We start from the raw sequence: 57,043 nt of genomic DNA on the forward strand, positions 1-57,043 counted from the left end.
ATGAGGCGCTCGGCGACCGCGTGAAGGTGTGGACGACCCTCAACGAGCCGTGGTGCTCGTCGTTCCTGAGCTACACCGCGGGCATCCATGCTCCCGGGCACACCAGCGTCGCGGAGGGCATGCTCGCCTCCCACCACCTGCTGCTGGGCCATGGTCAGGCCGTGCGCGAGCTGCGGGCGCGCGACTCCTCCCTCGAGCTGGGCATCACGCTCAATCTCACGGTCGCCGACGCGGTGGACCCGACGAACGAGGCGGATGCTGCGGCCGCCGCCAAGATCGACGGCCGCTTCAACCGGTGGTTCCTGGATCCGGTGTTCCGCGGCTCGTACCCGGCGGACGTGCTGGCCGACATCCGCGCCGCCGACCCCGCAGCGGCGGACGCGTTCGACGCGGCCGTGCAGCCCGGCGACCTCGACGTGATCTCCACGCGGCTGGACGCCCTCGGCGTGAACTACTACCACGGCGAGCTCGTCGGCGCGCAGCCCCCGGCCCAGCCCGCGCGCAGCGGCGACGCCCCGACCGACCGCGAGGTCGCCTCGCCGTTCCCGGCGGCGGACGGCGTGTACTGGCACGACCGCGGCCTGCCGCAGACGTCGATGTTCTGGGACGTGCAGCCCGAGGGCCTCACCCGCCTGCTGAACCGCGTGTGGGACGAGTACGCCCAGCCCGCCGGCACGGTGCTCTACGTCACGGAGAACGGCGCCGCCTACGACGACGTGCCCACGACCGAGGACGGCGGCGTGCGCGTGCACGACGCCGAGCGCGTCGACTTCGTGCGCGCGCACCTCGGCGCGGTGCTCGACGCCATCGAGGACGGCGTCGACGTGCGCGGCTACTTCTACTGGTCGCTGCTGGACAACTTCGAATGGGCCTGGGGGTACGAGAAGCGCTTCGGGATCGTCCGGGTCGACTACGACACCCAGGAACGTGCCGTGAAGGACAGTGGACGCGAGTACGGTCGGATCATCGCCGCACGGACGTTGGACGCCCACCCGGCGCCGTAGCCGGGAGGGCAGGATGAGCACCACCGCGATCAAGGGGTCGGTGACGATCGAAGAGGTTGCCGCCACGGCCGGCGTGTCCCGCTCGACCGTCTCGCGGGTCGTCAACGGCTCGACCGCCGTGAGTCCCTCGGCGCTCGAGTCGGTGCGGCGGGCGATCGCCGACCTCAACTACGTCCCGAACCGGGCGGCGCGCTCGCTCGCGAGTCGTCAGACGCACGCGATCGCGCTCGTCGTGCCCGAGGACATCACGCGGTTCTTCGGCGACCCGTTCTTCGCGTCCGTCGTGGCCGGCATCAACGCGCGGCTGAGCCGGTCGGACTACGTGCTCAACCTCTTCATCGCCAGTGACGACCCGGGCGACAAGACCACCGCCTACGTCCGCAGCGGCAGCATCGACGGGGCGATCATCGTGTCGCACCACACGAGCGACACGTTCATCGACCGGATCGCCTCCTCCGTGCCCGTCGTCTACGGCGGACGGCCCGTCCGCGAGCGCGCCGACGCGTTCTACGTCGATGTCGACAACGTGCAGAGCGGCCGGGAGGCGACCGAGTTCCTCATCGCGAACGGGCGCCGTCGCATCGCGACCATCACCGGACCCGCCGACATGCCCGCCGGAGTCGACCGCCTGCAGGGATGGCGCGACGCGCTCGCGGCCGCCGGCCTGCCCGAGGGTCCGATCGAGGACGGCAACTTCACATCCGACGGGGGAGCGCACGCGATGCGCCGCATCCTCGGGCGCTCCGGCGAGCGCCCCGACGCCGTCTTCGTCGCGAGCGACCTGATGGCCCGCGGAGTGCTGGCCGTCCTGGCCGCCGAGGGCGTCCGGGTGCCGTCCGACGTGGCGGTGATGGGCTTCGACGACTCGCCCGTCGCGACGTCGGTGACGCCCGGCCTCACGACCGTGCGGCAGCCCTCGCGCGAGCAGGGCGAGCACATGGCGAGCGTGCTGCTCGACATCCTCGCCGGCCGCGAGCCCGAGCGCGTGACGATCCTCGGGACCGAGCTCATCGTCCGCGACTCGGTCTGATCCCGCCGCCGTCCCTGTCGGCCCTGCCGACTCCCCTTCCGCCCGTGCGGATCGGGAGGATCAGCCCGTGCCCTCTGCCCTCTGCCCGCGCCCCCTGCCCGTGCAGAACGGGAGGAGATGTGTCGATCCGGAGGACGGATGCCGCGGCATCCCCCTCCCGACCTCCACATCTCCTCCCGATCGGCCACGCGCCTCCGGCGCCCCCGGAGGCGAGCAGGCCTCCTGCGGGTCGCCGCCGAGCAGGCCTACTGTGGGTCGCCGCCGAGCTGACCGACCGCGGGGATCGGGCCGCCGTCGTCGGCGCCGGTGCGGCGCCAGCGGGCGATCGCGTTGCCCAGGTGGTAGATCAGGAGCGCGGCCGCGGCGCCGAGCACGATCGCGCCGAGCTGGAAGTCGCCCCACTGCATCGTGAAGCCGGCGATGGCGATGACCAGCGCGACGGCTCCCGTGTACTGGTTGACGGGGCGGGAGAAGTCGACGCGGTTGTCGACCCAGATCTTGATGCCGATGATGCCGATCAGGCCGTAGAGCGCGGTGGTCACGCCGCCGAGCACTCCGGCGGGGATCGTGTTGAAGACCGCGCCGACCTTGGGGGAGAGGCTCAGCACGATGGCCGCTGCGCCGGCCACCCAGTAGGCGGCCGTGGAGTAGACGCGGGTCGCGGCCATGACGCCGATGTTCTCGCCGTAGGTGGTGGTGCCCGAGCCGCCGAAGAAGCCGGCGACGGTCGTGGCCGCGCCGTCGGCGATGAGGGCGCGTCCGGTCTGCTTGTTGACCTCCGCGCCGGTCATGGTCGCGACGCCGCGCACATGCCCGACGTTCTCGGCGATGAGCACCAGCACCACCGGCAGGAACATCGCGATGACCGACCACGTGCCGGGGTTGCCGAAGTCGGCGATCTGGAAGGTGGGGAGGCCGATCCAAGCGGCATCCGCCACCGCGCCGAAGTCGATCAGCTGCTCTCCGGTGGTCACCTGGATGAGCACGGTCGCGAGGTAGCCGACGATGACGCCCAGGAAGATCGAGACGCGGCCGAGGAAGCCCCGGAACAGCACGCTGAACAGGATGACGGCGACGAGGGTGATGGTGCCGGGCAGCGGCTGCAGCTTGAAGTTCGACCAGGCGACGGGCGCGAGGTTGAAGCCGATCAGCGCGACGATCGCCCCCGCGACGACGGGGGGCATGAGGCGGTCCACCCACCCCAGCCCGGCGACCTGCACGATGAGGCCCACGGCGGCCAGCAGCAGGCCGACGGCGACGATGCCCGCGAGCGCCGAGCCCATGCCCTGCGAGGCGGTGGCGGCGGTGACCGGTGCGATGAACGCGAACGACGACCCCAGGTAGCTGGGCAGCTTGTTGCGCGTGATGATCAGGAACAGCAGCGTCCCGATGCCGGAGAACAGCAGGGTGGTCGAGACCGGGAATCCGGTCAGGACGGGCACGAGGAACGTCGCACCGAACATCGCGATGACGTGCTGGACGCCCACGGCGATCGTCGCGGGCCAGTTCAGGCGCTCGTCCGGGCGGACGACCGCCCCCGGCTCGACCGTCCGGCCGTTCCCGTGCAGCTTCCAGATGGGCATCGCGGATCCTTCTCTCCCGGGCGGAGGTCGGACCGCCTCGCTCACGATAGCGACCGATCGAAACGATCCGGCGCAGGATGCCGCGTCGCATTTGCGCGTCGGCGGCCGGGTCCGAGAGGGTGGTGCGGTGACAGATATCCCGCCGCAGGATCAGCTCCTCGCCCCCGCCACGTCCGGTCCGGTCGGCGACGCCGCCGTCGAGCTCGTCGGACTCGTCAAGCGCTTCGGCGAGAAGGTCGCCGTCGACGGCGTCACCCTCACCGTGCCGACCGGCTCGTTCTACGGCCTCGTCGGCCCGAACGGCGCGGGCAAGACGACCAGCCTGTCGATGGCGACCGGCCTGCTCGTGCCCGACGCGGGTCAGGCGTTCATCCACGGCGTCGACATGTGGCGCGAGCCCGTGAAGGCGAAGGGGATGCTGGGCAATCTCGCCGACGGCGTGAAGCTGTTCGACCGCCTCACCGGCGAGCAGCTCGTCACCTACAACGGCCTGCTGTTCGGCATCCCGCAGGACGAGATCGCGCGGCGCACCGCCGACCTGCTGGCGCTCATGGACATGACGGATGCCGGCGGCACCCTGGTCGTGGACTACTCCGCGGGCATGACGAAGAAGATCGCGCTCGCCTGCGCCCTCGTCCACGCGCCTCGCGTGCTCGTGCTCGACGAGCCCTTCGAGTCCGTCGATCCGGTCTCGGCGGCCAACATCCAGGACATCCTGACCGGCTACGTCCGCGGCGGCGGCACCGTGATCGTGTCGAGCCACTCGATGGACCTCGTGCAGCGCCTCTGCGACCACGTCGCCGTCATCGCCGCGGGCCGGCTGCTGGTCGCGGGCACCGTCGACGAGGTGCGCGCGGGCCAGTCGCTGCAGGATCGCTTCGTCGACCTCGTCGGCGGCCGCCGTCACACGGAGGGGCCGGAATGGTTGCGACGCTCCTGAAGCTCCGGTTCCGCGTGCTGGCCAACCAGCTGTCGCGGAGCCCCTGGCAGCTCGTCGGCTTCATCTTCGGCGCCCTCTACGGGCTCGGGGTGCTCGGCGGCGCGATCGTCGGGCTCGTCTTCCTCGGCTTCGCCCCGCAGGAGGTCGCCGCGAGCGTGATCGTCGGCGTCGGCACGCTGGTGACCGTCGGCTGGATCCTCGGCCCGCTCCTGGTCTTCGGCGCCGACAACACACTCGACCCGCAGCGGCTCGTCGTCTTCCCGATGACACTCCGGCGGATGATGGTCGCCCTCACGCTCGCGGGGGTCGTCGGCATCCCCGGCATCGTCACCTCCGTCGCGGCGCTCGGCACGATCGCCACGTGGGTGCAGTGGCCGGCGGCGATCGCGGCATCCGTCCTCTCGCTTCCGCTGGCGGTCCTCACGGTGGTCGTCGCCTCGCGCGCGGTGTCGTCGCTGACGTCGGGGCTCGGCGGCAGGCGGAGGTTCCGCGAGGCGTCGGGCATCTTCGTGATGATCCCGCTGATCCTCGCGGGCCCGATCATCGCCGGAGTGGCGACCGGCTTCGCGCTCAACATCGACACGCTCGCCGTCGTGGTCCGCGTGCTCGGCTGGACGCCGCTGGGCGCCGCGTGGGCGGTGCCGGCGGATGCCGCCGCCGGCGACTGGATCGCGGCCGCCGTCAAGCTCGTGATCGCCGCGGCCACCCTCGTGCTGCTGTGGCTGCTGTGGGGCTGGTCGCTGCGCAACACCCTCTCGCACCCGGGGCAGTCGGCGGCCGAGGCCGTGCGCCCCGGCAAGATCGGCTGGTTCGGCCGTGTGCCGGCCACCCCGACCGGTGCGGTCTTCGCCCGCTCGCTCACGTACTGGCTGCGCGATCCGCGCTACCTGCGCCAGCTGATCGGCGTGCCGCTCGCACCGGTGCTCATCTGGTTCTACCTGCGCGACGGCGACCCGGCGGTGGGGCTCAGCTTCTCCGCCCCTCTGATCGCCGTGATCGTGGGGATCGTCCTCTACGCCGACATCTCCTTCGACGGCACCGCCTACGGGACGGAGCTCGCCACCGGCGCCTCCGGCCGCGCGGACCGCGCCGGCCGCACGCTCGCCGCGGCCGCGATCGCGGTGCCGATCATCCTCATCGCCGCTGTCGTGCCCTTCATCTTCTCGGGCCTCTGGGGTCAGTTCCCCGGCATCCTCGGCATGTCACTGGGCATCCTCCTGACCTCCTACGGGGTCTGCGCGGTCACGTCGGCGCAGTTCGTCGTCCCGGTCGCGGCCTCCGGCGACAGCCCCTTCGCCCGGGTGCCCGGAACGACCTTCCTGCAGGGGATGGCGGCCATGCTCATCTGGCTCATCGCGATCGGGCTGTCGGCACCGACGATCGTGATCGGCCTGATCGCCTTCTTCACCGGCAACGCCGTCCTCAGCGCGATCGGCGGCGTCGTCGGCGTGGTGATGGGCGTGATCCTCGTCGTGGTGGGCATCCGCGTCGGCGGGCGCACGCTCGACCGCACCGGCCCCGTGCTGCTGTCGCGGCTCAAGGCGATGAAGAACGCCTGAGCCCCGCTCGGCGGCCGGAGCCGGACGGCAGCGAGTCAGCCGCCCGTGAGACGCTGCAGCAGCTCCCGGTAGCGGTCGGCCGTGCGCCCGATGATCTCTGCGGGCAGCTCGGGCGGCGTGCCCGTCTTGTCCCAGTGCGCGGCCAGCCAGTCGCGGACGATCTGCTTGTCGAAGCTCGCCATGCGCTCGGCCGGCGTCGTCCCCGAGCGCCAGGCCGCGGCATCCCAGTACCGCGACGAATCGCTGGTGAGCACCTCGTCGGCCAGCGTCAGCACGCCGTGCGCGTCGGTGCCGAACTCGAACTTCGTGTCGGCCAGGATCAGCCCGCGCGCCTCGGCCACGGCGGCGGCACGGCGGTAGATCTCGAGCGAGGTGTCGCGCAGCGCCGCGGCGACCTCGGCTCCGACCAGCTCGACCGTGCGCTCGAACGAGATGTTCTCGTCGTGCTCGCCCATCGGCGCCTTGTAGGCGGGGGTGAAGAGCGGCTCGGGCAGGCGGTCGCCGTCGGAGAGGCCGTCGGGGAGGGGGATGCCGCACACCGTCCCCTCCGCGCGGTACTCCGCCCAGCCGCTGCCGGTGAGGTAGCCGCGCACGACGCACTCGACGGGGTGCATGTCGAGCGAGCGGACGAGCATCGCGCGACCGCGGACGGCCGCCGGGATGAGCTCGACGGGCTCGTCGTCGTCGCCGAGGACGTGATCGGCGACGAGGTGGTTCGGGATGCCGCGACCGCCGTCGCCGCCGGAGAGCTGGTCGAACCACCAGAGGCTGAGGGTCGTCAGCAGCTCGCCCTTGTCGGGGATGCCCGGCTCGAGCACGTGGTCGAACGCGCTGACGCGGTCGCTCGCCACCACGAGCAGGCGGTCGGCTGCGGCTTCCGTCTCGGCCTCGTCGGGAACGTAGAGGTCCCGCACCTTGCCCGAGTAGACGTGCCGCCAGCCGGGGATGTCGAGGGATGCGCTCACCCCGCCATTATCGCGGAGCCCGATCGGGCCTCGACGTCGGATGGCGGCGGTATAGTCCATCTGGGCTAATCCGTCTGGAGTGAGGACACCGTGAAGAGCGCCGTCGACCGTCTGACCCCGCTGGGCATCATGGTGCTGGCGCTGCTCATCGAGGGCGACATGCACCCGTACGAGATGATGCGGCTGATGCGCGGGCGCCGCGAGGACCGGCTCGTGTCCATCACGAACGGCACGCTGTACCACACGGTCGGGCGCCTGGAACGGGCGGGCCTCGTCGCGCCGGTGCGCGTCGAGCGCGACGGCAACCGCCCCGAGCGCACCACGTACACCCTCACCGGTGACGGCGCGGAGGCGGTCAGGGAGTGGGTGCGCCGGGAGCTCCCGCGCACCGACCATCCGGCCGAATTCCGCATCGCGCTGGCGGAGGCGCACAACCTCGACCGCGTCGAGGTCATCGACCTGCTGCGCGCGCGGCGCGCGGGCCTGGAGGGCCAGCACGCGCTGCACCGCGACGGGCGCGAGGACGCGCTCCAGCGCGCGGTGCCCGAGGTGTACCTCCTCGAGGTCGAGCGCGAGGCCGTGCTGCTCGAGACCGAGCTGCGGTGGCTCGACGGGCTCCTCGACCGGCTCGACGACCAGAGCTTCCCGTGGGGGGCCGACGAGCTCGGCCCTTCCACCGACTCCTATCTCTCCGAACGAAAGGCCGCACGGCTATGACCGAGCAGAACACCCGAGCCGCGGCATCCGACCGCGCAGGATCCGGCCCCGCCGCCCCCGTCGCCGAACGCAATCCCTGGCCGGCCCTGTGGGCCCTGGTCATCGGGTTCTTCATGATCCTGGTCGACACGACGATCGTCTCGGTGGCCAACCCCGCCATCAAGGCGGCGCTCGACTCGGACACCAACAACCTCGACAACGTGGTGTGGGTGACGTCGGCCTACCTCCTCGCCTACGCGGTGCCGCTGCTGATCACGGGACGCCTGGGCGACCGCTTCGGGCCCAAGAACATGTACCTCATCGGTCTCGTGGTCTTCACGCTCGCCTCGCTCGGGTGCGGACTGTCGGGCTCGCTCGGCATGCTCATCGCCATGCGCGCGGTGCAGGGCGTCGGCGCCGCACTGCTGACGCCGCAGACGATGGCGATCATCACGCGCACCTTCCCGCCCAACCGCCGCGGCGCGGCGATGGGCCTGTGGGGTGCGACCTCCGGTGTCGCCATGCTCGTCGGCCCGCTGGCCGGCGGTCTGCTGGTGGACGGCCTCGGGTGGGAGTGGATCTTCTTCATCAACATCCCGGTGGGCATCATCGGCTTCGTGCTCGCGTGGATCCTCGTGCCGAAGCTTGAGACCAACCCCCACCGCTTCGACGTCCTGGGCGTCGTGCTGAGCGCCGTCGCACTCTTCCTCATCGTGTTCGGGCTGCAGGAGGGCGAGACCTACGACTGGGGCGTCATCTGGGGCCCGATCTCGGTGTGGTCGATGATCATCGCCGGTGTCGTCGTGCTGGGACTCTTCCTCTGGCAGCAGGCCAAGACCAAGAGCGAGGCCCTCGTGCCGCTCGGGCTGTTCCGCGACCGCAACTTCGGCGTCGCCAACCTCGGCATCGCCGCGGTCGGCTTCACCGTGACGAGCATGTCGCTGCCGATGATGTTCTACTACCAGCTCGCGCGGGGGCTGACCCCGACCGAGGCCGCACTGCTGCTCGTGCCCATGGCGATCGCCGCGGGCGTGCTCTCGCCGTTCGCCGGACGCCTGCTCGACCGCATCGACCCGCGCTTCCTCCTCGTGCCCGGGCTGCTGCTCGTGGCGGCGGCGCTCGTCGTCTATGCCGTGCTCATGACCCCCGACACCCCGATCTGGCTGTTCCTCATCCCGTCGCTGCTCATGGGCCTCGGCAACGCGGGCATGTGGGGACCGCTGGCCACCACCGCCACGCGGAACCTGCCGATGCATCAGGCCGGCGCCGGCGCGGGCATCTACAACACCACGCGCGTCATCGGCTCGGTGCTCGGCTCGGCGGCCATCGCCGCGTTCATGCAGGCGCGCCTGGAGGCGAACCTGCCGGGTGCGTCGGAGTCGACCGGATTCGGCACGGGTCAGCTGCCCGACATGGTCGTCGACGGGTTCTCCACGGCGATGGCGCAGTCGATCCTGCTGCCCGCCGGAGCGATCCTCGTCGGCGTCGTGGCGGTGCTGTTCCTCCGTCGCCCGAAGGCCTCGAGCACCGCCCAGTGGCATGCCGCTCAGCGCGCGGAACCGGCTCCCGCGGCCGCCCGCGACTGAATCGACCCACCCTGGCAATGGCGTGGGAATGCCGCCCGCGGCGCCCACGCCGTGCCAGCGTGGAGTGATGACCGGACTGCAGCGCACCCGTGCCCGCGTGACCGGTGGGGTCCTCGCGGCCCTTCCTCTCGCTCTCGTGATGGCGGCGTGCTCCGCCCCCGAGGAGACGGAGGTCGCCCCGACCGCGGCCCCGACGGCATCGCCGACGGTGGCCGTCGAAGTGACTCCGCCGCCGACCCGGAGCGACGAACTCGCCAGGGCGGAGTTCGTCGAGGCCGGACCGAGCGGGATCCCCTCCGGCGCCAACGTCGCCTCGGGCGCCATCGGCGACACTCCGGTGAGCCTGGAGGGGGCGTGCACCGGTGACCGCGTCGAGTACGCGCTGTTCTCGGCCGCGACGGACCAGCCCCGGACGGAGCTGGCCCGCGGGTGGATGAGCTGCGACGAGCCGTTCTCCCAGCCCGTCTCGATCGGCGATTACCGGGGCGTCGTGCAGCTCAGCTTCGTCGACGCCGACGCGGTGTCGTCCGGCTGGATCCGGCTGCTCGCCGACGCGGCCTGACGACCCGCCCGACGCGCCTCACCCGACGCGCCCCACCCGCCGGGTGCCGGGGCGCGTGTTCCGATCCCGACCCGCCGCGAGACGTCGCAACACGCCGTGCCGTTTCGCGCGCCGGCGGCGTGTTGCGACGTTTCGCGGCGCGCGCAGGCGGCGTGTGGCGACGTCTCGCGGCCGGGCGGGCGCGACCCTCAGCGCTCGCTGATGCCCGCCGCGATGTCGGAGCGCGCCTGACCGCCCTCGAGGCGGATGTCGCCGAGGGCGGCGTAGGCGCGCTCGCGGGCCTCGCCGAACGTGGTGCCCAGCGCGACGACGCTGAGCACGCGGCCGCCGGTCGCGACCAGGCCGTCGGCCGTGCGGGCGGTGGCCGCGTGCGCGATGTGCACGCCGTCGCGGGCGGCTGCGGCATCCACTCCCGCGAGGATCCGGCCGGTGATCGGCTTCTCGGGGTAGCCCTCGCTCGCGAGCACCACGGTCACGGCCGCCGCATCGGCGAAGGCGGGTGCGGGGCGGTCCTCGAGGGTGCCGGATGCCGCGGCCAGCAGCAGCTCGGAGAGAGGATCGAGCAGCCGCGGCAGCACGACCTGGGTCTCGGGGTCGCCGAAGCGGGCGTTGAACTCGATGACCTTGACGCCGTCGTCGGTGACGATGAGGCCGGCGTAGAGCAGTCCGATGAAGGGCGTGCCCTCGGCGTCGAGACGGCGGATGACCGGCTCGGCGACGGTGCGCGTGATGTGCGCGACGAACTCCGCCTCGCCGTCGAAGCGCTCCAGCAGCCAGGGGAGCGGCGAGTAGGCGCCCATGCCGCCGGTGTTGGGGCCCTCGTCGCCGTCGCGGAGGCGCTTGAAGTCCTGCGCGGGGCTGAGGGGCAGCACGTGGTCGCCGTCGCTGAGGAAGAACAGCGAGATCTCGGGTCCGGAGAGGAACTCCTCGATGAGCACCGCGCCCGCGGGGAGGTAGGACTCGGCGTGGGCGACGGCGGCGTCGCGGTCCTCCGTGACGATCACGCCCTTGCCGGCCGCGAGGCCGTCGGCCTTCACGACGTAGGGGGCGCCCAGGTCGTCGAGCGCGGCGGCGACCTCGGCGGTCGTGTGGGCACGCAGGGCCCTGCCGGTGGGAACACCCGCGGCATCCATCACCCTCTTGGCGAAGGTCTTGGAGCCCTCCAGCTGCGCGGCCGCGCGACCGGGCCCGAAGACGGGGATGCCGCGCTCGCGCAGCGCATCGGCGACGCCCGCGACGAGCGGGGCCTCGGGGCCGATCACCACGAGGTCGATGTCGGCGTCGTTGGCGTACTCCGTCACGGCCTGCGGGCTCACGGGGTCCACGTCGACGATGTCCGCGATCTCGGCGATGCCGGCGTTGCCGGGGGCAGCGAAGAGGTCGTGGGCGGCCTCCTCCGACCGCAGCGACTGGAGGATGGCGTGCTCGCGCGCGCCCGAGCCGAGGACCAGGATTCTCACCCCGTCAGCCTAGCGAGGGGCGCCGGGGCGGACCGGTCGGAAAGTCGGTGCCGACTCCGCCCCGCGGTGCGACAATGGAGCCATGGCAGCTCGCCGCAGTGATGGGGACGACTCCGGCTTCGAGAATGAGCGCATCGTCGACCGTGAAGTCCTTCCCGTGCACGTGCACGCGGCCCCGCGCTACGAGCGCTTCCTCCTCTTCGGACTGCTGGGCGGCCTGACGCTGGCGATCGTCATGACCGGCGTCGCCGGCATGACGGAGCAGCCCGGCGGCCCGATGTCGACCGGACTGTCGGGCCTGCTGGTGGTGTTCGCCGTGTACGCCGCGATCTTCGTCGGTGTGGGGCTGCTGATCGCCTCCGTGCTGTCGATGACCCTCGCCCGCATCTGGGCGGGGCGCGCGCAGCGGCACAGCGCGGAGCACGACACCGCGCTCAACCGCGATCCCTTCCTGCCGGGCAACGACGACATCCCGCGCTGGGTGCACGAGGCCGAGGATCTGGCGCGCGTGAAGAAGCCCGGGCGCATCCGGCGACCGCCGAACCGCGACCAGCCCGACGCGACCCCGCGCTGAGCGCACCGCGACCGCGTAGCGTGGACGGATGCCGCGCAAGATCGACACCGTCGCAGGGCGCTCCGCGCTGACCGCCGTCGCCGATGCCGTGGCCGCCGACGTGAAGCCCGCCCGGACCGAGCTGGCCACGGCCGTCCGCTACCTGCTCCAGCTGCTCGCCGAGAAGGCGCCGGGTCACGCGGTGGAGGTGCGGGTGCCGCCGTTCGGCGCCGTCCAGGTGATCGAGGGTCCGCGCCACACCCGGGGCACCCCGCCGAACGTCGTCGAGACCGACGCCCTGACCTGGATCGCGCTCGCGACCGGCACCGAGAAGTGGGCGGATGCCGCGGCATCCGGTCGCATCCTCGCCTCCGGGGTGCGCGCCGATCTCACCCCCGTCCTGCCCCTCCGTCCCTGATCGCCGCGGCGGGGCCAGGCCGTCCGGCCGGTGAGAGAATGGACGCATGTCCCTTCCGCAGGACCCCGCACCCTCCGCCGACGAGCCCCGTCCGGTGATCGACGAGCAGATCGTCACCGTGACCGTCCGGCGCGCGCCGAAGTACGCGGTGTTCCTCGTCGCGGGCGGCATCATCGGCGTCATCGTCGCGGCGATCCTGACGTTCTCGTTCAGCGGCGTCGACGAGCTCAGCCCGAACACCGGCGTCGTCTACTCGCCGATGCAGGTCTTCGGCTTCGTCGGCCTCATCTGCGTCTCCGCCGGCGTCCTGCTCGGCGGACTGGTGGCGCTCGTGCTCGACCGGACCATCGGCAGCCGCACCCGCGAGGTCACCGCCGACCGCGAGCGCGCCCGCTACCTCGACTGACCCGCGGCCGGAGCGCTTCCGTCGGATTCAGACGAGCTCGGGTTCAGACGAGCTCGACCTCAGGCGAGCTCGGCGATGATCGGATGGATCGCCGAGTCGAAGGCGGCGACGTCTCCGCGCAGGCCGTCCGTGACGGCGATCGTCAGTGAGCCGATCCACCAGACTCCGCGCTGGGCCAGCGGCAGCACCTGCACGTTGAGCTCGAACGAGTGCGCACGGCGGCCGACCCGGCGCTCGTGCTCGGCGATGGCGCTGGCGTACGCACGGTACGAGACGCCGGGCTTGGCGGTGGCCTCCCGCCGGTAGCGGGAGTGGGCCGCCCGCGAGAAGGCGAGCGCGGCGTCGGCGTGCGGCGCCATCGCCGCGCGCAGCTCGTCGAAACCCGCCGAGGGCAGGGCGATGAGCGTCTCGAAGCCGTTGACGAGTTCGAGCGGGACGGGGGACGGATGCGCCTGCGGCTCCACGGTCATGGCCCAGTACTCGCGCCACTGGCGCTCGAGCGCCGCCTGATCCGACTCGAGCCGGTCGACCGGCGACGCGGGGAGGCCGCGCAGCTGGGGAAGCTCCTCGGGGGAGCGCAGGGACATCGCCTGGCGCAGATAGAGCGCGAGGAGCACGGGCTGTCCCGCGTCCTCGCGGATCACCCACTCCGGTGCGCCGGCGCCGACCATGCGCCCATGGTACCGGTGGGCTCGCACCTCGGGCCGCGGTCGCCGCCGGTAGGCTGTCCCAGTGGCCTCTGCTTCCACCGAACCCCCCACCCCCTCCTCCTCCTCCGGCGACTCCGCGCCGCGCGATCCGTACAGCGCCGCGGGCGTCGACACCGAGGCGGGTGACCTCGCCGTCGAGCTGATGAAGTCCGCCGTCAAGCGCACGCACGGCCCCGAGGTGCGCGGCGGCGTCGGCGGCTTCGCCGGACTCTTCGACGCGAGCGCGCTGCGCGCCTACGAACGGCCGATCCTCGCGACCAGCACCGACGGCGTCGGCACGAAGGTCGCGATCGCCCAGGCGATCGACAAGCACGACACGATCGGCATCGACCTGGTCGGCATGGTCGTGGACGACATCGTCGTGGTGGGCGCCAAGCCGCTCTTCATGACCGATTACATCGCGTGCGGCAAGGTCGTGCCGCAGCGCATCGCCGACATCGTCGCCGGCATCGCGCGCGGCGCCCACGAGACCGGCACCGCCCTGGTCGGCGGCGAGACGGCGGAGCACCCCGGTCTGCTCGGGCCCCAGGACTACGACGTGGCCGGCGCCGCCACGGGTGTCGTGGAGGAGTCCGGCATCCTCGGTGCCGAGCGGGTGCGCCCCGGCGACGTGGTGCTGGCGCTCGCCTCCAGCGGCCTGCACGCCAACGGCTACTCGCTTGTGAGACACATCGTCACCGGCGCGAGTATCTCCTACGGCGACCGCGCGGCCGACCTCGGAGCCGCCGGCGCGACGTGGGGCGAGGCCCTCCTCGAGCCCACGCGGCTCTACACCGCGCCGCTCCTCCGCCTCGTCGCGGGCCTCGGCGGCGGCGTGCACGCGCTCAGCCACGTCACGGGCGGTGGCATCGCCGCGAACCTCGCGCGCGTGCTGCCGCAGGGCACCTGGGTCGACGTCGACCGGTCCACGTGGTCGCCCCTCCCGGTCTTCCGGGTGCTGGCCGACCTCGGCGGACTCGACCTGTCGGCCACCGAGGGCACCTGGAACCTCGGCATCGGCTTCCTCGCGGTCGTCTCCGTCGAACAGGCGGATGCCGCGGCATCCGCTCTCTCGGCCGACGGCATCGCGACGTGGCAGGTGGGCACGGTCCAGTCGCAGGCGCGGCCCGCGGGGGACTACACGCAGGGCGCCAAGGGCGTCGACGGCGGAGCGGTGCGCCTGGTGGGCGCATTCGCGGACGGGAGCTGAGCCGAACGTGTGCGGAATCGTCGGAATGGTCGGCCAGGGGCCGATCAACCAGGAGATCTACGATGCGCTGCTCCTCCTGCAGCACCGCGGGCAGGATTCCACGGGCATCGCGACGGCCGAGGCCAGCGGCGTCTTCCACATCAACAAGCAGAAGGGCATGGTGCGCGAGGCCTTCCGCACCCGCGACATGCGCACGCTGCTGGGTGAGATCGGGCTCGGGCACGTCCGCTACGCGACGAAGGGCACCGCGAGCAACGAGGAGGAGGCGCAGCCGTTTTACGTGAACGCGCCGTACGGCATCGTCCTCGTGCACAACGGCAACCTCACGAACACCCGCGAGCTGACCGACGAGCTGTTCCACAAGGACCGCCGGCACCTCAACACGAGCTCCGACACCGAGCTGTTGGTGAACGTCCTGGGCAGCGAGCTGCAGACCGAGATGGCCGGCCTCGAACTCGATCCGGAGCAGGTCTTCGCCGCCGTGTCGCGCGTGCACGAGCGCGTCGAGGGGTCGTACGCCGCGATCTCGCTCATCGCGGGCTACGGGCTCCTCGCCTTCCGCGACCCGTTCGGCATCCGCCCGCTCATCCTGGGCACGCGGCACTCGGATGCCGGCGGCTACGAGTGGGTCGTGGCATCCGAGTCGCTCGTCCTGGAGAACGCCGGCTTCGACGTCGTCCGCGACGTCATGCCCGGCGAGGCGGTCTTCATCGACCTCGCCGGTCACCTGCACACGAAGCAGTGCGCGCCGGCGCCGACGCTGGCACCGTGCTCGTTCGAGTACGTCTACCTCGCGCGGCCCGACTCGGAGATGAACGGCGTCTCGGTCTACGAGGCGCGGCTGCGGATGGGCGAGCGCCTCGCCGACACCATCGCGAAGTACACGCCGGTCGGCTCGATCGACGTCGTCATGCCGATCCCCGACTCGTCGCGCCCCGCGGCCATGCAGGTGGCGCGCAAGCTCGGGCTCGAGTACCGCGAGGGGTTCTACAAGAACCGCTACATCGGGCGGACGTTCATCATGCCCGGGCAGGCGGTGCGCAAGAAGAGCGTGCGCCAGAAGCTGAACGCCATGTCGAGCGAGTTCAAGGGCAAGAATGTCCTGCTGATCGACGACTCGATCGTGCGCGGCACGACGAGCAAGGAGATCATCCAGATGGCGAGGGATGCCGGAGCGAAGTCCGTCACCTTCGCCTCCGCGGCGCCGCCCGTGCGCTATCCCCACGTCTACGGCATCAACATGCCGTCGCGGCAGGAGCTGGTGGCCCACGGTCGCACGATCCCCGAGATCGCCGAAGAGCTGGGCGCGGACTACCTCGTCTACCAGGAGGTCGAGGACCTCAAGGCCGCGATCCTGGAGGGCTCCGACCTCGACGACCTCGACATGAGCTGCTTCGACGGCCGCTACGTCACCGGCACGGTGAGCGCCGAGTACCTCGACTGGGTGGAGAACTCGCAGGAGAGCTGAGCCGCGCGGCGCCCGCGGTGCGCCCAGCGCCGTAGTTGAGCCGCGCGGCGCGCGCAGCGCCATAGTGTGGGGACGGTGATCTCTGCTCCTCCCCGTCCCTTCTGGCGGGGAAGGGCACTCGCCCTCGTCGGCATCGTGCTCTTCGCGTTCTCCCTCCGTTCCGCCGTCGCCTCGCTGTCGCCGCTGATCGGCCATATCCAGGACGACTTCTCCGTGCCCGCGGCCATCGCCGGCCTCATCGGCACGGTGCCGCCGGTCTGCTACGCCATCTTCGGATTCGCCACGCCCGCGCTCGAGCGCAGATTCGGGCTCGAAGCGCTCGCGACCGCGGCGATGGCGGTCGTCACGATCGGGCTCGTCGCGCGCAGCCTCGCGCCCGACGCCGGCCTGCTGCTGGCCGGCACGGCGCTCATGTTCGCCGCGGTCGGCACGGGCAACATCCTGCTGCCGCCGCTCGTGCGGCGGTACTTCCCCGACCGGATCGGCGTGCTCACGACGATCTTCACCACGACCATGACCGTCGCCACCCTGCTGCCGCCGCTGGTCGCGGTGCCGGTGGCCGACGCCGCCGACTGGCGGCTGTCGCTGGGCATGTGGGCCGTCTTCGCCGTCGTGGCGACGGTGCCGTGGATCGGCATGACGCTGCGGCGCCGCAGCGCGGAGCGGGCCGACCCGACCGAGGTCCTGCCCGGGGTGTTCCGCCGCATGTGGCGGTTGCCGCTGGCGTGGGCGATCACGATCGGCTTCGCCGTCTCGAGCACGATCGCCTACACGTCCTTCGCGTGGCTGCCGTCGATCCTCGTCGACATCTCGGGCGTCACGCCCGCGCAGGCCGGCGTGCTGCTGTCGCTCTTCGCCGGCATGGGCGTGCCCGCGTCGATCGCCGTGCCGCTGCTGGTCACGCGGCGCGGCGCGACGCGCATCCTGTTCGGAGTCGCCGCGGCGACCGGCCTCTCCGGGATCGCCGGATTCCTCCTCGCACCTGCCGCGGCGCCCTGGCTCTGGACCGCGCTGCTCGGGCTCGCGCCGCTGCTGTTCCCGATGATGCTGGTGCTCGTGGGCCTGCGCTCACGCACGCACGAGGGCGCGGTGGCGCTCAGCGGATTCGTGCAGAGCGTGGGCTACGGCATCGCCGCGGTGTTCCCGCTCGGCGTCGGCCTGCTGCACGACGCGACGGCGGGTTGGACCGTGCCGCTCCTGGTGATGGGCGGCGTCATCGCCTGCTCGATCCCGGTCGGCGTCGTGGCGTCGCGCACGGTCACGATCGAGGAGGAGTGGAGCAGGCGGCACGGCGCCTGGTGAGTCGGTCCGCCGAGAGGATCCGGAGGCGCGACGAACGTCCGTCGACCGCGCCGGTGGGGGTGGGGCTCAGACCTGGGAGGACGAGGAGACCGGAGTCGTCTCGTCTTCGTCCTCTTCGTAGTCGTCGGCCCACTTGTCGACGTAGAGGTCTTCTCCCTCGGGGTGCAGCTCACGCTCCAGAGCGGAGTAGTTCACACTCGGGCTGAACGACTTGAGCTCACGGGCGATCTTTGTGTGCTTCGCCTTCTGACGGCCACGACCCATGCGAGACCCCTCATCTTCTACAGACGCGGGATGTTTCGCAGTCCCGCCGCATTCACGAATCCGGTCCGAAGCCGGTAAGAGTAGCATCCAGGATATCACGGAGACCCTGGTCCCCTGCGGCCACGGCCACTCCCGGAAGGTGAGGCGGAACACATGTCGGAAGAGGCATCTGCCGTCCCCGCGCCCGGTGCCGACGACGGCGCTCTGCGCGGCGCGGTCATCGCGGGGGTCGTGCCCGGTCAGTCGTCACGGGTCGTCCGCGAGGCGGGGCGCTACGCGGCTCTGCTCGGCGCGCACCTGCTGGTGGTGCACGTCGACGTCACCCGCTTCGTGACCTACGAGGACCCGGACGGGTACGTGCACTCGGCACCGCTGGACGCGGAGGGCGGCGTCGGCTCCGTGGAGCTCGCCGCCGTCACCGAGCTCGCCCGCACCGCGCTCGAGGGCCGATCCGTCACGTGGTCGGTCCGCCAGCTCATCGGCGACCCGGCGCTGGCGATCAAGCACCTGGCCGAGAAGGTCGACGCGCGGCTCATCGTCGTGGGCACGCGTCGGCGCGGTCTCGGCGAGTCGATCCGGGAGTTCTTCAGCGGCGCGGTCGCCGCACGGCTCGCGCATCGCCAGCAGCGGCCGGTGCTGGTGGTGCCGCTGGGCGACCCGGTCGCCGACGATCAGGACATCTGGCCCGACGCCGTCTGACGCAGCCCCTCTCGTCGGGGCCGGCCCTTTCGTGCCTGTCCGCGAGAAGTCGAAACACGCCGGCGGCTCTCGGGAGCGGGCGGCGTGTCGCGACTTCTCGGTGAGGGTGCGGGCGAACGCGCGTCAGCGCTGCAGCGCGCGCGTGACCTCGCGGCCGGCCTCGTCGAGAGCGGCGGTGAGCCGGTCGACCACGTCGGCCTCGATCACCCCGCCGCCGGCGGTGAACAGCCGGAGATCGCTGCGCACCCGCGCGCGGAACGCGTTGATCGCGACGTCTGCGCGGTGGAGCTGCTCGCGTCCGGCGAAGCGCGGGTCGTCGGCGCGAGCGGGGGCGGGCGGATCCTGCTGCTGATCGCGCGCGGAGGCGAGGTCGGCGCGCAGGCTCTTCATGGCCTCGCGGACGCTGCCGCGCACCTCGTCGGCGATCAGCCGGACCGAGTCGGCCAGCCCCGCCTGGATGCCCTCGAGATCGCCGGACCGCGAGGCGACTTCCGCACGCCCCGCGTCGGTGATCTCGTACACGGTCTTGCGACCGTCGACGGTCTTGGTGACCAGGCCGTCGTCCTCGAGCTTCGACAGGCGCGGATAGATGGTGCCCGCGCTGGGGGTGTAAGTGCCGCCGGTGCGGTCGGCCAGGGCCTGCATGATGTCGTAGCCGTGGCGGGGGGCCTCGTCGAGCAGGCTCAGCAGGTAGAGGCGCAGATCGCCGTGGGAGAAGACGGGACTCATCACCACGCCTGCCCGTCCTCGACGGCGTTCACGGGGCTCTCGACCGGCCGCTGCTGCTCCGATGCGCCCGCCTCCACGGGAACGGATGCCGCGGCATCCACCACTGCCGGCTGACGCAGCACGGTGATGTCACCCGAGACGGAGTTGATGCGCATGTCGGCGAAGGATCCGCTGAGCTCGCCGACGGAGCCGGCGAAGTTCGTGGTCGGACCGGTGCCCCTGCCCGACTGGACGACGCCGTCGATCTGCACGCGGCCGCTGACGCTGCGCACGACGTAGTTCGCGGGGACGCCCTCGGACAGGCGGATCGTGGAGTCGCCGCTGACGGTGTTGAGGCCGACGACCTGGATGTCGCCGTCCGAGTCGACGAGCATGCCGCCGGACACGGTGTCGATGGTGGCCTTGCGGACGGTGCCGGTGATCGCGACGTCTCCCGAGACGCTGTTCGCGTTGAGGGAGCCGATCACGTGCCGGGCGGAGACGTCGCCGGACACGGCGTTGACCGTGAGATCGCCGGTGAGGCCGTCGACGATGATGTCGCCGGACACGGTGTTGAGCTTGGCGTCGTTGCGGATGCCGGAGACCAGCGCGCTCGCGCTGACCACGCCCAGGGTGAGGGCGATGTCGCGCGGCACCGCGACGCTGATCTCGGCCTTCGGTCCGCCCGCGCCGAAGTTGCGGAAGACCTCGAGGAAGTTGTCCCAGCGCAGCTGCGGGTGGTCGATCTCCAGCTGGTCGCCGGTGGCCTCGATGCGGAGGTCCTTGACGGTGACGCCGTGGACCTCGATGCGGATGCCGGACTCGTCGTGGGCGACGACGTCGATCTGGCCGCCGACGAGACCGACCTTGAGGGCGCGGATGCCGTCGATGTCGATGATCCGGGTCTCGCCCGGGTGGATGAGCCACTTCTCGAGGGTCATGGGGTGCTCCTTCGTGTCAGACTCGAGATATATCGCGAGTAAGGACAGTAGACACGATATATCGCGTCTCGTCAACACCTCTCGGAACTCTCTCAGATCGACGGCTTGACCTTGACGCAACGTCAAGCTCTAACGTCGTCCTCACCGAGAGAGGAGGCGCGCGATGGACTGGACGATCCAGGACGTGGCCCGGCTGACGGGCACGACGAGCCGCACGCTGCGTCACTACGACGCGGTCGGGCTGCTCCCGCCGTCGAGTGTGGGGGCGAACGGCTACCGGCGCTACGACGAGGACGCCCTCGTTCGGCTGCAGCGCATCCTGCTGCTGCGGGAGCTCGGGCTCGGCCTGCCCCAGATAGCCGATGTGCTGGCGCGGGAGGTCTCGGAGGAGGACGCCCTGCGGGCGCACCTCGCCTGGCTGGAGCAGGAGCAGGAGCGCACCGCGCGGCTGGTCGCGTCGGTGCGCAGGACGATCGAAGCGAGATGGAGAGGAGCACCGCTCATGGCGGAGGACATGTTCGACGGATTCGACCACACCCGGTACGCGGACGAGGTGCGCGAGCGCTGGGGCGAGCGGGCGGTCGCCGTCGGCGACGCCTGGTGGACCGGGATGGACCCCGACGACCGTCGGGGCTTCCAGGCGCGGCTGCGCGCGATGGAGGCCGACTGGACCGCCGCGGCCGCTGCGGGGGAGGAGCCCGAGGGGGCGGTCGCCCAGGCGCTCGCCGCACGGCACGTCGCCTGGCTGCGGACGGTCCCGGGGACGCCGCTGGTCGATGCGGACGGTGACGGCCGGGCCTATGTCATCGGTCTCGGCGAGCTGTACGTCGACGATCCGCGCTTCAGCGCGCGGTACGCGGTGTCGGACGGCGATCTGACGGGCGCACGGCTGGTGCGCGACGCGCTCCGGCTCCACGCCGAGACGAACCTCTAGCGGGTCGCTCGCGCACGTCGGCCCCTGAGCAGTCGCGCGAAGGCGCAACCGTGCTCAGGGCCGACGCGCCCGCCGTCAATCGGACATGAGCTCGCGCAGCTCCTCTTCGGTGAGCTCCAGGTCGGGTGCCTGTGCGGAGTCGCGGATGCTCTCCGGTCGAGAGGCCCCCGGGATGGGCACGACGATCGCCGCCAGGGCCAGCTCCCATGCCAGGGTGATCTGCTGCGGGCTCACCCCGCGCGCCTCGGCCACACGGGCGAAGGCGGCGTGGTTCTCCCCCAGCTCGCCGGCCTTCGAGATGCCGCCGAGAGGCGACCACGGCAGGAAGGCGATGCCGAGCGAGGCGCAGTGCTCGAGTTCGCCGAGACTCGAGCGGAAGGCCGGAGAGAACTGGTTCTGCACCGATGCGAGCCGACCACCCAGCACCTCGTTTGCCTCGTCGATCTGTGCGACGTCCGCGTTCGAGATCCCGGCCATCCGGATGACGCCTTCGTCGAGCAGGTCGCGGACGGCGCCCACCGACTCGGCATACGGCACTGAGGAGTCCGGACGGTGGAACTGGTACAGCCCGATGGCGTCCACCCCCAGCCGGCGTGCCGAGGCCTTCGCGGCCTCTTTCAGGTAATCGGGATGACCGTTGACCGTCCATGTCCCGTCGCCGGGACGCAGGTGTCCTCCCTTCGTCGCCACGAGCACGTCGGCGGCGCCGGAGCCGTAGGAACGCAGCGCCTTGGCGATGAGCTCCTCGTTGTGGCCGACCTCGTCGGCGTGCAGGTGGTACGCGTCGGCGGTGTCGATGAGGGTGACACCGGCGTCGAGCGCGGCGTGGATGGTGGCGATCGAGCGATCCTCGTCGGGTCGGCCCTCGATCGACATCGGCATACCGCCGAGTCCGATCGCGCTGACCTCGTGGGTGCCGATGATGCGTCGCTTCATGGGGATCCTTCCTGGGGTGATGAGGAGGAGACCCACTCTTCCTGCCGGCATCCGTTCGGGCACAGGGCTTGCGCGCGGCCCGCAGCCTCCTTGTGGCTCCGTCGCCTGACCCGGATCACCCGATCGTGTTGACCGCCCGGGCGATCACGAGCAGGCCGAGGATGTAGGCGGACAGCGCCTGGGTGACCATGAGCAGCTTCGCGCGGTGCGTGAGCGGCATGGCGTCGGTGGCCGAGAAGGCGATGCCGTCACTGAGCGACGAATAGAGGTAGTCGAAGAAGCGGGGCCGCCACTGCGTGCCCGCACCGTGGTCGTCGTCCTGCGGGAAGCGGAAGTCGGGTGGCTCGAGGTCCTCTGTCGAGCGGATGCCGCGGGCCACGGGCCCCCCGCGATCGATCTCCCAGAAGACGAGGCCGAACACGATGGCGTTCGTGGCCCACACCTGAAGGGCGGACAGCAGGATGAGACCCGCCCGGCTCGGGGGACTCGCGATCAGCTCGTAGATGAGCTGGACGAGGAGCACCTGATTGACGATGAGCAGCGTGATGGACAGGCCGACCGACAGCACCCGCGACCACTGCTCCTCGCGGTTCAGGCGGTGCGGATTGAAGATGATCAGCGGCACGAGCGCCGCGAGGGCGAGGCCCACCGCCCCGTACCGCAGCCACGGGTAGAACGCGCTCGGCAGCAGTGCCCAGAGCAGCAGGACGACCAGGACGGCGGCAGCCGGCGGCCAGCGGTGCTCGGGGAGGCGGGGTGCGCCACCCCCGGACGTCGACGTCTGCTGCGATCCGGCCTTCGACATGACGGAACCCCCCACCCGAAGGGTAGGGGGTTCGGCCTGGTATTCGGTTCAGACGCGGTTGCGTCCTCCGGTGATCACTCGGAAGAGGAAGACGATCAGCGCGATCACTCCCACGATGAGCGCCACCCACAGCAGCCACGAGAGCGCGCTGTTGAGGCCACCGAAGATCGCGAGGACAACGGCGATGACGATGATGATGATGAGGGCGAGGTTCATAGGAGGCTCCTTCTCCGTCGTTCGGTGCAGGGGGGTGTCTGCACACGGTGCCGCACAGGACACGCATTCACGCTCGCACGCGTGCACGTGGTGGGCGAGGGCCTTGCGAGCGGGGCTCTTCGGTGGTACCTGGGAGAAAGCTGAATGCGGCGTGAGGCCGATCGCCCCGGACGGCGGTGTCAAGCCCTCATCGCCTCGGAGGACGCGAGCCCTATCGTCAGGACGCGAGGGTCGCGCTCGGCGCGGCCGGCCGAAGAAGGAGGACGCGATGCCGGACGGTCGTGGATCGAACAGCGTGAAGGACCCCGAGCTGTACGAGGCGCTGCGCGCGCAGGGGGATTCGAAGGAGAAGGCGGCGCGCATCGCGAACGCCGCGGCGCGGGACGGGCGCAAGAGCGTCGGCCGGCGCGGGGGATCCTCGGGCGACTACGACGACTGGACCGTCGCACATCTGCGCGCGCGGGCCAAAGAGCTTGGGATCTCGGGCTATTCGGGGAAGCGCAAGGCCGAGCTCATCTCGATGCTGCGCGAGCACTGACGCATGGCGAAGCTGCGTCGGGTCGTGCCGTTCGTCGACCCCGGGTACACCCGCGTCCGGGTCGGCGAGGGCCATCAGTTCGTGAACGCCCGCGGCAAGCGCGTGGGAGCGAAGGACGACGTGCGCATCCGAGCGCTGGTCATCCCGCCCGCTTGGACGGATGTCTGGATCAGCGCGCGCCCGGACGGCCACATCCAGGTCGTCGGAACGGATGCGGCCGGCCGCAAGCAGTACATGTACCACCCGACCTGGAGCGAGGACCGCGACAAGGGCAAGTTCGCCCGCGCGCTGGACCTCGCGGCATCCCTTCCCCGCGCCCGCGCCCGCGTCACGCAGGCGCTGCGCACCGAGGGACTGTCTCGGGAGCGTGTGCTGGGCGTCGCCTTCCGCCTGCTGGACCAGGCGGCTCCGCGGGTCGGATCGACCGCCTACCTGAAGGCCAACGGCAGCCGCGGGCTCACCACCCTCCAGCGTCGGGATGCGGAGGTCGACGGGTCGACGGTGATCCTCTCGTTCCCCGCCAAGAGCGGGAAGCGTGCCCTCCTGCGCATCGACGATCCGCTGCTGGCGGAAGCGGTCGCAGAGTTGAAGGCCGGGCGGCCCACCGCTCCTCTCCTCGCCTACCGCCGCAAGCGGTCGCGCGTCGCGCTCAGCGCCGGCGACGTCAACGCGCATCTCCGCGCGCTGACGGGAGGCCCCTTCACCGCGAAGGACTTCCGCACCCTGCGGGGGACGGTGAGCGCCGCCGACGCGCTCGCCCGCATCGGCACGGTCGACACGAAGAAGGACCTCGCCCGCGCGGAGAAGCTGGCCGTCCGCGCCACCGCGGACGCGCTCGGCAACACCCCGAGCGTCGCCCGCGCCAGCTACATCGACCCGCGCGTGTTCACGGAGTACCGCAAGGGCAACGTGATGTCGCTGGAGGGCTCGCGCGACGCGGCCATCCGCGCGCTCATCCTCGGCGACGCCGCCGACCGTCCGGCGACGGCCGACGACCGCGCGCGGAGCCGCAGACGGCGGCGGAGTACCGTGAAGCGGTGACGACCGCCCCGCCCGCCCCGCGTGTGGATCCGCGCATCCTCGGCTGGGTGGTGCTCGGCGGCGCGCTCGGCACCGCGGTGCGGGCCGCCCTCGTGTTCCCGTGGCAGACCGGGACGGACGACGCGACGCTCGCCGTGCCGCTCGTGACGCTCGTCGTCAATCTCGTCGGCGCGTTCGCGCTCGGGCTCGTCGTCGGGGTCCTGGGGCCGCGGCATCCTTCCGCCCGCGCGTTCCTCGGGACCGGCGTGCTCGGCGGCTTCACGACCTACTCGGCGTTCGCCGTGCAGACCGTCACGGTGTCGTCGTGGTCGCTGTGGCTGTCGGTCGGGCTCGCGCTGGCGAGTGTCGCCGTGGGCTTCGCGCTGGCCGGTGTCGGCGTGCGGAGCGGCCGGCTCCTCGGCGCCCGTCGCGGTAAGGCCGACGAGCCGGAGGAGGCGGAGTGAGCCCGCTGCTGCTGCTCGCGATCGGCGTGGCCGGCGGAGTGGGGGCGGGGCTGCGGTACCTCGTCGACACCGGCGTGCGACGCGTCGTGCCGCGCCGGTTCCCCTGGGGGATCCTGCTGGTCAACATCTCCGGCTCGTTCGCGCTGGGCGCCGTGACGGGCGCGGTCCTGTCGGCGGAGCTCACCGCGATCATCGGCACCGGATTCCTCGGCGGCTACACCACGTTCTCGGCGGTCGCCGTCGAATCGTGGCTGCTGGGCGAGGAGCGCCGGGCCGGCCAGGCCTGGGGGAACCTCGTCGGAACGGCTCTCGCGTGCATCGCGGCGGCCGGGCTCGGCGCGCTCGTCGGTCGCGCGCTCACGGCCTGAGCACAGCGGCCGACGCCCAGGGAGGCCGTGGGATACTGGCCACTCGATACATCCGCGTATCGGATCGGCGGCTCGCCGCCGCCCTGCCGCAATCATCGAAGGTCGACCGTGTCGAATCTCGCCCTCCTGAGCCTGCGGAACCGCGCGCTCATCGCCCTCATCACGATCGTCGCGGCGATCTTCGGCGGCATCGCGCTGACCAGCCTGAAGCAGGAGCTCATCCCGTCGATCGAGTTCCCGCAGCTGGCGATCGTCTCGAACTACCCCGGCGCGTCGCCCGAGGTGGTCGAGAACGACGTGTCGACGCCGATCGAGACGGCGATCCAGGGCGTTCCGGGCCTCGAGTCCAGCAGCGCGACGAGCACGACGAACGCCTCGATCGTGTCGGCGTCGTTCACCTACGGCACCGATCTGGCGACCGCAGAGCAGAAGATCCTCCAGGCGATCAACCGCATCCAGAGCACCCTGCCCAGCGGCGTCGAGCCGAACGTCATCTCGGCGAGCTTCGACGACTTCCCCGTGATCCAGCTCGCCGTCACGGGCTACAGCGACGAGAAGACGATCCAGCAGCAGCTCGAGGCCTCGGTGCTGCCCGAGCTGCAGGACGTCGCCGGCGTCAACGCGGCGCAGATCGTCGGCGGCCAGGGCTCGCGCGTCACGATCACGCCCGATCAGACCGCGCTCGCCGCGGCCGGCTACTCCACACAGGCGATCCGCGACGTGCTCGACCAGAACGGCGTGCTGTTCCCGGGCGGGACGATCACCGAGGGCGACCAGACCCTGACGGTGCAGACCGGATTGAAGATCACGACGCTCGACGAGCTGTCCGCACTCCCGCTGGTGCCCACCGACGCGCAGCAGCTCCAGGCCGGAGCCCTCACACTCGGCCAGGTGGCCTCCGTCACGCAGGACACCGACCCGGTCACCTCGATCTCGCGGGTTAACGGCGAGCCCGCCCTCACGGTCGCCGTGACCAAGCTCCCCGCCGCCAACACCGTCGACGTCTCGCGCGGCGTGCTGGCCGCCATCCCCGACCTCGAGCAGTCCCTCGGCGGAGCGACGTTCACCGTCGTGTTCGACCAGGCGCCCTACATCCAGCAGTCCATCGACTCGCTCGCCCAGGAGGGGCTCCTCGGGCTCGTCTTCGCGGTGCTGGTGATCCTGCTCTTCCTGCTCTCGGTGCGCTCCACCCTGGTCACGGCGATCTCGATCCCGACCAGCGTGCTGATCACCTTCATCGGCATCCAGGCGTTCGGGTACTCGCTCAACATCCTCACGCTCGGCGCGCTCACCATCGCCATCGGGCGCGTGGTCGACGACTCCATCGTCGTGATCGAGAACATCAAGCGGCACTACGTCGGCGACGCCGACAAGCTCGCCTCGATCAAGCTCGCGGTGCGCGAGGTCGCGGCCGCCATCACCGCGTCGACGATCACGACGGTCGCGGTGTTCCTGCCGATCGCCTTCGTCGGCGACGTCACGGGCGAGCTCTTCCGTCCGTTCGCGCTGACCGTGACCATCGCCATGGTCGCCTCGCTGTTCGTGGCGCTGACGATCGTGCCGGTGCTGGCCTTCTGGCTGCTGCGGCCGGGCAAGGTCGCGCGCGACGCACAGGGCGCGCCCATCGACGCCGAGTCTCCGGATGCCGCGCCGACGCGCCTGCAGAAGGCCTACCTCCCGATCCTGCGCTGGACGCTGCGTCACTCGGCCATCACGCTGATCGCCGCCGTCGTCGTGCTCGGCGGCACCATCGCCGTGGCACCGCTGATGAAGACGAACTTCCTCGGCGACTCCGGCCAGAACACCTTCACCATGACCCAGGACGTCGGCCCGGCGCCGAGCCTCGATGCGGAGGACGCCGCATCCAAGGGCGTGGAGGAGAAGCTGCGGGCCATCGACGGCGTCGAGAACGTGCAGGTGTCGATCGGCTCGAGCGGCTCGGCCCTGCGCGACGCGTTCAGCGGCGGCTCCTCCGGCATCACCTACTCGATCACGACCGACTCCGGCGTCGATCAGGTCGCTCTGCGCGAGCGCGTGCAGGAGGAGGTGTCGGCGATACCGGATGCCGGCACCTTCACCGTCGCGGGATCCGGCGGCGGATTCGGCTCGAGCGACATCGCCATCGACGTGTCGGCGCCCGACCAGCAGAGCCTCCAGGACGCCACGGACGCCGTGCTGTCCGCCGTCAGCGGGCAGGCCGGCATCGGCCAAGTGACGAGCAATCTCGCCGCCTCCCTCCCCTACATCGCCGTGCAGGTCGATCGGGCGAAGGCGGCGGGTCTCGGCCTGTCGGAGGTCGCGGTCGGCGGCATCGTCTCGGGCGCCATGCAGCCGCAGCGGATCGGGACCGTCGAGATCGACGGCACCGGTCTCACCGTCTACCTCGCCGCCTCGCAGGTCCCGCTGACGATCGACGAGCTGCGCGCTCTCAGCATTCCGTCGGCCTCCGGTGCGCTGACGCTGGGCGACGTCGCGACGGTGCAGCAGAGCGAGGGCCCGACGTCGGTGACCACCGAGCGCGGCCAGCGGACGGCGACGATCACCGCCACGCCCTCAGGCAACGACCTCAACGCCGCCTCCGCCACGGTGCGCACCGCGCTCGCCGACACGGAGCTGCCCACGGGTGCACGCGCCGAGGTCGGCGGCGTGCTCTCGCAGCAGCAGGACGCCTTCTCGCAGCTCGGGCTGGCGCTCCTCGCGGCAATCCTCATCGTCTACATCGTGATGGTGGCGACCTTCAAGTCGCTGCGTCAGCCGCTGCTGCTGCTGGTGTCGGTGCCGTTCGCCGCGACCGGCGCGATTCTGCTGCAGATCGCGACCGGCGTGCCGCTGGGCGTCGCGTCGCTGATCGGCGTGCTGATGCTGATCGGCATCGTCGTGACGAACGCGATCGTGCTCGTGGACCTCGTGAACCAGTACCGCTCGCGCGGCCTGTCGGCGCACGACGCCACGATCGCCGGCGGCTCACGCAGGCTCCGGCCCATCCTCATGACGGCGCTGGCGACGATCTTCGCGCTGACGCCCATGGCCCTCGGCATCACCGGCCACGGCGGGTTCATCTCCCAGCCGCTGGCGATCGTCGTGATCGGCGGACTGATCTCCTCGACCGTCCTGACCCTGGTGGTGCTGCCGACGCTCTACAACCTGGTCGAGGGGGCGCGCGAGCGCAGGACCGCCCGCAGGCGCGGCGATCGCGAGGCAGCCGGCGGCGTCGACCTCGACGGCCTCGACGGCGGACGTGTCATCGCGGGCGTGCCCGGGACGCGCCGGGAGAGGCGCATCCTCGAGACGGACGACCGCAGGCGCACGACGTCATCGGTCGCCGTCGTCGAGCACGACGACGAGGGCGTGACGGATGCCGCGGCACCGACGGTCGCGACCGGCGACGATGCAGCGGCGACCGGCGCGACCACGACGGGCACGGCGCCGACTGGTGCGCGAACGGCGGCGACCGGCTCGGGGATCGACGTCAGCAGCGCGGGCACGGCCGGGACCGGCGCGGACAGCGCGGTCGTGGACGCCTCCGAGGCGACGACGTCGGGCGCGGTGGACGACACGCGCGAGCCGCGGAGCGGGACCGACGCCGACGGCGACGCCACGACGTAGGTCGCGGAGGTCGCGGCGGGAGCGCCGACCGCGGACCACACGAAAGTGCGCGCGGCGTCGGCGGTGACGACGGGCGCCGCGGCGACGATCGACAGGCCGCGGCGCAGACGGCGGCGGGCGGCGCGCTCGGTGGTGCGGGCGGGCGCCATGTGGCCGAAGAACAGCCAGAGCCAGAGGAACATCGACGCGAAGGCGATGAATTCGAAAAGCGTGAGGTTGATGACGCCGCACGTCATGATGACGAATCCGCCGACGAGGAGGATGCCGGTCGGCACGTTCTTCAGCACGAGGCGGCGACGCAGGCCGGGCACGTAGATGGGCGTGACGATCAGCAGCACGAGGAACGAGAACGTGATGCCGAGCGCGGCCAGGTCGTGCACGGGCTTGACCGTGTTGATCGGCACGAGACCGACGACGGCGAGATGGAGACCGAGGGAGGCGATGAGGCCCGACACGAGCGCGGGGCCGCGACGGTGGGTGCGGCGGCGCGCGGAGTGCTCGCGCATCTCCTGCCGGACGCGGCGGGAGAGCAGGAAGATCAGGATGCCGGCGGCGAGCAGCGTGGTGTTGAACGAGAAGCCCGAGAACACCGCGACGGTGCCGAGCTGGCTGAAGTAGAGGTACCACCACTGGTGGTCGGGAGCCGTGAGGATGGCCGTGCCGATGCCGGCGACGAGCAGCACGGAGATGCCGACGAAGAGCTGGACGGCCGGGGTGCGCTCGGGGTCGGCTCGCGGGTGCAGGCCGACGGCGGTCGCCGGAAGCGGCTCCGCCACCGTCGCCATCGGGGCGCGCTCAGCGGTCGCCGGATGCGGAGGATGGCCGGGGGCCGTCGGAGAGAGAACCAGAGTCATTCGTGCACCACTTCGCCAACAGTGCTCCGATCAAGGATTCCCCTCGACGCCTCTCGCCGAATCCGTGGTCGGGGCCACTGATCGATCGTTAGTCGTCCCCAGTGCGACTCTTAGCCCAGACAATACCGGATTCCCCTGAATATTCCGCTAGCGATTGCTCCGGACCGGTGTGCATTCCCTACCAGTGATCGATGGGGGGAGTATGCTCCACCCCCCATTCCAGCTTCCAGGTCTCGCCGGGTGCCAGCCAGCGGAGGTGCTGACCGGAGTTGAACGCGTCCGGCGGTGCGGTCATCGGCTCGAGCGCGAGGGCGAGCTCATGGCCGGGATAGGTGTTCATCGTGAACACCTGCACGTGGTTGAACCCGGCGCCGAGCCAGAGGGTGACCCGCTGCCCGTCGGGCGCCTCGAGGGCGCAGCGGACCCGGTCGTCGTCGTCACGGGCGATCTCGCCGTAGGCCACGTTGAGGTCGAGATCGCCCACGCGGCGAGGAGCGCGCAGGTCGTTGACCGCATCGACCGGGCGCTCGGCGATCGGGAGCAGCCGGTCGTCGAGCTCGAAGAACGACGACGCGGGGACCGTCAGCGCGAGGTCGGCCGTGTCGACGCCGCCGAGGCAGAAGTAGGGGTGGATGCCGAGGGCAGTCGGCGCGTCCTCGCGTCCGACGTTCGTGAGCCGGTGGACGGCGGCGATGCCGTCCGATGTCGCGGTGTACTGCACGGTCGTCTCGAGGTGGAAGGGGTAGCCGGTCTGCGGGAAGACCGTCGCCGCGAGGGTGACGGAGGATGCCGTCGCCGACATGTCGGCCGCGGCATCCGTCGGCTGATAGGGCATGAACCGCAGGAGCCCGTGCGAGGCGCTGCCGGTCTTCGGCTCGGTGATGGGCAGCTGCCGGGTCTCGCCGCGCTGTGTCCACCTGCCGTCGCGGATGCGGTTCGGCCACGGCACGAGCGTGATGCCCGAGGCCGACGGGGTGGGCACGTCGTCGGGATACGGCGGGATGAGCGCTCTTCCATCGACCTCGAGGGAGCGGAGGGATGCTCCGACCTGCGCCACCTGGGCGGTCACCCGTCCGTCGGGCGAGACGAGGTGGAAGCGCCGGCCGGTCGGGTCGGCGGGGATGGATGTCGTCATGATCACCTCTGCAGCCACGGCCGGAGCAGCCGTGTCACCCAGGGTAGGACCAGGTACGTCATCACGGGGGTGAGCAGGACGGTCGTCAGCAGCACGCGGACGACCAGCGGCCATTCGACGAACCCCGGCACGAAGCCCAGCAGCCAGGAGGCGAGGAGGTTGACGGGGAAGAAGCCGAGCCAGATCGTCACCGCCTGCTTCCACCGCGGGGGCGCCGCCGGGATGGGCTGCACGATCGGCCCGGTGGTCGCGGCCTCCAGCGGAGAGCCGGCCGTCCGCGACTCGACGTGCGTCGCGAACGGGGCGTCGAACCAGCCCTCGATGCCGCTGCGCCGCTCGACGCGCACCTCGCGCGCGAAGGGGCGGCCCGAATCGAGCCACCAGCTGCGCTGCGTCGACTGCTCCCACGCCTCGAGCGTCGGGATGTCGCGGAAGCGGTAGAGCATGTACCAGAGGTCGCTGCCTTCGCCCGCGCGCACCCACCCCGACCCGAGGAAGCCGTCGAACGCTGCCGCGAGGTCGGTTCCCGCCTGCATCCAGGTCGTCGCGACCGACGCCTGCTCCGGATCGATGCGCCGCTCGATGGCGACGGTGATGGGGGCATCTGTCATGCGTCCATTCCATCCGATCCGGCTCCGCCATCGTTGCACGGGTTCTCAGGGTTCGGGGAGGGGTCTCCGCTACCATGGAGAGTCGGCTCCGGACACCGCGGGCCAACCGCGGATGCTTTTGTGAGTCCCAGCGGGCCGATGGTGGGGGCGCATCCGCCCCGACGACCATCCAGTGAACGGCCCCCGCCGGCCAGCAGCGTCCGGCATGCTCCTCTGCTTCTGCCTCAAGAAGCCGCTCGCGTCTGCGCGTGCATCCACTCCCCTGCGGAGTCTCGGAGTGCTGTTCCTGCTTTGTGAGAACAGGAAGAACAATGGCTAACCCCAAGAAGAAGACCTCCACCGGACGACCGAACTTCGAGCCGCGCTACGGCGAGAAGAAGTCGTCGTACCAGGACCGCAAGCGCTTCAACGGCGCTGCCGCCGCCGGCGGCGAGGCGGGCGGCTCCGCCCGCTCCGGTGCCCCTGCCCGCTCCGGTGCCCCCGCCCGCTCGGGCGGCTCGAAGGCGGGCTGGGCGAAGCCCGCATCGGCGAAGGGCGGCGCGGCCAAGGCCGGCAGCCGCAGCGCCGGCCACCGCGGCTACCGCTCCGAGGAGGAGGGCGCGGCGCCCAAGGCCCGCTGGACCTCCAACCAGCGCGCCGGGCGCGACGAGGCGCGGGGCATCCGCGACCACGCCTCCCGCCCCGCGGGCGCGGGTGCGGGCGCGCGCAGCTTCGACGACCGTCCGCGTCGTGACGATCGCCCCGCGCGCAGCTTCGACGACCGTCCCCGTCGTGATGATCGTCCGGCTCGCTCGTTCGATGAGCGTCCGGCGCGTCGGGATGATCGCCCCGCGCGCTCGTTCGACGAGCGTCCGGCGCGTCGTGATGATCGCCCCGCGCGCTCGTTCGACGAGCGCCCCGCCCGTCGTGATGATCGTCCGGCTCGGTCGTTCGATGAGCGCCACGCCCGTCGTGATGAACGTCCGGCTCGGTCGTTCGACGAGCGCCCCGCCCGTCGTGACGACCGTCCCGCCCGTCGTGACGAGCGTCCCGCCCGTCCGTTCGCCGACCGTCCGGCGCGTCCGTTCAACGACCGCCCGGCCCGCTCGGCCGGCGATCGCCCCGCGCGCCACGACGACCGCCCGGCCCGTCGTGACGACCGGCCCTCGCGTTCGTGGGACGACAAGGCCCGCACGGCCGGCACGCACCGCGACGCGGTCGACGTCGTCCACGAGCGCCTGCAGGCGCAGGCCATCCAGGCCGAGGAGACCACCGAGATCGGCTGGACCGACCTCGGTCTGGGGCAGAACATCGCCGGCGTCCTCGTGGACCTCGGCGCTCCGACTCCGTTCCCGATCCAGGCCGCGACCATCCCCGAGGTGCTCGCCGGTCGCGACATCCTGGCCCGCGGCCGCACCGGCTCCGGCAAGACCATCGCCTTCGGCGCACCGCTCGTCGAGCGCGTGCTCCGCTCACAGGGCGGCGGACGACGCGAGTACGGCCGTCGGCCGCGCGCGCTGATCCTCGCGCCGACGCGCGAGCTCGCGCTGCAGATCGACGGCACCGTGCAGCCCATCGCCCGCAGCGTGGGCCTGTTCACGACGCAGATCTACGGCGGCGTGCCCCAGGGCCGTCAGATCGGAGCGCTCCGCAAGGGCGTCGACATCGTCATCGGCACGCCCGGCCGCATCGAGGACCTCATCGATCAGCGCAAGCTCGACCTGTCCGACGTCCGCGTCGTCGTGATCGACGAGGCCGACCACATGAGCGAGCTCGGCTTCCTCGAGCCGCTCCAGCGCATCCTGCGCCACACGCCCGGCGGCAGCCAGAAGCTGCTGTTCTCGGCCACGCTCGACCGCGAGGTGGCTGCCGTCGTCGACGAGTTCCTCGAGAACCCGGCCGTCTACGAGGTCGCGGGCGAGACCCAGGAGACCGGCACGATCGACCATCGCGTGCTCGTGATCGACCACCGCGAGAAGGGCGAGATCCTCCGCCGCCTCGTCGATCGCGACGGCAAGACGCTCGTGTTCGCGCGCACCCGCGCCTACGCGGAGATGCTCGCCGACGACCTCGCCGACGCCGGCATCCCCGCAGTCGCCCTCCACGGCGACCTCAACCAGGCCAAGCGCACCCGCAACCTCGAGCGTCTGACCTCGGGCCGCGTGCGCGTGCTCGTCGCCACGGATGTCGCGGCCCGCGGCATCCACGTCGACGACATCGATCTCGTGGTCCAGGCCGACGCGCCCGACGAGTACAAGACGTACCTGCACCGCTCCGGCCGCACCGGTCGCGCGGGCGCGGTCGGACGCGTGGTCACGCTGATCCCGCGTCAGCGCCGCCGTCGCATGACCGAGATGCTCGAGCGCGCCGAGATCGACGCGCCGTTCGAGGAGGCCCGCGTCGGCGACGACGTGATCGACGAGCTGGCCGGCACCCTGCCGACCGACGCCGAGCTCACCCGCTGAGCGACGTCCTCAGAACAGCATCGGAGCGGCGGTCTGCGCGGTACGACCTCTCGAGGTCGTGACCACGCGGGCCGCCGCCGTGCGTGCGGCGAGCCCCGGCGAGGGCGCCCGCCGCGCGCCGTCCTCCTCGGCCCATCCGTCGAGGCGATGCCGGCGCAGGAGGGGCCTGACCCGCTGGGTCAGCCACGTCCGGTAGCCCTTCGGCGCGTATGACGCCACACCCGGGTACAGCCCCAGGTACGCCGGCACGAGGTCGGGATGCTCCCGCTCGAGCCAGGTCATGAACCACTGCTTCGCGCCCGGCCGCAGGTGCAGCGCGCCGAAGACCACGCGCGACGCCCCGGCTGCGGCGATGAGGTCCAGCGCATGGTCGAGAGCCGCGACCGAGTCGGTGAGGTGGGGCAGGATCGGCATCAGGAACACCGTCACCCGGAACCCCGCCTCCGTCGCCGCCCGCACCGTGTCGAGGCGCGCCTTCGCCGACGGCGTGCCGGGTTCGATCGCGTGCTGGAGCGCGTCGTCGAAGATCGCGATCGACATCGCGAGTCCGACATGGACGGATGCCGCGGCCTCGGTGATCAGCGGCAGGTCGCGCCGCAGCAGCGTGCCCTTGGTCAGGATCGAGAACGGGGTGCCCGACTCCGCGAGCGCGGACACGATGCCGGGCATGAGGGCGTAGCGGCCCTCCGCGCGCTGATACGGGTCGGTGTTGGTGCCGAGCATGACGGGCTCGTGCTGCCACGACGGGCGCCGGAGCTCCTTGCTCAGCACCTCCGCCACGTTGACCTTCACGACGACCTGCGAGTCGAAGTCGCGTCCCGCGTCGAGGTCGAGGTACTCGTGCGTGCCGCGCGCGAAGCAGTAGACGCAGGAGTGGCTGCAGCCGCGGTAGGGGTTCACGGTCCAGTCGAACGGCATGCCCGATGATCCGGGCACGTTGTTGAGGGCGCTCTTGGCCATCACCTCGTGGAAGGTCATGCCGGCGAAGTCGGGCGTCGTGACCGATCGCACGAGACCGTCGATGCGCTCGAGTCCGGGCAGGGCGGCGGCATCCGGCACCCCGAGTTCCTGTCCCTGCCAACGCATGGACCTATACGAACAGATGTACGAATGTCTGTCAAGCGCGTCGGCCTGCGCGTCGAAGCTCGCGCCAGCCCGATCGCGCGGTCGCGTCCCGGCGTTCACAATGGGAGCGTGACGGCACCCGATCCGCACGCTGGCACCTCTCGTCGCGCGCACCCTCCCGCGCGTGACGTCGAGCGCGCCGCCCGCCGACGCCGCGCCGCCCGGGTGCGGCTGATCTTCGCGCTGGCGATGGCCGTCGCCCTGGTCGTGGGCACGACCGTCGCCGTATCGGCGGTGCTCACTGCCGGTCCGGTGGCCGAGGCATCCGCGTCCACCGCCACGCCGTCGGCACTCGTCGCCTCACCCGCTCCCCCGCAGGCCGAGGCCCTCCCCGCCCCGACGATCGTCGGCAGTTCCGTCGCCGCCGTCGACCTGTGCGCGGACGCGACGGTCACCGCCGAGCTGGCCGCCGGCGACGACGCCGCGGTCATCGTCGCCGCCGGTGGTCCTGACGGGCTGCGCCAGGGCGTGGCCACCGGAACGCTGCCGTGCGTGTCGCTGTCCGATCCCGGGCACGTGTGGACGGTCGTCAACAAGACCCGCCCGTTCCAGCCGGTCGACTACGAGCCGTCGCCGCGCGAGCTGCCCGCGGGTGTGCGCAGCATCGAGGGCGGCACGCTGCGATCGGATGCGGCGGCCGCCCTGTCGGCGCTGGTCGCCGCCGCGGCGGCGGAGGGCGCCGGCGAGATCGCCCTCGAGAGCGGCTACCGCTCCTACATCACGCAGCAGAACAACTTCGGCTCGGGCGGACCGGAGGTCGAGGCATCGGTCGCCCGTCCGGGATACAGCGAGCACCAATCGGGCCTGGCGGCCGACGTCGTGGCGTGCGACGGCGGAGGATGCGGCACGCTGGACGACCTCGCCGCGACTCCGCAGGGCGCGTGGACGGCGGCCAACGCCTGGCGATTCGGGTGGATCGTCCGCTACGAGGCGGGACGCACCGACACCACCGGCTATATCCCGGAGCCCTGGCACCTGCGCTACATCGGCACGGAGCTGGCGCGCGCCTATCACGACGGCGGCTGGCTGAGCCTGGAGGAGTTCTTCGGGCTGCCCGCGGCGCCGACGTACTGAGCACCGACACCCGACACCCAGTCCCACGATGAGTGGGATGGAATGCCATTTCCCCGGCTCGTCCATCGATTCGGAGACATAGAATCGCCGCAGGCGCCGCGGCCGTTCCGGCCTCCGCCACCGAGATGTCTCCGCGCGGCGGGGAGGGAAGGACCGGGCATGGACCGCGAGATCTACGACGAGGACCACGAGGCGTTCCGCGAGGTCGTCAAGGAGTTCGTCAAGCGCTTCGTCACGAACGAGAAGCGCGAGCAGTGGGATGCGGCGGGCGAGATCGACCGCGCGACGATGAAGGCCGCCGGCGAGTCGGGCATCATCGGCCTGTCGGTTCCCGAGGAGTTCGGCGGCGCCGGGATGCTGCAGGACTACCGCTTCCGGGCTGTCGTCAACGAGGAGATCATCAAGGCCGGTGCGGGGTCGCTCGCGGGCGCCTTCGGCATCCAGGACGACCTGGCCGTGCCGTACCTCGTGCACATGGGCACGCAGGCGCAGAAGGAGAAGTGGCTGCCGGGGATGGCGACGGGCGACGTGCTCGGCGCGCTGGCGATGAGCGAGCCGGGCGCGGGCTCCGACCTCCGCGGCATCTCGACGACGGCGAAGAAGGTCGACGGCGGGTACCTCGTCAACGGTGCGAAGACGTTCATCTCCTCCGGCAAGACCGCCGACATCGTGGTGACGTTCGTCAAGACCGGCGAAGGCAACAGGCCTGACGCGTTCAGCCTCCTCATCCTCGAGAACGGCATGGACGGGTTCGATCACGGCAAGAAGCTCCACAAGATGGGCTTCGCCGGTCACGACACCGCCGAGCTCAGCTTCAGCGACGTCTTCGTGCCCGATGAGAACCTCATCGGCGGCGAGGAGGGCAAGGGCTTCGTCCAGCTGATGATGAACCTGCCGCTGGAGCGGCTGTCGATCGGCGTCGCCGCGGCGGCGGCCTCCGAGGCCGCGCTCAACTGGACCCTGGAGTACACCGCGAGCCGCGAGGCGTTCCGCCAGCCGGTGATCGACTTCCAGAACACGCGCTTCAAGATCGCGGACGTCGCCACGACGGTCGACGTGCTGTGGGCCTACATCGATCGCGCGATGATGCTGTACTCCGAGGGGAAGCTGTCGCCGGACGAGGCCGCCAAGGTCAAGTTCTGGTCGACCGAGCGCGAGTGGGAGATCCTCGACACCTGCGTGCAGCTCTTCGGCGGCTACGGCTACATCACCGAGTATCCGATCGCCCGCGCGTTCCTCGACGCCCGCGTGCACCGCATCTACGGCGGCACGAACGAGATCATGCGCGAGATCGTCGCCCGGCGGGTGACCGGCCGGAAGTGACGACGGATGCCGCGGCTCGCGCCGCGGCATCCGTCGTCGTCAGTTCGCTGAGCCTGTCGGCCGCGACGCGGCGCGCGTGGAGGTGCGGAGGCGGTAGAGGCTCGTCGTGGCGGTGAGGAGGAGGTCGGTGCCGTCGTCGCCGCCGAAGCAGACGTTGGAGACGACCTCGGGCACGGGGATGAAGCGGATCTCGGTGCCGTCGGGCTCGAACACGTGCACGCCGTCGCCCGCGGAGGACCACACGCGTCCGTGCTCGTCGACGGCGATGCCGTCGGGCAGGCCCACCTCGATGACGGCGAAGGTGCGGCCGCGCGCGGCGCCGGTGCTCGCGTGCTGTGCGGGGCCGGTGACGTCGTAGGCGCGGATCCAGTGGCCGGGGCCGTCGTCGAGGCCGGCGGCGGTGTCGGTCACGTAGACCGTGCGACCGTCGGGCGAGAAGGCGATGCCGTTGGGCTGGTCGATGTCGGTGATGACGGGGGTCAGCCCGTCGGCCGGTGACCAGCGGAAGACGAAGCGACCGCCGTATTCGCGCGCGCCGGGGTGTCCCTCGTTCGGCTGGACGATGCCGTAATCGGGATCGGTGAACCAGTACGACCCGTCGGGGGCGATCGCGACGTCGTTGGGCGAATTGAGGCGCGCGTCGTTCCAGTGGGAGACGATCGCCTCCACCGTGCCGTCAGGCGACTCGCGCTCGAGGCGGCGGTGACCGTGCGAGCACTGGATGACGCTGCCGTCGATGTCGAGTGCGCGTCCGTTGGTGAACTCGACACCCTGTCGGTGCACGGACGTCTCGCCCGTGGCGGCGCTCCACTGCAGGATGCGGTCGTTCGGTATGTCGCTCCACCGCACGGTGCGATCGGCCGGGATCCACAGGGGGCCCTCGGTCCAGATCCCGCCCGTGGCGAGTCGGTCGATGCGGGTGCCGTCGGGCAGGAGGGGATCGGTCACGGGTGCTCTCTCTGTCTCAGGCGGAGCGGAACACGTCGACGCTCGCGGGTCGCTGCCGGGCGGCGAGCACCAGCGAGAGGACGCCGAGTCCGACGGTTGCGGCGAGGGAGGGGAGGGTGCCGGCGATGGTCCACGTCCTCGTCACCTGCCGCATGGGTCCAGGCTAGCGAGGGGTGTGCGCGCCGCGATCGGACGGATCGCGCCCGAGATCCCGATCCCGGCGTCGAGCCCATTCCCGACCGTGGCGCGGATCTTCATTCAGATCTATCGAAGCGATCAGAACGGCGGTGGGTCGTCGGCGACGAATCGCACCACCGGCGCGGGGGAGTCGAGGTAGATGCGCTTCGTCGGACTCGTCCACCGCAGCACCCCACCGCCGGCCTGCTCGACGGTCCACGCGGACTGATGCTTCAGCACGTGATGTCGTCGGCAGAGGTGCGCGAGGTTCTCGATCGCCGTCGCACCGCCCCGCGCAGCATCCTTCGTGTGATCGAGATCCGACCGCCGCGCGGACACCCCGCATCCGGGGAATCGACATCGCTCGTCGCGTGCACGGAGGAACCGCCGCAGGTCTTCGGATGGGCGGTACTGGTCGACGGCCAGCACCGCTCCGCTCGAGGCATCGGCGAGCAGGCGGTCCCACGCGGGTGCCGCCGCGGCGAGCCGCGCAGCGGTGTCGTCGTCGATCGGCCCGTGGCCGGTGAGCATCGCCGGCCGCCCGTCGCCGACGGCGAGCGTGACCACCGACACCGTGACCTGCACCGTGGCGACGATCGCATCGAGTCCGTCACCGTGGCCATGGGCGAGGCCCGTCAGTGCCAGATCGCACAGCAGATCGGCGCGGCGCTCGTCGATGGATCGCGGGTCGTCGGTGTCGACTGCCGGTGAACCGTCGCGGGCCTCCTCGTCGGTCATCGGGCCTTCGCCGCTGCCCGACTCCGCGCCGGCCATCGCATCGTGCCCGTTGTCCGCATCCGATCCCTCCGCAGACGCGCCGTGTTTCGTGGTCGCGTGCGCCATCTGGGTGAGACGGTCGTGGATGCCATGGGCGAGAGCCGCGGGCAGCACGGCGAGCAGTTCCGCCATGCCGTCGTCGAGATCGGTGACGACGACGCGGCGCAGCCGGCGCGCCTCCGCGTGACGCTGGGCGATCGACCGCGACCGCGCATCCTCAGCCAGCGCCCGCACGATGGCACGCAACCGCCCGGGTGTCTCGTGCGCGGCCTTCTCGACGGCACGGGCCTCGTAGGTCGCCCGCGCCTCGGCCTCGTCGATGCCGAGCCCCGCGTCGACGATCACCGACAGGTGGGCGCGGCTGATGCGCCCGTCGGCCAGGGCGGCGAGCGCCGCGGGGAACCGGTCGACGGCGACGTGCGCATCGGACAGCCGTCGCTGCACGGTGCGATCGCTCACGCGCAGTGCCGCCGCCAGCTCGGCGGCGATGGACCGGAGCGGCAGGTCGGATTCGGCGGTGCCCGCCGGTCGGCGCGACGCCTGCTCTTCCGCGAGCGTGACCGCCGCAGACAGCAGCTGGGCCTCGAGCGCCTGCAGGGCGCCGATCGTGCGATGCGCCTGCTGGAGGGTGGTGACCAGCTCGGACAGCATGACTGACTCCTCCTCGGTGGGGAGGGAGTCGGGTGGCCGGCGATCGGTCATGAACCTATTCTGACCAGGGGTTCCGACATTCCCGCCTCGGGGATGCCGTCGATCGGGCAGGTCGCCTCGGTGACCCTCAGAGCACCACGAACAGCCCCGCCGTCACTGCCCAGAACAGCAGCACGAACACGACGTCCCTTGCGCGGAACGGCACGAGATGCCGCTCGGTGCGATCGGGATGGGCGCCGAACGCGCGGGCGTCCATCGCCAGGGCGACCCGCTCCGCGTGCCGGATCGCGCCGGCCAGCAGGGGGATCATGTAGCCCCACCACCGCCCGATCGCCGCGAAGGGGCCACGGCCCGCGTGGGCGCCGCGCACGCGATGCGCCTGTCGGATGACCTCCAGCTCGTGGCCGAACCGCGGCACGAAGCGCAGCGCCGCCAGGGCGGTGTAGCCGATCCGGTACGGCACCCGCAGCTGCTGCACGCTCGCGCGGATGAGGTCGGTCCCGTCGATCGACAGCCCCGGGATCAGGCTCAGCGCGACGATCGCCGCGAGCCGCAGACCGGTCGACAGGCCGATCTCCAGGGCGCCGACGCGCACCTGCCACGCTCCCGCCCCCCACACCACCGGCGTCTGGGCGACCACGGCCGGATCCGTCCACAGCGAGAACCCGAGACCCAGGACGACGACGACCACCGGCAGCGCCAGGAGCGCGGCGAGCAGCCGCCCGCTCAGCCGCACGCCCACGAGGAGCACGAGGACGGCCAGCACGAGGAACGCGGCCGGGGTCGTGGCATCCCGAGCGAAGACGAGCGCGACCATCGCCGGCACGGGGGCCGCCAGCGCGGCCAGCGGATTGAGGCCGTTCAGGAACCTGACCCCGCCCGCCGCGCCCGGCTTCTCGGCCACGGACGTCACCGGTCACCCCCGGGAAGGTCGGCGAGCCGCGTCACAGGGGCGAGGGACGGATGCCGCGTCAGGCCCGCGAAGGCACGTCGGAGGGGCGGCTGCGAGAGGCCGGCCGCGGCGATGAGCGCATCGTCCGCGAAGACCGTGGATGTGGATGCTGCGGCCACCACCTCGCCGCCGGCGAGCACGATCACGTGGTCGGCGTACTCGGTGACGAGCTGCATGTCATGGGTGACGACGAGGACCGTCGTGCCCTCGGCGCGCAGATCGGCGAGCATCGACAGGAGCTCCTCGGCGCGGGCGCGATCCTGACCGAACGTCGGCTCGTCGAGCGCCAGCACCGGGGCGCCGGCGATGAGCGCGGTGCCGACCGAGAGCCTCCGCTTCTGCCCGCCCGACAGGCGGAACGGATGCGCGTCCGCCTTCGCCGCGAGTCCGAAGCGATCGAGCATGCGCGACACCCGCTCGTCGATCTCGTCGCCGGAGAGGCGGAGCCGGCGGAGTCCGTATGCGAGCTCGTCGCGGACGCTGTGAGCCACGAACTGGTGCTCGGGGTTCTGGAAGACGAAGCCGATCGCGGCATTCAGCTCGCGGATGCCCGCCCGGCCGATGTCGAGCCCGCCGACCGACACGGTGCCCCGGGGCGGCCGGTTGACCCCGGCGATCGCCTGGACGAGCGACGTCTTGCCCGCGCCGTTGGCGCCGACGACCGCGGTGAACGAGCCGCGGGCGACGTCGAGGTCGATGTCGCGCAGCACCTCGGCTCGACCGCGCTTCAGCGACAGCCCGCGCACGCGGACGGCCGCCTGATCGGGACGCTCGCCGGCGTCGAGACCCGCCGCCTCCCTCGGGATCGCCCCCGCGCCGCGAGGACCCCCAGCCCCCGCGCCGCTGGAACCCGCACCACCGGCGTCGGGCACGCCCGCTCGCCCGCTGGAACCCGCAGCCCCGACCGGCCCCGCCTCGCCCTCGAGCGCCCTCCGCAGCTCCGCCGGGTCCAGGGGCAGCGGGTCCAGGACCCACCCGGCCCGTCGCAGCCGCAGCGCCGCCAGCGTCGATGCGGGCAGCCAGACGCCCTGCGCGTGCAGCTCGGCGGCGCGATCCTGCAGGAGGGTCCGCGCCGGGCCGTCCGCGATGACCCGGCCCTCCTGGTCGAGGGCGACGATGCGATCGACGAGGTGCATCGCCGCGTCGAGGTTGTGCTCGATGAGCACCACGGCGCGATCTCCGTCGGCCACGACCTCGGCGAGGGCACGGTAGACCTCGTCGACTCCGCGCGGATCGAGGTTGGCGGTCGGCTCGTCCAGCACGAGCAGCGGCGACCCCATCGCCAGTGCACAGGCGATCGCGAGGCGCTGCCGCCCGCCGCCCGACAGCCGGTCGGGGTTCTCGGCCCGCCGCTCCCACAGCCCCACACGACGGAGCGCGGCCTCCGACCTCTGCAGCACCTCGGCCACCGGCATCCGCAGATTCTCCGGTCCGAACGCCACCTCGTCGAGAACCGTGCCCGTGACCAGCTGCGCGTCCGGGTCCTGGAACACCATGCCGACCCGGGTGCTGAGCACGGCCACCGTCGTGTCGGTCGTCCTCAGTCCGTCGACCTCGACGCGCCCGTCCAGGTCGGCGGGGAGGTCGTGCGGGATGAGTCCGTTCAGCGCCAGGGCGAGCGTCGACTTGCCCGATCCGCTGGGTCCGAGCAGCAGCACCACCTCGCCGTGGGCGACCTCGAACGACGCCGCTGCCGGCGTCGGCACCGACTCCCCGTCGTGCGTGATCGCGAGGTCGTGCACGCTCAGCAGCGGCGGACGAGCGGATGCCGCGGCCACGGTCAGCGGCGTCGGCCGACGCCGGTCCTCCCTGCGCCGGAACGACCACCGCCGGAACGACCGGCCCCGGAGCGTCCGACGCCCGCGCGCCGCAGCCCGGCTCCGATCCCCAGCCCGACGGCGGTCCAGGCGACGGGGCCGAGCACGGAGAGCACGAGGTACAGGATCTGCGCCCAGCCGGGGAGGGTCGAGAGATGCGCGGCGAAATAGACGGCGGCGGCCACGACGACGCCGATGACGAGCGCCGAGACGAAGAAGCGCCACGCGGCCCACGACCGGTAGCGCACCGCCGCAGCGACGAGCTCCTGGATCGCCCCGAAGAGCAGCGCCGTGCCGAGGAACTGCGCGGCGTAGATCGGTGCGATCGCGCTGGAGACGAGCGCGGCCAGGGCGTGCGCGGTGAGGGCGACCCACGGCATCCGCAGCAGCTCCTGAGCGATGATCCCGGGCAGCACGTGGACGCCGAGGAGGAAGCCGTAGACCACCGGCAGTGCGGCAAGCACGGGCACCGTGACCCAGCCCGCGACCCCGCCCGCCACGCCTGTCGCGACCCCGATCGCGGCGCAGATGAGCAGAACGCTCGTCGAGATGCGGGTTCGCTGGGCCACCTGCTCAGCCTATCCGCGGCCTCTCATCACCTTCTCACCCGATCTCGTTCCCTGAGTGAAAACCGTGAGTTAGGTTTGCGTGAACCGTACGTCGTCGTGCGGTTTCGCTTCCTCCCCACCTCTAGGAGCGCATGACTATGGTTCGCAACACCGTGCGAGCAGCAGCGGTCGTCACACTCGCCGCGCTGTTCACCGGATCGGCCGCCTCGGCCGGATTCGCCGCAACACCCGCCCCGGACGCGCCGCCGCCCGCGCCGATCGAGTCGCCCACCGGCAACTACATCGTGCTGCTGGACGAGGACCCGGTCGCCACCTACACGGGCGGAGAGGCCGGCCTCGCGCCGACCCGTCCCGACGAGGGGCGGCGACTCGACAGCCAGTCGGTCGACGTGAAGGAGTACCAGGCGTTCCTCGAGCAGCGCCAGGAGGACGTCGCCGCGGCCAGCGGTGTCGACACCCTCGAGACGTACCAGACGACGCTCAACGGCTTCAGCGCGAAGATGTCGCCGGAGCAGGCGGCCAAGGTGAGCGGCATCTCCGGTGTGAAGGGCGTCTTCCCCGACGAGATCCGCCACCCCGACGCCGTCCCGTCGACCGAGTTCCTGGGTCTCGAGGGCGACAACGGCGTGTGGAGCCGCCTCGGCGGCACGGAGGGCGCGGGCAAGGGCGTGGTGGTCGGCGTCGTCGACACCGGCATCGCCCCCGAGAACGCATCGTTCGCCGGCGACCCGCTCGGCACGGCCCCGGGCGACGAGCCCTACCTCGACGGCAACGACGTCGTGTTCCAGAAGAGCGACGGCAACGAGTTCCGCAGCGAGCGCGTCGACGGCGCGCAGTGGAGCGCCGACGACTACTCCACCAAGATCGTCGGCGCGAAGTACTTCACCACGGGCGCCGCGGCGGCGGGGTTCGACTTCCAGTACGACATCCTCTCGCCGCGCGACGGTGCAGGGCACGGATCGCACACGGCCAGCACGGCCGCGGGCAACCACGACGTCCCGGCATCCGTGAACGGCGTCGACTTCGGCCTCATCTCGGGTGTGGCCCCGGCGGCCAAGGTCGCCGCGTACAAGGCCTGCTACGACGGTCCCGACCCCGCGGACAACACCGACGACATCTGCGCGCTGAGCGACCTGCTGGCCGCGATCGACGCGGCCGTGGCCGACGGGGTCGACGTCATCAACTACTCCATCGGCGGCGGCTCGGCCACGAGCGTCCTGCAGCCGGATGACATCTCCTTCTACAACGCCGCCGTCGCGGGCGTCTTCGTCTCCGTCAGCGCCGGCAACTCCGGACCCGGAGCGTCCACGGCCGACCACGCGTCGCCCTGGTACACGACGGTCGCGGCATCCACGATCCCGACCTACGAGGGCACCGTCCAGCTGCCGAACGGCTTCCAGGCCGCCGGCGCCTCGGTGTCCGTGCCGGCCGGTCAGAACGTCACCGGTCCGGTCGTCTACGCGGGCGACGTCGCTGCGGCGGGAACGGCGGGTGCGAACGCCGCGCTCTGCTTCCCCGACTCGCTCGACCCGGCGAAGGTCGCCGGCATGATCGTCGTCTGCGATCGCGGCACCAACGCGCGCACCGAGAAGTCGGACGTCGTCAAGGCGGCCGGCGGCATCGGCATGATCCTGGTCAACGTCACCCCGAGCTCGGTCGACAACGACTTCCATGCGGTGCCGACCGTCCACATCGACGCGCAGTACCGCACGCCGCTGCTGGACTACGTCCGCAGCACCGCGGATGCCACGGCCACCCTGGTCGGCGAGAACACCACGGGCGTCACCACGCCCACGCCGGTCGTCGCGGGCTTCTCGAGCCGCGGACCGATGCTCGCCGACGGCAGCGACGTGCTCAAGCCGGACATCGCCGCACCGGGTGTGGCGATCCTCGCCGCGACGAACAACCCGCTGGGCTCCCCGACGACGTACAACTTCCTGTCGGGCACCTCGATGGCCGCGCCGCACATCGCCGGTCTCGCCGCGCTCTATCTGACCGCCCACCCGCTGGCGCCGCCGGCGGAGATCAAGTCGGCCATGATGACGACGGCCTACGACACGCTCAACGGCGACGGATCGACCAACACCGACCCGTTCGCCCAGGGCGCGGGCCAGGTCGACGCGAAGAAGTTCCTCGATCCTGGACTGCTGTACCTGAACGGCGTGAGCGACTGGCGCGCCTACCTGCAGGGTCTCGGACTCGCCGACTTCGGCGTCGACCCGATCGACCCGAGCGACCTCAACCTCCCGTCGCTCGCGATCGGCACGCTCTCCAAGGAGCAGACCCTCACCCGCACCCTCACCGCGACCGCTCCCGGCACCTACACCGTGTCGGCCGAGGTCCCGGGGGTCGACGTGACGGTGAGCCCCTCGACGCTCACGTTCGGCGCCGCGGGCGAGGCGCAGTCCTTCGAGGTGACGTTCTCCAACGCCACCGCGCCGGTCGAGGAGTGGGCCACCGGCTCGCTCACCTGGACCGACGGCACGACCGATGTCCGCTCGCCGATCGCGGTGCGTCCGGTCACGGCCGACGCCCCCGCCGAGGTGCAGGGCACCGGCATCACCGGCAGCACCGACGTCACCATCGACGCCGGCCTGACGGGCGACCTCGCGCTGAACCTCTCGGGTCTTGCGCCGGTCACGCTGCTCACCGACCCGACCCACCCGGTCGAGGGCCACTCCGGCGACCAGGACTCGGGCGATGAGAACGGCCTCGTGACCTGGATCACCGAGGTGCCCGAGGGTGCGACGCTCGCCCAGTTCGACCTCGACTCCTCGGACGACACCGAGGGGACCGACCTCGACCTGAACGTGTACCGCATCGTCAGCCCCACCGATACGCGCTACTACGAGAAGTTCACCTCGGCCACCGCGTCGGCGGACGAGCAGGTCACGCTGAACGACCCGACCGCGGGGTACTACCTCGTCGAGGTCGACATGTACGCCACGCCGGTGCCGATGACGTGGGACATGACCACGGCGATCGTCACCCCCGGCGGCGAGGGGTCGCTCACCGCGACGCCCGATCCGCTGCCCGTCGTCCGCGGCGAGCAGGCGACCTACACCCTGTCGTGGAGCGGCCTCCAGGCCGAGACGCGCTACCTCGGAGTGGTCGGCTACGGCGACTCCGCGGTGCGCACCATCCTCACGGTCGACAGCGGCCCGGCGGCACCCGTCGCCACGGTGGCTCCGTCCGTGACCGGCACGGCGCAGGTCGGCAAGACCCTCACGGCGACCCCGGGCACCTGGGATCCGGCCGACGTGACGGTCGCCTACCAGTGGCTCCGCAACGGCGAGCCGATCGACGGCGCGACGTCGGCCCGCTACCGGGTCGCGCAGGGCGACGTCGGCACGAAGCTGTCGGTGCAGGTCACCGCGACCGCGGCGGGCAACCCCAACGCGGGCACGGCCGTCAGCAACGAGGTGTTCGTGAAGTACACCTCGCGCACGACCGTGAGCATGAACAGGTACATCGGCTCGTCCTCGCAGCCCTACGCGGTCACCGTGAAGGTGACCCCGTCGGGCGGGGAGGCCGCCACCGGCAGCGTCACCATCTGGGTCGGCTCGCAGACCTACACCGGCACGCTGGCCGACGGTGCCGTGACGTTCAACCTGCCCACGCAGTCGCGCGGCATCCACGTGGTGGTCGCGACCTACGCCGGCAGTGAGAGCGTGCAGTCGTCGTGGGGCCTGACCGGGTTCCTCGTCCTGCGCTGATCGACACGGAAGCGCCCGGGCTCCGGCCCGGGCGCTTCTGCGTGAGCGGATGCCGCGGCGCGCGCCGTGGCATCCGTCGAGGTCGTGGCGTCAGAGCCGGCGGCGGCGCCGGGTCAGCCGGACGCCCGGGAGCGGCGGCGCGGGGATGCGCTCGGCGCCGTGGTCCACGACGTGTCCGAAGCGCGGCGAGTCCGCCTCCCACGCGTCGCGCGCCTCCACGATGTCCTCGTGGGAGCGGCCGACGAAGTTCCACCACATGACGATGTCGTCCTCGAACGGCTCGCCGCCGAGCAGGAACAGCGTCGTGTCCGCCTCGGCGGAGACCTCGACGACGGTGGGCCCGGAGCCGAGGTAGAGCAGATGCGCGGCATCCACAAGCAGCGACTCGTCGGCATCCACGGCGGCGACGCCCTCGCCGAAGACGCCGGCCACGGCGTACTCCCACTCGGCATGCAGGGGGATCCGCACCCGCGACCCGGCCGGGATGTGCAGCTCCGCGCCGACGATCGGGGTGAAGGCGGAGGCGGGCGACACCGCGCCGCCGAGCTCCCCGAGCACGACCGTCGCGACGCCGTCCGCGCCGTGCGCCGCCGGCAGCGCGATCTCGGGGAGCGCCTCGTGCCGCTCGAATGCCGGCCCGCCGTGCCGCCGGCTCTCGGGGAGGGCGACCCACAGCTGCAGCGCGTCCAAGGGAACCGGCCCGTCGCCGACCGAATACTCCGAATGGGCGATGCCCGCGCCGCTCGTCATCAGGTTCAGGGCTCCGCGGGCCACGATCACATCGCTGCCGACGGTGTCGCGATGGCGCACCTCGCCGACGAACGGCCACGTCACCGTCTGCAGACCGATGTGCGGATGCGGCTCGACCCGCATCCGGGTCTCCTGCGGCCCGAAGCGGTCGAGGAAGCACCAGGCGCCCACCATCGGCAGGTCGCGCTGCGGCAGCGCCCGGTGCACGGACATCCCGCGCACGCCCCCGAGCGGAACCTCGCGGCTCTCCAGCAGCACCGTCCGCGGGCCGAGACCGTGCGGGGCGGGCTCCGACACGGACTCCGCGTCGACGTCGAGCCGGGTCATACGCCCGAGCCGCCTGACCCGCTGCCGGCTGCGCCGGCGCCGCGCTCCGCCGGACCGCCGTCGGCACCGGCGTCGCGGTCGTCCGCGCGGGGGCGGTTGCCCGCCTCGTCGCGGCCGGCCGCGGCCCAGTCGATGTGCAGGCCGGCGACCTCGTGCCCGCGGAGGTACGTGGCGACGAACGAGCACAGCGGCACCACCGTGGCGTCGTGGGCCGCAGCATCCGCCATCGCCTCGCCCACGAGCTTCCCGCCGAGACCGTGCCCCGCGAAGGCCGGATCGACCTCGGTGTGGGGGAACACCCACCGGCCCTCGTCGTCGAGCTCGACCTCGGAGAACCCGCCGAGCTCGTCGCCGACGTGGATCTCGTAGCGGCCGGCCTCCTCGTTGCGGGTGACGGTCACGGGTGCGCTGGGCTGGGTCACGGGAAGTCCTCTCTTCGCTGCGTCCACCGTAGGTCGCCGCAGCGGTGTTCCGCCATGCACGATGACCGTTCGTCGCGCTGATCGGACCGTTCGCCGCACGACGAGCGTCGGCCCGACACCCCAGGGGCGCTCCTGCCTAGCGTGGAGGGGAGACGCACAGTGTCGCGCGTGAGGAGAATCGCCATGTCCACCCGACCCCCCTCTTCCCAAAAGGGCGGTTCGACCGCCCTCGCCCCCGATCCCGAGCTGCCACCGGTCGAGGTGCCGCAGTCCGAGCGTGAACGGGAGGGCCGCTGGAGCCTCCCGAAGATCCTGCTGTGGATCGGCATCGCGCTCCTCGGCGGGCTCGCCTGGGTGATGCTGGCCATCGTCCGCGGCGAGACCGTCAACGCGATCTGGTTCGTGTTCGCCTCGGTGTGCACGTACCTGATCGGCTACCGGTTCTACTCGAAGGTCATCCAGAAGTTCATCACCCGACCGGATGACACCCGGGCCACGCCGGCCGAGCGCAAGCAGGACGGCAAGGACTACGTCCCCACCGACCGCCGCGTGCTCTACGGCCACCACTTCGCCGCCATCGCCGGTGCCGGCCCGCTCGTCGGACCGGTCCTGGCCGCGCAGATGGGCTTCCTGCCGGGCACGATCTGGATCATCATCGGCGTGATCTTCGCCGGCGCCGTGCAGGACTACCTGGTGCTGTACTTCTCCATGCGCCGCGGCGGCCGCTCGATCGGCCAGATGGCCCGCGACCAGCTGGGCCGCATCGGCGGCACGGCCGCGATCATCGCCTCGCTGCTCATCATGATCATCATCGTGGCGATCCTCGCCCTGGTGGTCGTGAACGCCCTCGGCGAGAGCCCGTGGGGCGTCTTCAGCGTCTCGATGACCATCCCGATCGCCTTGTTCATGGGGTGCTACCTGCGCTGGATCCGCCCGGGGCGCATCACCGAGATCTCGATCATCGGCTTCGCCCTCCTCATGCTCGCCATCGTGGCGGGCGGCTGGATCGCCGAGACCGAGTGGGGCGCGGCCGCCTTCACGCTCGACCGCACCACGATCGCGTGGGGCATCATCGTCTACGGCTTCATCGCGGCCGTCCTGCCGGTGTGGCTGCTGCTCGCGCCGCGCGACTACCTCTCGACCTTCATGAAGATCGGCGTCATCGTCATGCTCGCCGGCGCCATCGTGCTGGTGCGGCCGGAGATCCAGGTGCCGGCGTTCACGCAGTTCGCCGAGACGGGCCTCGGCCCGGTCTGGTCGGGGCCGCTGTTCCCGTTCCTCTTCGTCACCATCGCCTGCGGTGCGCTCTCGGGCTTCCACGCCCTCATCGCGTCGGGCACGACGCCGAAGCTCATCGAGAAGGAACGCCAGACGCGCTTCATCGGCTACGGCGGGATGCTGATGGAGTCGTTCGTGGCGATCATGGCGCTCGTCGCGGCCATCTCGATCGACCAGGGCATCTACTTCGCGATGAACTCTCCGGCGGCCCTGACCGGCGGCACGGTGGAGGGCGCGGTCGCGTTCGTCAACAACCTGGGGCTCCAGGGGGTGACGCTCACCCCCGACATGCTCACCACGACGGCGGAGAATGTCGGAGAGCCGAGCGTCGTGTCCCGCACGGGCGGCGCTCCGACCCTCGCCCTCGGCATCGCGCACATCATGAGCTCGATCGACGGCGGCGCGCTGATGGCCTTCTGGTACCACTTCGCGATCATGTTCGAGGCGCTCTTCATCCTCACGGCGGTGGATGCCGGAACACGCGTCGCCCGCTTCATGCTGCAGGACTCGATCGGCACCTTCGTGCCGAAGTTCCGCGACGTCACCTGGCGTCCGGGCGTGTGGATCTGCACCGCGGTCATGGTGGCCGGCTGGGGAGCGATCCTCATCCTCGGTGTCACCGACCCGCTGGGCGGCATCAACACGTTCTTCCCGCTCTTCGGCATCGCCAATCAGCTGCTGGCGGCCATCGCACTCGCCGTCGTGCTGGCGATCGTGGCCAAGCGCGGCAAGAGCTACGTGAAGTGGCTGTGGATCATCGCCGTGCCGCTGGCCTTCACGGCGGTCGTCACCATCACGGCGTCGATGTACAAGATCTTCTCGCCGGTGCCCTCGATCGGCTACTGGGCCAACCACGTCCGCTACCGCGACGCCCTCGCCGCGGGCGATGACACGCTCGGCACGCCGGCCGTCATGGAGGCGGTCGTGCGCAACACCGCCGTGCAGGGCACGCTGTCGATCATCTTCGTCTCGCTCGCCATCGTCGTGATGGTCACCTCGGTGATCGTGACGATCCGCGCGATCGGCGGCAAGGGCGACACCGGGCAGCACGAGGACGAGTACGTGCCCTCGCGCCGCTTCGCACCCTCCGGCTTCCTCGCGACGAAGGCCGAGCGTGCGATCGAGAAGGAATGGGCGGCCCTCCCGGACGCCGCGCAGCGGAAGGAGGCGTCCCGCCACTGACGGTGGGATGCTGAGGACATGGATCAGATGGATGCCGCGGCCTCCGCGCCCCGCGAGGGCGCGTGGTCCCTCGTGGCGCGGGTGGGCCGCGGCATCCGCTGGTACACGACGACCCTGATGGGCGACCGCGCCTACGACACCTACGTCTCCCACCACCGCGTTCAGCACCCGGACGAGCCACCCCTGACGGAGCGCCAGTTCTGGCGGCAGCGGATGGCCGACCAGGACCGCAACCCCGGCGCGCGCTGCTGCTGACATGCCCGACGCGGTGGTGCTCGCGGGGGCGGCCGGCGTCCTCGCGGGCGCGCTGCTGACCCTCGCGCTCGTCTTCGCACGGCGCTTCGCCCTGGGGGCCCGAGAGCTCGGGAGCGAGGCGGAGGGCGCGGAGTACCGCACGCTGCACGTCGTCGGGCTCGCCGCCTCCGCCCTGAGGGGCGGGCGTGAGGCGCCCGACCGGGTCCGTGCGGCGAAGCACCTGCGGAGCCTCCTGCGCGCCGAGGCCGTCGCCATCGTCGGGCCGGACGGCGACGTCGCGGGCGACGGCGCCGACGGACTGCACGACTCCGCGGTGCGCGTGGCCGAGCGCGTGCGCGCCACCGGCCGCCGACAGGTCTTCCCCCGCCGGCGCACGGGCGACCTCGAGGCGGTGGGTGCTCCCGTCGTCGTCGACGGGGTGGTGTGGGGCGCGGTGGTGGCCTTCGACGACCCGGTGCGGGCGCCGCTGGTGCGCGCGACGGGGGAGGTGGCGACGTGGTGCGCCGCGCAGCTCGCCCTCGGCGAGCTGGAGGCGTCGCGCACGGCGCTCGCGGAGGCGCAGCTCAGGGCGCTCCGCGCGCAGATCAGCCCGCACTTCATCTACAACGCGCTCACGGCGATCGCGTCGTTCATCAGCACCGACCCCGAGCGCGCCCGCGACCTCGTGCTCGACTTCGCCGATTTCACCCGGTACTCGTTCCGCCGCCAGGGCGAGTTCACGACGCTCGCGGAGGAGCTCGGCAGCATCCATTCGTATCTCGCCCTCGAGCGCGCCCGCTTCGGCGAACGGCTGCAGGTGCGGCTGCGCGTCGCGCCGGAGGCCCTGTCGACGGTGATCCCCTTCCTCTCCGTGCAGCCTCTCGTCGAGAACGCCGTGCGGCACGGCCTGGAGCCCGGCGAGCGCGGCGGCACCGTCACCATCGCCGCGCACGACGACGGCACGCACACCGAGATCACGATCGAGGACGACGGGATCGGCATGGATCCGGCCGCAGCGGCCTCGCTGCTGGCGTCCGAGCCGTCGGCCTCCCACGTCGGGCTGCGCAACGTCGACACACGGCTGCGCTCGCTGTACGGCTCGGGCGGCGGGCTTGTCGTCGAGACGAACGTGGGGGCGGGCACGCTGGTGCGCATGCGCGTGCCGCGCTCGCAGCCGCTGAACGAGACGGGCATCGGCTGACGGGGCGACCCCTCGGTAGCCTGGTCGCCATGGTGGGTGAAGGCGGGCTGGTCGACGTGCTCGTCGCGGACGACGAGCCGCCCGCGCTGGCCGAGCTCGTGGCGTTCCTGCGCCGCGACGCGCGCATCGGCGAGGTGCACGCCGCCGCCAACGGCGCCGAGGCGCTGCGGATCATCGAGCTCCACCGGGTGGCCGGGGCCTTTCTCGACATCCACATGCCCGGCCTGTCGGGCTTCGCCCTCGCCCGCGCCTTGGCCGCGACGGACACCCCGCCCGCCGTGGTGTTCGTCACCGCCGACGACGCCGGCGCGCTGCAGGCCTTCGACGTGCAGGCGGTCGACTACGTGCTGAAGCCGGTTCGCGCCGAGAGGCTGAGCAGGGCCGTGGACCGGGTGATGGATGCCGCGTCCCGCACCCCCGCGGCAGCGGATGCCGGCGAGACGATCCCCGTCACGGTCGGCCAGACCGTGCGGCTGATCCGACGCGGCGACGTCCGATGGGTGCACGCCCAGGGTGACTACTCGCGCCTCTGGACGGCCGGTGGCGGACACCTCGTGCGCACGCCCATCTCCGAGCTCGAGGAGCGCTGGTCGGATGCCGGATTCGTGCGGGTGCACCGGTCGTACCTCGTGCATCGCGATGCCGTCGTGGAGCTGCGCCTCGGCGGTTCCGCGCCCACGGTGGTGCTCGCCGAGATCGAGCTCCCGGTGAGCCGGCGTCTGGCGGCGTCGGTGCGCGAGATCCTCGCGCGGAGCGGGGGATGAGCCGCCACGGCGGCGAGGCGTCGCGCGCACGCGTCCGCGTGACGGGCGCCGCGGCCGCACCCGGTGCGACCCGCGGCATCGCGCTGCCGGGATCGCCCGTGAGCGAGGCCGGTGCGGTGTTCGACCGCTCCCTCGTGCGCAGCCAGCTGCGTCTCGCCGTCGGATGCCTCCTCGGCTTCCTCCTCGTCGCGGGCGCGTTCACGGCGGCGGTGTTCGTCATCGCGCGCCTGGACGACCCGGTGATCTTCGGCGTCCCGCTGTCGTGGCTGCTGCAGGCTTACGGCTACTACCCGCTCATCCTCTTCTTCGCGGTCGTCTACGCCCGCGGAGCGGGTCGCAACGAGCGGCGCTATCGCGAGCTCGATGCAGCCCCCGATGACGACAGGCTGCGACGGCTGTGAATCCGGTGTTCGACACGGTCGCGATCGCACTGCTCGTGGCGTCGACGATCGTGCTCGGCTTCGCCGGCCTGCGGATCAGCCGCACGACCGGCGACTTCTTCGTCGCCTCACGTAGCGTGCGCCCCGTGTGGAACGCCTCCGCCATCAGCGGCGAGTACCTCTCCGCCGGCACGTTCCTGGGGCTGGCCGGGCTGGTGCTGCTCTCCGGCGCGGAGGGCTTCTGGTTCCCGATCGGCTACGCCGCGGGGTACCTGCTGGTGCTGCTGTTCGTCGCCTCGCCGCTGCGGCGCAGCGGCGCCTACACGATTCCCGACTTCGTCCAGGCGCGGCTGGAGTCGGTGGCCGCCCGCCGCGTCACGAGCATCGTGGTGCTCGTGATCGGCTGGCTCTACGTCGTGCCGCAGCTTCACGGCGCGGCTCTCGCTCTCGGGGTGGTCGCCGACGTCGACCCCTGGGTGGGTGCGGTGCTGGTGGCGGTGCTCGTGGCCGGCATCGTCGCGGCGGGCGGCATGCGCGCCGTCACAGCGGTGCAGGCGATGCAGTACTGGCTCAAGCTCACAGCGCTGACCGTGCCGGTGGTCTTCCTCCTGATCGCACTCTCCGACGGCGATCCGGCCTTCGATCCGTCCGTGGTCTTCCCCGTCGCGGAGGGGCCGTCCGGCGTGGATGCCTACGCCACCGCCTCCCTCCTCCTCGCGCTCCTGCTGGGTACCATCGGCCTGCCGCACGTGCTGGTGCGGTTCTACACGAGCCCCGACGGCATCGCCGCGCGCCGCACGACGGTGATCGTGATCGCGATGATCGGCGCCTTCTACTCCGTCTCCGGCACGATGGGCCTCATCGGCCGGGCGGTCGCCCCCGAGCTCGCCGTGCCGGGGCTCGCCGACACCGTCGTGCTCGCCCTGCCCTCCCGCGTGTTCCCCGGCCTCCTCGGCGAGCTGCTCACGGCGCTCATCGTGGCGGGGGCGTTCGCGGCGTTCCTGGCGACGTCGTCGGGGCTGGTCGTCTCTCTCGCCGGAGTGGTCAGCCAGGACGTCTTCTCGGGATCCGTGCGGTCGTTCCGCATCTCGGCGGTGCTGTGCACGGCGGTGCCGCTCGCGATCGCCCTGCTGACCGTGCCGTCGGGACTCGTCTCCAGCGTCGGCACCGTCTTCGTCTTCGCCGCCTCCGCGCTCACTCCGGTGCTGCTCCTCGGGGTGTGGTGGGCCGGACTCACCGCGCGCGGCGCCGTCGCCGGCATGGTGTGCGGGGCTCTCTCGTGCGGCGGCGCCCTGCTGGCGTCGGCCCTCGTGCCCGACGCCGGGCTCGTCTCGGCGATGCTGGCGCAGCCGGCGGCCTGGACGATCCCGCTCGCGACCCTCGTCGTCATCGCGGTGTCGCTGCTCGACCGTCGCCGGGTGCCCGTGCGCACCGAGCGCTACCTCGCCCGTCTGCACCTGCCCGAGCGCTGAGCCGCCCGCCGTCGTGCAGACTCGGGGGATGACCCTGCTCGAGCTGATCGGCGACAGCCGCGACCCCGACGCGGTCTACGACGCCTTCGTGACGTGGGCGAACGGTCGCGGACTCGAGCTGTATCCGGCCCAGGACGAAGCCGTCATCGAGATCGTCTCCGGCGCGAACGTCGTGCTGTCCACCCCGACCGGCACGGGCAAGTCGCTCGTCGCGATCGCGGCGCACGCGGCATCCCTCTCCCGCGGCGGACGCAGCTACTACACCGCTCCGATCAAGGCGCTGGTGAGCGAGAAGTTCTTCGCCCTCGTCGAGATCTTCGGGGCGTCGAACGTCGGCATGGTCACGGGCGACTCGTCGGTGAATCCGGATGCCGCGATCATCTGCTGCACGGCGGAGATCCTCGCCAACCTGGCGCTGCGCCACGGCGCCGAGTCCGACGTCGACCAGGTCGTGATGGACGAGTTCCACTACTACGGCGACCCCGATCGCGGCGGCGCCTGGCAGATCCCTCTGCTGCTGCTCCCGCGGGCGCAGTTCATCCTGATGTCGGCCACGCTCGGCGACGTGAGCGCCATCGCATCGGATCTGACGCGGCGCACCGGGCGTCCCACAGCCCTCGTCACCGGGGTGGAGCGGCCCGTGCCGCTGCACTTCTCCTACGCCCGCACGCCCATCCACGAGACCGTGGAGGAGCTGCTCCAGACGAACCGCGCGCCCGTCTACGTGGTCCACTTCTCGCAGGCGGCGGCCATGGAGCGGGCGCAGGCGCTGTCGTCGGTGCGGATCGTCTCCCGCGAGCAGCGCGACGAGATCGCCGAGGCGATCGGCGGGTTCCGCTTCACCACCGCCTTCGGACGCACGCTGTCGCGCTACGTGCGCGCGGGCATCGGCGTGCATCACGCCGGCATGCTCCCGCGCTACCGCCGCCTCGTCGAGACGCTCGCCCAGCGCGGGCTGCTGCGGGTGATCTGCGGCACCGACACCCTCGGCGTCGGCATCAACGTGCCCATCCGGACGGTGCTCATCACGGCGCTCACGAAGTACGACGGACAGCGGATGCGGCAGCTCAGCGCCCGCGAGTTCCACCAGATCGCCGGCCGCGCCGGACGGGCAGGCTACGACACCGCCGGAACGGTCGTCGTCATGGCGCCCGAGCACGAGATCGAGAACGCCGTCGCCGTGGCGAAGGCGGGCGACGATCCGAAGAAGCAGCGCAAGGTCGTGCGCAAGAAGGCACCGCAGGGCTTCGTGAACTGGGGCGAGGCCTCGTACGAGCGTCTCGTCGCCGCCCAGCCCGAGCCGCTCGAGCCGCAGCTGAAGCTCACGGCCGCCATGCTCATCAACGTCATCGCACGCGGCGGGGACGTGTTCGCGAACGTCCGGTCGCTCGTCTTCGACAACCACGAGCCTCGCGCCCGCCAGTACGAGCTCGCCCGCCGTGCCCTGGCGATCTTCCGCACCCTCGTGCAGGCCGGCGTCGTCGAGGTCGTGCGCGACGCCGCGCCCGGTGGGCGACCGCAGCGGGCCGACTCGCACTCCACCATCCGCCTCACCGTCGACCTCCAGCCGAACTTCGCGCTCAATCAGCCGCTGTCGCCCTTCGCGCTCGCCGCCATCGAACTGCTCGATCCCGACGACGCCGTCGGGGCGGCATCCACCCCGCCGACGAGCGCGGCCCCCGCCGAGGACGCCGCGGAGGGCGAGCACGGCGGGAACTCCGAGGAGACGGCGGAGACGGCGCCCGCGACGGTGACCGCCGGCAGCGGCCACTACGCGCTCGACGTCGTGAGCGTCATCGAGGCGACGCTCGACGATCCGCGGCCGGTGCTCTCGCAGCAGCAGTTCCAGGCGCGCGGCGAGGCCGTCGCCGCGATGAAGCGTGCGGGGATCGAGTACGAGGAGCGGATGGAGGCGCTCGAGGAGGTCACC

Annotated in this window: 52 protein-coding genes and 1 pseudogene (2 of these 53 only partly in view); 31 read left to right on the top strand and 22 right to left on the bottom strand. The window is 71.6% G+C overall.

Features of this window, described 5'->3' with window-relative positions:
- Window positions 1-1,004, top strand: the 3' portion of a protein-coding gene (locus CVS47_RS00555) for a GH1 family beta-glucosidase (protein ID WP_127094339.1). Its footprint begins 454 nt before the window's first position; only the last 1,004 of its 1,458 coding nucleotides appear in the window; its start codon lies beyond the left edge, outside the window; its stop codon occupies window positions 1,002-1,004.
- Window positions 1,005-1,017: 13 nt separating this feature from the next.
- A complete protein-coding gene (locus CVS47_RS00560; RefSeq protein WP_127094340.1) occupies window positions 1,018-2,034 on the top strand; it encodes a LacI family DNA-binding transcriptional regulator in 1,017 nt (338 codons plus the stop codon).
- Between the two features lie 245 nt (window positions 2,035-2,279).
- Here CVS47_RS00560 and CVS47_RS00565 read toward each other — a convergent pair whose 3' ends face one another.
- Window positions 2,280-3,617 (bottom strand): uracil-xanthine permease family protein, encoded by a 1,338-nt coding sequence (locus CVS47_RS00565; protein ID WP_127094341.1) that lies wholly within the window; start codon window positions 3,615-3,617, stop codon window positions 2,280-2,282.
- 127 nt (window positions 3,618-3,744) lie between these two features.
- Here CVS47_RS00565 and CVS47_RS00570 point away from each other — a divergent pair, with 127 nt between their 5' ends.
- A complete protein-coding gene (locus CVS47_RS00570; protein ID WP_378791261.1) occupies window positions 3,745-4,557 on the top strand; it encodes an ABC transporter ATP-binding protein in 813 nt (270 codons plus the stop codon).
- Window positions 4,539-6,116 (top strand): hypothetical protein, encoded by a 1,578-nt coding sequence (locus tag CVS47_RS00575; protein WP_127094342.1) that lies wholly within the window; start codon window positions 4,539-4,541, stop codon window positions 6,114-6,116. Before CVS47_RS00570 ends, CVS47_RS00575 begins: the two co-directional genes overlap by 19 nt.
- Before the next feature lie 35 nt (window positions 6,117-6,151).
- Here CVS47_RS00575 and CVS47_RS00580 read toward each other — a convergent pair whose 3' ends face one another.
- Window positions 6,152-7,141 (bottom strand): phosphoribosylaminoimidazolesuccinocarboxamide synthase, encoded by a 990-nt coding sequence (locus tag CVS47_RS00580; RefSeq protein WP_127094343.1) that lies wholly within the window; start codon window positions 7,139-7,141, stop codon window positions 6,152-6,154.
- Between the two features lie 30 nt (window positions 7,142-7,171).
- Between CVS47_RS00580 and CVS47_RS00585 the strand changes: the two genes are divergently transcribed.
- From CVS47_RS00585 to CVS47_RS00595, 3 genes are all read left to right on the top strand, one after another.
- The gene (locus CVS47_RS00585) at window positions 7,172-7,798 is read left to right on the top strand and encodes a PadR family transcriptional regulator (protein ID WP_127094344.1); all 627 of its coding nucleotides are present in this window, start codon (window positions 7,172-7,174) and stop codon (window positions 7,796-7,798) included.
- Complete coding sequence (locus CVS47_RS00590) at window positions 7,795-9,363, top strand: MDR family MFS transporter (protein ID WP_127094345.1); 1,569 nt, start codon at window positions 7,795-7,797, stop codon at window positions 9,361-9,363. Before CVS47_RS00585 ends, CVS47_RS00590 begins: the two co-directional genes overlap by 4 nt.
- Window positions 9,364-9,430: 67 nt before the next feature.
- Window positions 9,431-9,925 (top strand): hypothetical protein, encoded by a 495-nt coding sequence (locus CVS47_RS00595; protein WP_127094346.1) that lies wholly within the window; start codon window positions 9,431-9,433, stop codon window positions 9,923-9,925.
- Window positions 9,926-10,113: 188 nt separating this feature from the next.
- Here the strand turns inward: CVS47_RS00595 and purD are convergent, their stop codons facing one another.
- A complete protein-coding gene (purD, locus tag CVS47_RS00600; RefSeq protein ID WP_127094347.1) occupies window positions 10,114-11,385 on the bottom strand; it encodes a phosphoribosylamine--glycine ligase in 1,272 nt (423 codons plus the stop codon).
- Window positions 11,386-11,467: 82 nt separating this feature from the next.
- On the opposite strand from purD, the gene CVS47_RS00605 reads away from it, so the two are divergent.
- Genes CVS47_RS00605 through CVS47_RS00615 form a run of 3 tightly spaced genes read left to right on the top strand, consistent with a single transcriptional unit; the run spans window position 11,468 to window position 12,762 of the window.
- Window positions 11,468-11,959 (top strand): hypothetical protein, encoded by a 492-nt coding sequence (locus CVS47_RS00605; RefSeq protein WP_127094348.1) that lies wholly within the window; start codon window positions 11,468-11,470, stop codon window positions 11,957-11,959.
- Window positions 11,960-11,987: 28 nt separating this feature from the next.
- The gene (locus CVS47_RS00610; RefSeq protein ID WP_127094349.1) at window positions 11,988-12,356 is read left to right on the top strand and encodes a sterol carrier family protein; all 369 of its coding nucleotides are present in this window, start codon (window positions 11,988-11,990) and stop codon (window positions 12,354-12,356) included.
- Window positions 12,357-12,402: 46 nt separating this feature from the next.
- Entirely contained in the window at window positions 12,403-12,762 is a 360-nt protein-coding gene (locus CVS47_RS00615) for a potassium transporter Trk (protein WP_127094350.1), read from the top strand.
- Window positions 12,763-12,821: 59 nt separating this feature from the next.
- Here the strand turns inward: CVS47_RS00615 and CVS47_RS00620 are convergent, their stop codons facing one another.
- Window positions 12,822-13,433, bottom strand: a complete 612-nt coding sequence (locus CVS47_RS00620; RefSeq protein WP_127094351.1) for a zinc-binding alcohol dehydrogenase — start codon at window positions 13,431-13,433, stop codon at window positions 12,822-12,824.
- 61 nt (window positions 13,434-13,494) lie between these two features.
- On the opposite strand from CVS47_RS00620, the gene purM reads away from it, so the two are divergent.
- The 3 genes from purM to CVS47_RS00635 all read left to right on the top strand — a co-directional run bounded on the left by purM (window position 13,495) and on the right by CVS47_RS00635 (window position 17,431).
- A complete protein-coding gene (gene purM, locus CVS47_RS00625; RefSeq protein ID WP_127094352.1) occupies window positions 13,495-14,661 on the top strand; it encodes a phosphoribosylformylglycinamidine cyclo-ligase in 1,167 nt (388 codons plus the stop codon).
- Between the two features lie 7 nt (window positions 14,662-14,668).
- On the top strand, window positions 14,669-16,129 hold the full coding sequence (gene purF / locus CVS47_RS00630) for an amidophosphoribosyltransferase (protein ID WP_127094353.1): 1,461 nt from the start codon (window positions 14,669-14,671) through the stop codon (window positions 16,127-16,129).
- Window positions 16,130-16,204: 75 nt separating this feature from the next.
- Window positions 16,205-17,431, top strand: coding sequence for an MFS transporter (locus CVS47_RS00635; RefSeq protein WP_127094354.1), 1,227 nt, complete (start codon window positions 16,205-16,207; stop codon window positions 17,429-17,431).
- Window positions 17,432-17,497: 66 nt separating this feature from the next.
- Here the strand turns inward: CVS47_RS00635 and CVS47_RS00640 are convergent, their stop codons facing one another.
- On the bottom strand, window positions 17,498-17,695 hold the full coding sequence (locus tag CVS47_RS00640) for a DUF3073 domain-containing protein (protein ID WP_127094355.1): 198 nt from the start codon (window positions 17,693-17,695) through the stop codon (window positions 17,498-17,500).
- Window positions 17,696-17,848: 153 nt separating this feature from the next.
- Here CVS47_RS00640 and CVS47_RS00645 point away from each other — a divergent pair, with 153 nt between their 5' ends.
- Entirely contained in the window at window positions 17,849-18,394 is a 546-nt protein-coding gene (locus tag CVS47_RS00645; protein WP_127094356.1) for a universal stress protein, read from the top strand.
- Window positions 18,395-18,517: 123 nt separating this feature from the next.
- Here CVS47_RS00645 and CVS47_RS00650 read toward each other — a convergent pair whose 3' ends face one another.
- Complete coding sequence (locus CVS47_RS00650) at window positions 18,518-19,123, bottom strand: PadR family transcriptional regulator (protein WP_127097110.1); 606 nt, start codon at window positions 19,121-19,123, stop codon at window positions 18,518-18,520.
- On the bottom strand, window positions 19,123-20,043 hold the full coding sequence (locus tag CVS47_RS00655) for a DUF4097 family beta strand repeat-containing protein (RefSeq protein WP_127094357.1): 921 nt from the start codon (window positions 20,041-20,043) through the stop codon (window positions 19,123-19,125). The genes CVS47_RS00650 and CVS47_RS00655 overlap by 1 nt, the downstream gene beginning before the upstream one ends.
- A 163-nt stretch (window positions 20,044-20,206) precedes the next feature.
- On the opposite strand from CVS47_RS00655, the gene CVS47_RS00660 reads away from it, so the two are divergent.
- Entirely contained in the window at window positions 20,207-20,977 is a 771-nt protein-coding gene (locus CVS47_RS00660) for a MerR family transcriptional regulator (RefSeq protein WP_127094358.1), read from the top strand.
- Between the two features lie 75 nt (window positions 20,978-21,052).
- Here the strand turns inward: CVS47_RS00660 and CVS47_RS00665 are convergent, their stop codons facing one another.
- The 3 genes from CVS47_RS00665 to CVS47_RS16715 all read right to left on the bottom strand — a co-directional run bounded on the left by CVS47_RS00665 (window position 21,053) and on the right by CVS47_RS16715 (window position 22,934).
- Window positions 21,053-21,913: an aldo/keto reductase gene (locus CVS47_RS00665; protein ID WP_127094359.1), complete on the bottom strand. Its 861-nt coding sequence runs from the start codon at window positions 21,911-21,913 to the stop codon at window positions 21,053-21,055.
- 115 nt (window positions 21,914-22,028) lie between these two features.
- Complete coding sequence (locus CVS47_RS00670; RefSeq protein WP_127094360.1) at window positions 22,029-22,718, bottom strand: DUF1345 domain-containing protein; 690 nt, start codon at window positions 22,716-22,718, stop codon at window positions 22,029-22,031.
- Window positions 22,719-22,766: 48 nt separating this feature from the next.
- A complete protein-coding gene (locus CVS47_RS16715; RefSeq protein ID WP_164734570.1) occupies window positions 22,767-22,934 on the bottom strand; it encodes a hypothetical protein in 168 nt (55 codons plus the stop codon).
- A gap of 268 nt (window positions 22,935-23,202) precedes the next feature.
- Between CVS47_RS16715 and CVS47_RS00675 the strand changes: the two genes are divergently transcribed.
- From CVS47_RS00675 to CVS47_RS00695, 5 genes are all read left to right on the top strand, one after another.
- Complete coding sequence (locus CVS47_RS00675) at window positions 23,203-23,472, top strand: DUF7218 family protein (RefSeq protein WP_127094361.1); 270 nt, start codon at window positions 23,203-23,205, stop codon at window positions 23,470-23,472.
- A 3-nt stretch (window positions 23,473-23,475) separates the two neighbouring features.
- The gene (locus CVS47_RS00680; protein ID WP_127094362.1) at window positions 23,476-24,513 is read left to right on the top strand and encodes a DNA topoisomerase IB; all 1,038 of its coding nucleotides are present in this window, start codon (window positions 23,476-23,478) and stop codon (window positions 24,511-24,513) included.
- Window positions 24,510-24,956 carry a fluoride efflux transporter FluC gene (locus CVS47_RS00685; protein ID WP_206502696.1) on the top strand — a complete coding sequence of 149 codons (447 nt, stop codon included), beginning with the start codon at window positions 24,510-24,512 and terminating at the stop codon, window positions 24,954-24,956. Before CVS47_RS00680 ends, CVS47_RS00685 begins: the two co-directional genes overlap by 4 nt.
- The gene (locus CVS47_RS00690; RefSeq protein ID WP_127094363.1) at window positions 24,953-25,324 is read left to right on the top strand and encodes a fluoride efflux transporter FluC; all 372 of its coding nucleotides are present in this window, start codon (window positions 24,953-24,955) and stop codon (window positions 25,322-25,324) included. Before CVS47_RS00685 ends, CVS47_RS00690 begins: the two co-directional genes overlap by 4 nt.
- Window positions 25,325-25,432: 108 nt before the next feature.
- Entirely contained in the window at window positions 25,433-28,930 is a 3,498-nt protein-coding gene (locus CVS47_RS00695; protein WP_206502697.1) for an efflux RND transporter permease subunit, read from the top strand.
- 170 nt (window positions 28,931-29,100) lie between these two features.
- Here CVS47_RS00695 and CVS47_RS16875 read toward each other — a convergent pair.
- From CVS47_RS16875 to CVS47_RS00710, 3 genes and pseudogenes are all read right to left on the bottom strand, one after another.
- A pseudogene (locus CVS47_RS16875) lies at window positions 29,101-29,784 on the bottom strand (DUF998 domain-containing protein); the annotation flags it as partial.
- A gap of 178 nt (window positions 29,785-29,962) precedes the next feature.
- Window positions 29,963-30,919, bottom strand: coding sequence for an aldose 1-epimerase family protein (locus CVS47_RS00705; RefSeq protein WP_206502698.1), 957 nt, complete (start codon window positions 30,917-30,919; stop codon window positions 29,963-29,965).
- A 2-nt stretch (window positions 30,920-30,921) separates the two neighbouring features.
- Window positions 30,922-31,530: an antibiotic biosynthesis monooxygenase gene (locus CVS47_RS00710; RefSeq protein ID WP_127094365.1), complete on the bottom strand. Its 609-nt coding sequence runs from the start codon at window positions 31,528-31,530 to the stop codon at window positions 30,922-30,924.
- Between the two features lie 311 nt (window positions 31,531-31,841).
- Here CVS47_RS00710 and CVS47_RS00715 point away from each other — a divergent pair, with 311 nt between their 5' ends.
- A complete protein-coding gene (locus CVS47_RS00715) occupies window positions 31,842-33,974 on the top strand; it encodes a DEAD/DEAH box helicase (RefSeq protein WP_127094366.1) in 2,133 nt (710 codons plus the stop codon).
- 9 nt (window positions 33,975-33,983) lie between these two features.
- Here the strand turns inward: CVS47_RS00715 and CVS47_RS00720 are convergent, their stop codons facing one another.
- The gene (locus CVS47_RS00720) at window positions 33,984-35,060 is read right to left on the bottom strand and encodes an Rv2578c family radical SAM protein (RefSeq protein WP_127094367.1); all 1,077 of its coding nucleotides are present in this window, start codon (window positions 35,058-35,060) and stop codon (window positions 33,984-33,986) included.
- A gap of 108 nt (window positions 35,061-35,168) precedes the next feature.
- Between CVS47_RS00720 and CVS47_RS00725 the strand changes: the two genes are divergently transcribed.
- Window positions 35,169-36,173: a M15 family metallopeptidase gene (locus CVS47_RS00725; RefSeq protein ID WP_164734571.1), complete on the top strand. Its 1,005-nt coding sequence runs from the start codon at window positions 35,169-35,171 to the stop codon at window positions 36,171-36,173.
- A gap of 159 nt (window positions 36,174-36,332) precedes the next feature.
- Window positions 36,333-37,496 (top strand): acyl-CoA dehydrogenase family protein, encoded by a 1,164-nt coding sequence (locus CVS47_RS00730; RefSeq protein ID WP_127094369.1) that lies wholly within the window; start codon window positions 36,333-36,335, stop codon window positions 37,494-37,496.
- Window positions 37,497-37,535: 39 nt separating this feature from the next.
- On the opposite strand, the gene CVS47_RS00735 is transcribed toward CVS47_RS00730, so the two are convergent.
- The 6 genes from CVS47_RS00735 to CVS47_RS00755 all read right to left on the bottom strand — a co-directional run bounded on the left by CVS47_RS00735 (window position 37,536) and on the right by CVS47_RS00755 (window position 43,387).
- Window positions 37,536-38,444 carry an SMP-30/gluconolactonase/LRE family protein gene (locus CVS47_RS00735; protein ID WP_206502699.1) on the bottom strand — a complete coding sequence of 303 codons (909 nt, stop codon included), beginning with the start codon at window positions 38,442-38,444 and terminating at the stop codon, window positions 37,536-37,538.
- A 16-nt stretch (window positions 38,445-38,460) separates the two neighbouring features.
- Entirely contained in the window at window positions 38,461-38,598 is a 138-nt protein-coding gene (locus CVS47_RS16720) for a hypothetical protein (RefSeq protein ID WP_164734572.1), read from the bottom strand.
- Between the two features lie 122 nt (window positions 38,599-38,720).
- Window positions 38,721-40,100, bottom strand: a complete 1,380-nt coding sequence (locus CVS47_RS00740; protein ID WP_127094370.1) for an HNH endonuclease signature motif containing protein — start codon at window positions 40,098-40,100, stop codon at window positions 38,721-38,723.
- Between the two features lie 76 nt (window positions 40,101-40,176).
- On the bottom strand, window positions 40,177-40,962 hold the full coding sequence (locus tag CVS47_RS00745; RefSeq protein WP_241240221.1) for an energy-coupling factor transporter transmembrane component T: 786 nt from the start codon (window positions 40,960-40,962) through the stop codon (window positions 40,177-40,179).
- Window positions 40,959-42,779: an ABC transporter ATP-binding protein gene (locus tag CVS47_RS00750; protein ID WP_241240222.1), complete on the bottom strand. Its 1,821-nt coding sequence runs from the start codon at window positions 42,777-42,779 to the stop codon at window positions 40,959-40,961. Before CVS47_RS00750 ends, CVS47_RS00745 begins: the two co-directional genes overlap by 4 nt.
- 2 nt (window positions 42,780-42,781) lie before the next feature.
- Window positions 42,782-43,387 carry an ECF transporter S component gene (locus tag CVS47_RS00755; RefSeq protein ID WP_127094371.1) on the bottom strand — a complete coding sequence of 202 codons (606 nt, stop codon included), beginning with the start codon at window positions 43,385-43,387 and terminating at the stop codon, window positions 42,782-42,784.
- Between the two features lie 137 nt (window positions 43,388-43,524).
- Between CVS47_RS00755 and CVS47_RS00760 the strand changes: the two genes are divergently transcribed.
- Entirely contained in the window at window positions 43,525-47,103 is a 3,579-nt protein-coding gene (locus tag CVS47_RS00760; RefSeq protein ID WP_164734573.1) for a S8 family serine peptidase, read from the top strand.
- A gap of 90 nt (window positions 47,104-47,193) precedes the next feature.
- On the opposite strand, the gene CVS47_RS00765 is transcribed toward CVS47_RS00760, so the two are convergent.
- Together CVS47_RS00765 and CVS47_RS00770 are read right to left on the bottom strand one after the other, a co-directional pair.
- A complete protein-coding gene (locus CVS47_RS00765; protein ID WP_127094373.1) occupies window positions 47,194-48,180 on the bottom strand; it encodes a pirin family protein in 987 nt (328 codons plus the stop codon).
- A complete protein-coding gene (locus CVS47_RS00770) occupies window positions 48,177-48,602 on the bottom strand; it encodes a GNAT family N-acetyltransferase (protein ID WP_127094374.1) in 426 nt (141 codons plus the stop codon). Before CVS47_RS00770 ends, CVS47_RS00765 begins: the two co-directional genes overlap by 4 nt.
- Before the next feature lie 183 nt (window positions 48,603-48,785).
- Here CVS47_RS00770 and CVS47_RS00775 point away from each other — a divergent pair, with 183 nt between their 5' ends.
- The 7 genes in view from CVS47_RS00775 to CVS47_RS00805 are tightly spaced (at most 29 nt apart) and all read left to right on the top strand, a layout consistent with a single transcriptional unit that may run on beyond the window.
- Window positions 48,786-51,062, top strand: coding sequence for a carbon starvation CstA family protein (locus CVS47_RS00775; protein ID WP_127094375.1), 2,277 nt, complete (start codon window positions 48,786-48,788; stop codon window positions 51,060-51,062).
- An 18-nt stretch (window positions 51,063-51,080) separates the two neighbouring features.
- Window positions 51,081-51,317, top strand: coding sequence for a YbdD/YjiX family protein (locus tag CVS47_RS00780; protein ID WP_241240223.1), 237 nt, complete (start codon window positions 51,081-51,083; stop codon window positions 51,315-51,317).
- 1 nt (window position 51,318) lies between these two features.
- Entirely contained in the window at window positions 51,319-52,497 is a 1,179-nt protein-coding gene (locus tag CVS47_RS00785; RefSeq protein ID WP_127094376.1) for a sensor histidine kinase, read from the top strand.
- Window positions 52,498-52,526: 29 nt separating this feature from the next.
- Complete coding sequence (locus CVS47_RS00790; protein WP_127094377.1) at window positions 52,527-53,261, top strand: LytR/AlgR family response regulator transcription factor; 735 nt, start codon at window positions 52,527-52,529, stop codon at window positions 53,259-53,261.
- Window positions 53,258-53,662 (top strand): heavy metal transporter, encoded by a 405-nt coding sequence (locus CVS47_RS00795; protein WP_127094378.1) that lies wholly within the window; start codon window positions 53,258-53,260, stop codon window positions 53,660-53,662. Before CVS47_RS00790 ends, CVS47_RS00795 begins: the two co-directional genes overlap by 4 nt.
- Window positions 53,659-55,113, top strand: coding sequence for a sodium/solute symporter (locus tag CVS47_RS00800; RefSeq protein ID WP_127094379.1), 1,455 nt, complete (start codon window positions 53,659-53,661; stop codon window positions 55,111-55,113). The genes CVS47_RS00795 and CVS47_RS00800 overlap by 4 nt, the downstream gene beginning before the upstream one ends.
- A 28-nt stretch (window positions 55,114-55,141) precedes the next feature.
- Window positions 55,142-57,043 carry the 5' portion of a DEAD/DEAH box helicase gene (locus CVS47_RS00805; RefSeq protein ID WP_127094380.1) on the top strand. It continues 738 nt past the right edge of the window, so only the first 1,902 of its 2,640 coding nucleotides appear in the window; it begins with the start codon at window positions 55,142-55,144; its stop codon lies off the right edge, out of view.

Source organism: Microbacterium lemovicicum, from assembly GCF_003991875.1.
GTDB lineage: Bacteria > Actinomycetota > Actinomycetes > Actinomycetales > Microbacteriaceae > Microbacterium > Microbacterium lemovicicum.

Coding starts and splice junctions, on each gene's coding strand:
- CVS47_RS00560 (WP_127094340.1), top strand. CDS start 1,018: ATGAGCACCACCGCGATCAAGGGGTCGGTGACGATCGAAGAGGTTGCC.
- CVS47_RS00565 (WP_127094341.1), bottom strand. CDS start 3,617: ATGCCCATCTGGAAGCTGCACGGGAACGGCCGGACGGTCGAGCCGGGG.
- CVS47_RS00575 (WP_127094342.1), top strand. CDS start 4,539: ATGGTTGCGACGCTCCTGAAGCTCCGGTTCCGCGTGCTGGCCAACCAG.
- CVS47_RS00580 (WP_127094343.1), bottom strand. CDS start 7,141: ATGGACTATACCGCCGCCATCCGACGTCGAGGCCCGATCGGGCTCCGC.
- CVS47_RS00590 (WP_127094345.1), top strand. CDS start 7,795: ATGACCGAGCAGAACACCCGAGCCGCGGCATCCGACCGCGCAGGATCC.
- CVS47_RS00595 (WP_127094346.1), top strand. CDS start 9,431: ATGACCGGACTGCAGCGCACCCGTGCCCGCGTGACCGGTGGGGTCCTC.
- CVS47_RS00605 (WP_127094348.1), top strand. CDS start 11,468: ATGGCAGCTCGCCGCAGTGATGGGGACGACTCCGGCTTCGAGAATGAG.
- CVS47_RS00610 (WP_127094349.1), top strand. CDS start 11,988: ATGCCGCGCAAGATCGACACCGTCGCAGGGCGCTCCGCGCTGACCGCC.
- CVS47_RS00615 (WP_127094350.1), top strand. CDS start 12,403: ATGTCCCTTCCGCAGGACCCCGCACCCTCCGCCGACGAGCCCCGTCCG.
- CVS47_RS00620 (WP_127094351.1), bottom strand. CDS start 13,433: ATGGTCGGCGCCGGCGCACCGGAGTGGGTGATCCGCGAGGACGCGGGA.
- CVS47_RS00640 (WP_127094355.1), bottom strand. CDS start 17,695: ATGGGTCGTGGCCGTCAGAAGGCGAAGCACACAAAGATCGCCCGTGAG.
- CVS47_RS00645 (WP_127094356.1), top strand. CDS start 17,849: ATGTCGGAAGAGGCATCTGCCGTCCCCGCGCCCGGTGCCGACGACGGC.
- CVS47_RS00650 (WP_127097110.1), bottom strand. CDS start 19,123: ATGAGTCCCGTCTTCTCCCACGGCGATCTGCGCCTCTACCTGCTGAGC.
- CVS47_RS00655 (WP_127094357.1), bottom strand. CDS start 20,043: ATGACCCTCGAGAAGTGGCTCATCCACCCGGGCGAGACCCGGATCATC.
- CVS47_RS00660 (WP_127094358.1), top strand. CDS start 20,207: ATGGACTGGACGATCCAGGACGTGGCCCGGCTGACGGGCACGACGAGC.
- CVS47_RS00665 (WP_127094359.1), bottom strand. CDS start 21,913: ATGAAGCGACGCATCATCGGCACCCACGAGGTCAGCGCGATCGGACTC.
- CVS47_RS00670 (WP_127094360.1), bottom strand. CDS start 22,718: ATGTCGAAGGCCGGATCGCAGCAGACGTCGACGTCCGGGGGTGGCGCA.
- CVS47_RS16715 (WP_164734570.1), bottom strand. CDS start 22,934: ATGAACCTCGCCCTCATCATCATCATCGTCATCGCCGTTGTCCTCGCG.
- CVS47_RS00675 (WP_127094361.1), top strand. CDS start 23,203: ATGCCGGACGGTCGTGGATCGAACAGCGTGAAGGACCCCGAGCTGTAC.
- CVS47_RS00680 (WP_127094362.1), top strand. CDS start 23,476: ATGGCGAAGCTGCGTCGGGTCGTGCCGTTCGTCGACCCCGGGTACACC.
- CVS47_RS00705 (WP_206502698.1), bottom strand. CDS start 30,919: ATGACGACATCCATCCCCGCCGACCCGACCGGCCGGCGCTTCCACCTC.
- CVS47_RS00710 (WP_127094365.1), bottom strand. CDS start 31,530: ATGACAGATGCCCCCATCACCGTCGCCATCGAGCGGCGCATCGATCCG.
- CVS47_RS00715 (WP_127094366.1), top strand. CDS start 31,842: ATGGCTAACCCCAAGAAGAAGACCTCCACCGGACGACCGAACTTCGAG.
- CVS47_RS00720 (WP_127094367.1), bottom strand. CDS start 35,060: ATGCGTTGGCAGGGACAGGAACTCGGGGTGCCGGATGCCGCCGCCCTG.
- CVS47_RS00730 (WP_127094369.1), top strand. CDS start 36,333: ATGGACCGCGAGATCTACGACGAGGACCACGAGGCGTTCCGCGAGGTC.
- CVS47_RS16720 (WP_164734572.1), bottom strand. CDS start 38,598: ATGCGGCAGGTGACGAGGACGTGGACCATCGCCGGCACCCTCCCCTCC.
- CVS47_RS00740 (WP_127094370.1), bottom strand. CDS start 40,100: ATGACCGATCGCCGGCCACCCGACTCCCTCCCCACCGAGGAGGAGTCA.
- CVS47_RS00760 (WP_164734573.1), top strand. CDS start 43,525: ATGGTTCGCAACACCGTGCGAGCAGCAGCGGTCGTCACACTCGCCGCG.
- CVS47_RS00765 (WP_127094373.1), bottom strand. CDS start 48,180: ATGACCCGGCTCGACGTCGACGCGGAGTCCGTGTCGGAGCCCGCCCCG.
- CVS47_RS00775 (WP_127094375.1), top strand. CDS start 48,786: ATGTCCACCCGACCCCCCTCTTCCCAAAAGGGCGGTTCGACCGCCCTC.
- CVS47_RS00780 (WP_241240223.1), top strand. CDS start 51,081: ATGGATCAGATGGATGCCGCGGCCTCCGCGCCCCGCGAGGGCGCGTGG.
- CVS47_RS00785 (WP_127094376.1), top strand. CDS start 51,319: ATGCCCGACGCGGTGGTGCTCGCGGGGGCGGCCGGCGTCCTCGCGGGC.
- CVS47_RS00790 (WP_127094377.1), top strand. CDS start 52,527: ATGGTGGGTGAAGGCGGGCTGGTCGACGTGCTCGTCGCGGACGACGAG.
- CVS47_RS00795 (WP_127094378.1), top strand. CDS start 53,258: ATGAGCCGCCACGGCGGCGAGGCGTCGCGCGCACGCGTCCGCGTGACG.